The organism is Bradyrhizobium zhanjiangense, assembly GCF_004114935.1.
GTDB classification, from domain to species: domain Bacteria; phylum Pseudomonadota; class Alphaproteobacteria; order Rhizobiales; family Xanthobacteraceae; genus Bradyrhizobium; species Bradyrhizobium zhanjiangense.
In genome coordinates, this window is sequence record NZ_CP022221.1 from 507,718 (window position 1) to 563,792 (window position 56,075).

Annotated in this window: 55 protein-coding genes (2 of these 55 only partly in view); 21 read left to right on the forward strand and 34 right to left on the reverse strand. The window is 64.8% G+C overall.

Annotated elements, in window-relative coordinates:
• The 3 genes from XH85_RS02470 to XH85_RS02480 all read right to left on the reverse strand — a co-directional run.
• Window positions 1–783, reverse strand: partial view of a TAXI family TRAP transporter solute-binding subunit gene (locus tag XH85_RS02470; RefSeq protein WP_128930589.1) — the 5' portion only. 375 nt of this gene lie to the left of the window's left edge; only the first 783 of its 1,158 coding nucleotides appear in the window; the start codon lies at window positions 781–783; the stop codon falls past the left edge of the window.
• Between the two features lie 23 nt (window positions 784–806).
• Entirely contained in the window at window positions 807–1,667 is an 861-nt protein-coding gene (locus XH85_RS02475) for a hypothetical protein (protein WP_128930590.1), read from the reverse strand.
• A 397-nt stretch (window positions 1,668–2,064) separates the two neighbouring features.
• Window positions 2,065–3,039, reverse strand: coding sequence for an NADPH:quinone oxidoreductase family protein (locus XH85_RS02480; protein ID WP_091882886.1), 975 nt, complete (start codon window positions 3,037–3,039; stop codon window positions 2,065–2,067).
• 218 nt (window positions 3,040–3,257) lie between these two features.
• On the opposite strand from XH85_RS02480, the gene XH85_RS02485 reads away from it, so the two are divergent.
• The 6 genes from XH85_RS02485 (at window position 3,258) to argG (ending at window position 9,581) form a co-directional block, all read left to right on the forward strand.
• Window positions 3,258–4,097: an SDR family oxidoreductase gene (locus tag XH85_RS02485; protein WP_128930591.1), complete on the forward strand. Its 840-nt coding sequence runs from the start codon at window positions 3,258–3,260 to the stop codon at window positions 4,095–4,097.
• A 115-nt stretch (window positions 4,098–4,212) separates the two neighbouring features.
• Window positions 4,213–4,872 (forward strand): invasion associated locus B family protein, encoded by a 660-nt coding sequence (locus XH85_RS02490; protein ID WP_128930592.1) that lies wholly within the window; start codon window positions 4,213–4,215, stop codon window positions 4,870–4,872.
• Between the two features lie 193 nt (window positions 4,873–5,065).
• On the forward strand, window positions 5,066–6,259 hold the full coding sequence (rlmN, locus tag XH85_RS02495) for a dual-specificity RNA methyltransferase RlmN (RefSeq protein WP_128930593.1): 1,194 nt from the start codon (window positions 5,066–5,068) through the stop codon (window positions 6,257–6,259).
• A gap of 134 nt (window positions 6,260–6,393) precedes the next feature.
• Window positions 6,394–6,888, forward strand: a complete 495-nt coding sequence (locus XH85_RS02500) for a hypothetical protein (RefSeq protein WP_128937068.1) — start codon at window positions 6,394–6,396, stop codon at window positions 6,886–6,888.
• Between the two features lie 474 nt (window positions 6,889–7,362).
• On the forward strand, window positions 7,363–8,139 hold the full coding sequence (locus XH85_RS02505; RefSeq protein WP_128930594.1) for a phosphatase PAP2 family protein: 777 nt from the start codon (window positions 7,363–7,365) through the stop codon (window positions 8,137–8,139).
• Window positions 8,140–8,243: 104 nt separating this feature from the next.
• Window positions 8,244–9,581 (forward strand): argininosuccinate synthase, encoded by a 1,338-nt coding sequence (gene argG, locus XH85_RS02510; protein ID WP_128930595.1) that lies wholly within the window; start codon window positions 8,244–8,246, stop codon window positions 9,579–9,581.
• Between the two features lie 135 nt (window positions 9,582–9,716).
• On the opposite strand, the gene XH85_RS02515 is transcribed toward argG, so the two are convergent.
• The 10 genes from XH85_RS02515 to sdhC form a co-directional block, all read right to left on the reverse strand.
• On the reverse strand, window positions 9,717–10,829 hold the full coding sequence (locus XH85_RS02515; RefSeq protein WP_128930596.1) for an OmpA family protein: 1,113 nt from the start codon (window positions 10,827–10,829) through the stop codon (window positions 9,717–9,719).
• A gap of 1,218 nt (window positions 10,830–12,047) precedes the next feature.
• The gene (locus tag XH85_RS46040; protein ID WP_128930597.1) at window positions 12,048–12,290 is read right to left on the reverse strand and encodes a hypothetical protein; all 243 of its coding nucleotides are present in this window, start codon (window positions 12,288–12,290) and stop codon (window positions 12,048–12,050) included.
• A gap of 85 nt (window positions 12,291–12,375) precedes the next feature.
• Entirely contained in the window at window positions 12,376–12,762 is a 387-nt protein-coding gene (locus XH85_RS02530; RefSeq protein WP_128930598.1) for a VOC family protein, read from the reverse strand.
• Between the two features lie 24 nt (window positions 12,763–12,786).
• Window positions 12,787–13,611: an FkbM family methyltransferase gene (locus tag XH85_RS02535; RefSeq protein WP_164940252.1), complete on the reverse strand. Its 825-nt coding sequence runs from the start codon at window positions 13,609–13,611 to the stop codon at window positions 12,787–12,789.
• 155 nt (window positions 13,612–13,766) lie between these two features.
• The gene (locus tag XH85_RS02540; protein ID WP_128930600.1) at window positions 13,767–15,728 is read right to left on the reverse strand and encodes an ABC transporter ATP-binding protein/permease; all 1,962 of its coding nucleotides are present in this window, start codon (window positions 15,726–15,728) and stop codon (window positions 13,767–13,769) included.
• Window positions 15,729–15,779: 51 nt separating this feature from the next.
• Window positions 15,780–17,918, reverse strand: a complete 2,139-nt coding sequence (locus XH85_RS02545) for a hybrid sensor histidine kinase/response regulator (protein ID WP_128930601.1) — start codon at window positions 17,916–17,918, stop codon at window positions 15,780–15,782.
• A gap of 182 nt (window positions 17,919–18,100) precedes the next feature.
• Window positions 18,101–18,883, reverse strand: coding sequence for a succinate dehydrogenase iron-sulfur subunit (locus XH85_RS02550; protein ID WP_128930602.1), 783 nt, complete (start codon window positions 18,881–18,883; stop codon window positions 18,101–18,103).
• A gap of 24 nt (window positions 18,884–18,907) precedes the next feature.
• Complete coding sequence (sdhA, locus tag XH85_RS02555) at window positions 18,908–20,743, reverse strand: succinate dehydrogenase flavoprotein subunit (RefSeq protein ID WP_091882929.1); 1,836 nt, start codon at window positions 20,741–20,743, stop codon at window positions 18,908–18,910.
• Between the two features lie 3 nt (window positions 20,744–20,746).
• Window positions 20,747–21,151 carry a succinate dehydrogenase, hydrophobic membrane anchor protein gene (gene sdhD, locus XH85_RS02560; RefSeq protein WP_128930603.1) on the reverse strand — a complete coding sequence of 135 codons (405 nt, stop codon included), beginning with the start codon at window positions 21,149–21,151 and terminating at the stop codon, window positions 20,747–20,749.
• The gene (sdhC, locus tag XH85_RS02565) at window positions 21,148–21,546 is read right to left on the reverse strand and encodes a succinate dehydrogenase, cytochrome b556 subunit (RefSeq protein ID WP_128930604.1); all 399 of its coding nucleotides are present in this window, start codon (window positions 21,544–21,546) and stop codon (window positions 21,148–21,150) included. The genes sdhD and sdhC overlap by 4 nt, the downstream gene beginning before the upstream one ends.
• A gap of 507 nt (window positions 21,547–22,053) precedes the next feature.
• Between sdhC and XH85_RS02570 the strand changes: the two genes are divergently transcribed.
• Window positions 22,054–22,914, forward strand: a complete 861-nt coding sequence (locus XH85_RS02570) for a sulfite exporter TauE/SafE family protein (protein WP_128930605.1) — start codon at window positions 22,054–22,056, stop codon at window positions 22,912–22,914.
• Between the two features lie 180 nt (window positions 22,915–23,094).
• Here the strand turns inward: XH85_RS02570 and XH85_RS02575 are convergent, their stop codons facing one another.
• Window positions 23,095–23,592, reverse strand: coding sequence for a hypothetical protein (locus XH85_RS02575; protein WP_128930606.1), 498 nt, complete (start codon window positions 23,590–23,592; stop codon window positions 23,095–23,097).
• A 32-nt stretch (window positions 23,593–23,624) separates the two neighbouring features.
• Window positions 23,625–25,154 (reverse strand): malonate--CoA ligase, encoded by a 1,530-nt coding sequence (locus tag XH85_RS02580; RefSeq protein WP_128930607.1) that lies wholly within the window; start codon window positions 25,152–25,154, stop codon window positions 23,625–23,627.
• An 86-nt stretch (window positions 25,155–25,240) separates the two neighbouring features.
• On the opposite strand from XH85_RS02580, the gene XH85_RS02585 reads away from it, so the two are divergent.
• The 4 genes from XH85_RS02585 to XH85_RS02600 all read left to right on the forward strand — a co-directional run bounded on the left by XH85_RS02585 (window position 25,241) and on the right by XH85_RS02600 (window position 28,467).
• Complete coding sequence (locus XH85_RS02585) at window positions 25,241–26,002, forward strand: SDR family oxidoreductase (RefSeq protein WP_128930608.1); 762 nt, start codon at window positions 25,241–25,243, stop codon at window positions 26,000–26,002.
• Window positions 26,003–26,308: 306 nt separating this feature from the next.
• The gene (locus tag XH85_RS02590; RefSeq protein ID WP_091882949.1) at window positions 26,309–26,863 is read left to right on the forward strand and encodes a fasciclin domain-containing protein; all 555 of its coding nucleotides are present in this window, start codon (window positions 26,309–26,311) and stop codon (window positions 26,861–26,863) included.
• Window positions 26,864–27,044: 181 nt separating this feature from the next.
• The gene (locus tag XH85_RS02595) at window positions 27,045–27,674 is read left to right on the forward strand and encodes a cytochrome b/b6 domain-containing protein (protein WP_128930609.1); all 630 of its coding nucleotides are present in this window, start codon (window positions 27,045–27,047) and stop codon (window positions 27,672–27,674) included.
• Between the two features lie 10 nt (window positions 27,675–27,684).
• Complete coding sequence (locus XH85_RS02600; protein WP_128930610.1) at window positions 27,685–28,467, forward strand: molybdopterin-binding protein; 783 nt, start codon at window positions 27,685–27,687, stop codon at window positions 28,465–28,467.
• Between the two features lie 98 nt (window positions 28,468–28,565).
• Here XH85_RS02600 and XH85_RS02605 read toward each other — a convergent pair whose 3' ends face one another.
• A complete protein-coding gene (locus tag XH85_RS02605) occupies window positions 28,566–29,765 on the reverse strand; it encodes a YbfB/YjiJ family MFS transporter (protein WP_128930611.1) in 1,200 nt (399 codons plus the stop codon).
• A gap of 131 nt (window positions 29,766–29,896) precedes the next feature.
• Between XH85_RS02605 and leuB the strand changes: the two genes are divergently transcribed.
• Window positions 29,897–31,009, forward strand: coding sequence for a 3-isopropylmalate dehydrogenase (gene leuB, locus XH85_RS02610; protein ID WP_128930612.1), 1,113 nt, complete (start codon window positions 29,897–29,899; stop codon window positions 31,007–31,009).
• Between the two features lie 147 nt (window positions 31,010–31,156).
• On the opposite strand, the gene XH85_RS02615 is transcribed toward leuB, so the two are convergent.
• Together XH85_RS02615 and XH85_RS02625 are read right to left on the reverse strand one after the other, a co-directional pair.
• Window positions 31,157–31,540, reverse strand: a complete 384-nt coding sequence (locus tag XH85_RS02615; protein WP_128930613.1) for a hypothetical protein — start codon at window positions 31,538–31,540, stop codon at window positions 31,157–31,159.
• 156 nt (window positions 31,541–31,696) lie between these two features.
• Window positions 31,697–32,485, reverse strand: a complete 789-nt coding sequence (locus tag XH85_RS02625) for a hypothetical protein (RefSeq protein WP_128930614.1) — start codon at window positions 32,483–32,485, stop codon at window positions 31,697–31,699.
• A 116-nt stretch (window positions 32,486–32,601) separates the two neighbouring features.
• Here XH85_RS02625 and XH85_RS02630 point away from each other — a divergent pair, with 116 nt between their 5' ends.
• Window positions 32,602–33,636: an aspartate-semialdehyde dehydrogenase gene (locus tag XH85_RS02630; RefSeq protein ID WP_128930615.1), complete on the forward strand. Its 1,035-nt coding sequence runs from the start codon at window positions 32,602–32,604 to the stop codon at window positions 33,634–33,636.
• A 112-nt stretch (window positions 33,637–33,748) separates the two neighbouring features.
• On the opposite strand, the gene XH85_RS02635 is transcribed toward XH85_RS02630, so the two are convergent.
• Entirely contained in the window at window positions 33,749–34,393 is a 645-nt protein-coding gene (locus tag XH85_RS02635; protein WP_128930616.1) for a carbonic anhydrase, read from the reverse strand.
• A gap of 103 nt (window positions 34,394–34,496) precedes the next feature.
• Between XH85_RS02635 and XH85_RS02640 the strand changes: the two genes are divergently transcribed.
• Window positions 34,497–35,378 carry an HpcH/HpaI aldolase/citrate lyase family protein gene (locus tag XH85_RS02640; RefSeq protein WP_128930617.1) on the forward strand — a complete coding sequence of 294 codons (882 nt, stop codon included), beginning with the start codon at window positions 34,497–34,499 and terminating at the stop codon, window positions 35,376–35,378.
• 396 nt (window positions 35,379–35,774) lie between these two features.
• Window positions 35,775–38,567 (forward strand): UPF0182 family membrane protein, encoded by a 2,793-nt coding sequence (locus tag XH85_RS02645; protein WP_128930618.1) that lies wholly within the window; start codon window positions 35,775–35,777, stop codon window positions 38,565–38,567.
• Between the two features lie 190 nt (window positions 38,568–38,757).
• On the opposite strand, the gene XH85_RS02650 is transcribed toward XH85_RS02645, so the two are convergent.
• The 4 genes from XH85_RS02650 to XH85_RS02670 all read right to left on the reverse strand — a co-directional run bounded on the left by XH85_RS02650 (window position 38,758) and on the right by XH85_RS02670 (window position 41,601).
• Window positions 38,758–39,177 (reverse strand): DUF6455 family protein, encoded by a 420-nt coding sequence (locus XH85_RS02650; protein WP_128930619.1) that lies wholly within the window; start codon window positions 39,175–39,177, stop codon window positions 38,758–38,760.
• A gap of 256 nt (window positions 39,178–39,433) precedes the next feature.
• Window positions 39,434–40,219 carry a glycosyltransferase family 32 protein gene (locus tag XH85_RS02660; protein ID WP_128930621.1) on the reverse strand — a complete coding sequence of 262 codons (786 nt, stop codon included), beginning with the start codon at window positions 40,217–40,219 and terminating at the stop codon, window positions 39,434–39,436.
• A 79-nt stretch (window positions 40,220–40,298) separates the two neighbouring features.
• A complete protein-coding gene (gene leuD / locus XH85_RS02665) occupies window positions 40,299–40,904 on the reverse strand; it encodes a 3-isopropylmalate dehydratase small subunit (protein ID WP_008539074.1) in 606 nt (201 codons plus the stop codon).
• A 298-nt stretch (window positions 40,905–41,202) separates the two neighbouring features.
• A complete protein-coding gene (locus XH85_RS02670; protein WP_128930622.1) occupies window positions 41,203–41,601 on the reverse strand; it encodes a metallopeptidase family protein in 399 nt (132 codons plus the stop codon).
• 198 nt (window positions 41,602–41,799) lie between these two features.
• On the opposite strand from XH85_RS02670, the gene XH85_RS02675 reads away from it, so the two are divergent.
• Entirely contained in the window at window positions 41,800–42,093 is a 294-nt protein-coding gene (locus XH85_RS02675) for a hypothetical protein (RefSeq protein ID WP_164940261.1), read from the forward strand.
• Window positions 42,094–42,134: 41 nt separating this feature from the next.
• A complete protein-coding gene (locus tag XH85_RS02680; RefSeq protein WP_128930624.1) occupies window positions 42,135–42,395 on the forward strand; it encodes a hypothetical protein in 261 nt (86 codons plus the stop codon).
• Window positions 42,396–42,405: 10 nt separating this feature from the next.
• Here XH85_RS02680 and XH85_RS02685 read toward each other — a convergent pair whose 3' ends face one another.
• On the reverse strand, window positions 42,406–42,705 hold the full coding sequence (locus tag XH85_RS02685; RefSeq protein ID WP_091893030.1) for a DUF1330 domain-containing protein: 300 nt from the start codon (window positions 42,703–42,705) through the stop codon (window positions 42,406–42,408).
• Between the two features lie 180 nt (window positions 42,706–42,885).
• Between XH85_RS02685 and XH85_RS02690 the strand changes: the two genes are divergently transcribed.
• Complete coding sequence (locus XH85_RS02690) at window positions 42,886–43,419, forward strand: hypothetical protein (RefSeq protein WP_128930626.1); 534 nt, start codon at window positions 42,886–42,888, stop codon at window positions 43,417–43,419.
• A gap of 108 nt (window positions 43,420–43,527) precedes the next feature.
• On the opposite strand, the gene XH85_RS02695 is transcribed toward XH85_RS02690, so the two are convergent.
• From XH85_RS02695 to ffh, 7 genes are all read right to left on the reverse strand, one after another.
• Window positions 43,528–43,737, reverse strand: coding sequence for a hypothetical protein (locus XH85_RS02695; RefSeq protein WP_128930627.1), 210 nt, complete (start codon window positions 43,735–43,737; stop codon window positions 43,528–43,530).
• 92 nt (window positions 43,738–43,829) lie between these two features.
• On the reverse strand, window positions 43,830–45,236 hold the full coding sequence (gene leuC, locus XH85_RS02700; RefSeq protein ID WP_128930628.1) for a 3-isopropylmalate dehydratase large subunit: 1,407 nt from the start codon (window positions 45,234–45,236) through the stop codon (window positions 43,830–43,832).
• Between the two features lie 458 nt (window positions 45,237–45,694).
• A complete protein-coding gene (rplS, locus tag XH85_RS02705; RefSeq protein WP_091893038.1) occupies window positions 45,695–46,075 on the reverse strand; it encodes a 50S ribosomal protein L19 in 381 nt (126 codons plus the stop codon).
• A gap of 109 nt (window positions 46,076–46,184) precedes the next feature.
• Window positions 46,185–46,940 (reverse strand): tRNA (guanosine(37)-N1)-methyltransferase TrmD, encoded by a 756-nt coding sequence (trmD, locus tag XH85_RS02710; RefSeq protein ID WP_128930629.1) that lies wholly within the window; start codon window positions 46,938–46,940, stop codon window positions 46,185–46,187.
• Window positions 46,941–47,067: 127 nt separating this feature from the next.
• Entirely contained in the window at window positions 47,068–47,643 is a 576-nt protein-coding gene (gene rimM / locus XH85_RS02715; RefSeq protein ID WP_128930630.1) for a ribosome maturation factor RimM, read from the reverse strand.
• A 9-nt stretch (window positions 47,644–47,652) separates the two neighbouring features.
• Window positions 47,653–47,985, reverse strand: coding sequence for a 30S ribosomal protein S16 (rpsP, locus tag XH85_RS02720; RefSeq protein WP_128930631.1), 333 nt, complete (start codon window positions 47,983–47,985; stop codon window positions 47,653–47,655).
• 85 nt (window positions 47,986–48,070) lie between these two features.
• Complete coding sequence (gene ffh, locus XH85_RS02725) at window positions 48,071–49,618, reverse strand: signal recognition particle protein (RefSeq protein ID WP_128930632.1); 1,548 nt, start codon at window positions 49,616–49,618, stop codon at window positions 48,071–48,073.
• A gap of 436 nt (window positions 49,619–50,054) precedes the next feature.
• Here ffh and XH85_RS02730 point away from each other — a divergent pair, with 436 nt between their 5' ends.
• Entirely contained in the window at window positions 50,055–51,119 is a 1,065-nt protein-coding gene (locus XH85_RS02730) for an MBL fold metallo-hydrolase (protein ID WP_164940254.1), read from the forward strand.
• A gap of 198 nt (window positions 51,120–51,317) precedes the next feature.
• Here XH85_RS02730 and XH85_RS02735 read toward each other — a convergent pair whose 3' ends face one another.
• Together XH85_RS02735 and XH85_RS02740 are read right to left on the reverse strand one after the other, a co-directional pair.
• Window positions 51,318–52,028 carry an SIMPL domain-containing protein gene (locus tag XH85_RS02735; protein ID WP_128937071.1) on the reverse strand — a complete coding sequence of 237 codons (711 nt, stop codon included), beginning with the start codon at window positions 52,026–52,028 and terminating at the stop codon, window positions 51,318–51,320.
• Window positions 52,029–52,033: 5 nt separating this feature from the next.
• Window positions 52,034–52,795 (reverse strand): GyrI-like domain-containing protein, encoded by a 762-nt coding sequence (locus tag XH85_RS02740; RefSeq protein WP_128930633.1) that lies wholly within the window; start codon window positions 52,793–52,795, stop codon window positions 52,034–52,036.
• Between the two features lie 214 nt (window positions 52,796–53,009).
• On the opposite strand from XH85_RS02740, the gene dapF reads away from it, so the two are divergent.
• Together dapF and mtaB are read left to right on the forward strand one after the other, a co-directional pair.
• Window positions 53,010–53,885 carry a diaminopimelate epimerase gene (dapF, locus tag XH85_RS02745; protein WP_128930634.1) on the forward strand — a complete coding sequence of 292 codons (876 nt, stop codon included), beginning with the start codon at window positions 53,010–53,012 and terminating at the stop codon, window positions 53,883–53,885.
• Entirely contained in the window at window positions 53,885–55,138 is a 1,254-nt protein-coding gene (gene mtaB / locus XH85_RS02750) for a tRNA (N(6)-L-threonylcarbamoyladenosine(37)-C(2))-methylthiotransferase MtaB (RefSeq protein WP_128930635.1), read from the forward strand. Before dapF ends, mtaB begins: the two co-directional genes overlap by 1 nt.
• A 164-nt stretch (window positions 55,139–55,302) precedes the next feature.
• Here mtaB and XH85_RS02755 read toward each other — a convergent pair whose 3' ends face one another.
• Window positions 55,303–56,075 carry the 3' portion of a DUF2336 domain-containing protein gene (locus XH85_RS02755; RefSeq protein ID WP_128930636.1) on the reverse strand. It continues 337 nt past the right edge of the window, so the window shows 773 of its 1,110 coding nt (coding positions 338–1,110); the start codon falls outside the window, past its right edge; its stop codon occupies window positions 55,303–55,305.

A 56,075-nucleotide genomic window follows, 5' to 3' on the forward strand; every position in this document is an offset into this window, starting at 1 on the left:
GCCTTCCTTGATCAGGTTCGGATAGTCCTTGGCGGTCAGCGTTGCCGGCAGATAGTCGCTCTGGAGCGGCTTTGCATAGTCGACCCTTGCGAGATGGAAGCGGCCGTCATTGCCGAAGGTCGAGACCGACTTGTACGGCTTGCCGCCGACCACGATGACGGCGTCGATCTCGCCGGCCTTCAGCTTCTCCATCGCGATGCGCTGCTCGACATAGACGAATTTCGCCTTGATGCCGAGCCGCTCGAACACGGTGAGCGCCGTGACGAAGGTACCGCCGTTCGGCAGGTCCACGCTCACCGTCTTGCCTTCGAGGTCTTTGAGTGTCGCGACCGATCTCGGCGCGATCACCTGCATCTCCTCATTGTAGAGCTTCGTGACATAGGTGAACTGCTTCTTGATGTCCTTGGCAAAACCCTTGCGCTCGAGATAGTCGAGCGTGTCGGCGCGCACGATGCCGAGATCGACACCTTGCAGGAACAAGATGTCGGCGACGCTCTGCACCGAGCCGCGGCCGACGATCGGCAGCACGCGGATCTTGTTGCCGTCGTCGAGCACGGAAGCGAGGTCGGCGCCGAATTGCACATAGGTGCCGCCGATCGTGCCGGTGATCAGCGTCACCGTGTTGGCGTTCAACGCCTGCTTGGTCGAGCTCGAGCCGAACTGGAAGATGGCCTTCAGGCCGTCCGAGACCTTGGCCGGATCGTACTCGGTCTGGTCAGCGCGTGCCGCAAAGGCACAGATCGTCATGATGGCGGCAAGCGCCATTCCCAAAGCGTTACGCATGATGTCCTCTAAAAATTAAATTACTAGTTCTGAAGCTGGACAAGGCGCTGCCGCGCCTCCGTCGATCCGAGTGCCGCGGCCTTCTGGTACCACTCGCGCGCGGCGGTCGCGTCGGCAGCGATGCGCCGCGCGTCGCTGGTGCCCAGCACGGCCGGGTCATAGGTTTGAGCCAGCAGGAACGCCGCCGTGGCATCCTGTGCATTGGCCGCGCGTTCGAGCAGCAGGCGGGCTGCAGAAATGTCGCCAACCCCCAACAGGCTCTTCGCGCGCGTCATTAGCCCGGCCAGGGTGTCGGCGTCGAGCGTCTTGGCGGGCTGAGAGGGCGCAGGTGGCGGCGCGACGGGCGCGGGCAGAGGCGCAGGCGTCTGGGCTTGCAGCGCGGTCTGATAGGCGGTCGCGATCGCTTCGCGGCTCGGCGTTGACGGTGCAGGGAAATCCTGCGCGTCAGCGCTCGCCAGCCTTGCGTCGGTCACGTGCGCCGGATCCTTGCGCGGGTTCTGCGGTACGGCCAGCGCGTTGGCCGAGGCCACCACCTGCTCCAGCGCGACACCCACCGAGCCACCGGCATCGAAGATGCCGCGAAGGTCGGACTGAAACAGCGCGGCCAGAACTGCCAGGGTGGATGCGACGAGAACGGCTGCCAGAACGCCCGCAAGAACACGCGGGACAATTCTGACCCGGGGACGCAATTCCAGCGGGGTATATTCGTCCGGGTCCGGGGCACCGAGCGGATCGGACAGGAACAGTGGTATTGGATCGTCCGGCGACAGATCGAGCCGTGCGGCGCGCGCACGGATGTAGGATGCGGTGGACGGATGTGATGCGGCTTGATCGGAATCGAATGCCCTCGATTCCCTGGACGCACGGAAGGCCGTCGTCTCCATGGTGATGCTCCCCAAGACTGACACGACGCGGGGCATACCGGTTTCAGTTTTTTTGTTGTTGTCCAGGAGCGCCCAGCAAACTGGAACCGGTAAATCGCAGTTTGAATCAGTCCAAAAAGCGACGGCGATTGGGGCGAATCGGGAAAAATTTGGGTTTGATTCGGGCGAGGTTGCGGAATGCACCGCAATTTTGCCAGCGGTGGTTGAGGAGACCTTACCAAGTGGCGACGTGCGCGCGGAGTGCCATCAACTCAGCTGTCATGCCCAGGCTTGACCTGAGCATCGAGTCGCCGCGACCTATCGATCAATCGCAATCGTCTCGGAGTAACTGGATCGCCCGGTCAAGCCGGGCGATGACAGTTGAGTGTGTCGAAACAGCCTCGTGATGACACTGTCATCACGGGTGCAAAATCACCTTTCCCATCGCCTGACGTCCCGCGAGCACCTTCAACGCGTCCGCGGTCTGGGCCAGCGGGAAGGTGCGGTCGACATGCGATGAGATCTTGCCTTCGGCCGTCCACTTCACGAGCTTCTCCAGATTGGCGCGGTTCTTGGCCGGGTTGAGCCGGGTCCAGGCACCCCAGAACACGCCGCGGATGTCGCAGCCCTTCAGCAGTGCGAGGTTCAGCGGCATCTTCGGAATGTCGCCGGCGGCAAAGCCGATCACGAGGAAGCGGCCTTCCCAGGCGATCGAGCGCAGCGCCTGCTCGGCATAGGCGCCGCCCACGGGATCGAAGATGATGTCGACGCCTTTGCCATCGGTGAGCTTGCGCAAGCCTTCCTTCAAGTCTTCCTTGGCGTAATTGAGCGTCAGCTCTGCGCCGTGCGCCCTGGCGAATTCGAGCTTCTCGTCCGACGAAGCGCAGGCAATCACCTTCAGGCCCATCAGCTTGCCGAGCTCGCAGGCAGCAAGGCCGGTGCCGCCGGCTGCGCCCAGCACCGCGAGTGTTTCGCCGGGCTTCGGGCTCGCGCGATCTTCCAGCGCATGCAGCGCAGTGCCGTAGATGATGATGATGCCGGCCGCGCGATCATAGTCGAGATTGTCGGGGATCTTCACGATCGATGCCGCCGGCAGCGCGATCTTCTCGCGTGCGCCGTTGTGGCCGCAGGAGGCGACGACGCGATCGCCAACCTTCAGGTCAGTCACGCCAGCGCCGATGCTCTCGATCACGCCGGCGACTTCGGCGGCCGGCGAGAATGGGAACGGCGGCTTAATCTGATACTTGCCCTGGATCATCAGGATGTCGAAGAAGTTCAACGCCGCCGCCTTGATCGCGATCACGGCTTCGCCGGGCCCTGCCACCGGATCCGGCACGTCGGCCAGAACGAGATCGTCGGGCTGGCAATATTGCGAGCAGAGGATGGCTTTCATGGCGGCACCTGGGCGTTTCGAGTGGAATTATAGTTGGCCCGGTTTTGCCGGATTTAGGCACGGGCGACAATCCGGTTTCTTTGCCAAAGCGACGCGCCGGCCTATCCTCACGTCATTGCGAGCGCAGCGAAGCAATCCAGGGTCCGTGCGGCGGAAATAGTCTGGATTGCTTCGCTGTGCTCGCAATGACGGAGCGAGAAGGAAAGAGGATTCAAACGATGTTTGAAACAAGCCTGCTCAAGGACAAACGCATCCTCGTCACTGGCGGCGGCTCGGGCCTCGGCGCTGCGATGGGCCGTCGCTTCCTCGCGCTCGGCGCCGAGCTCGTGATCTGCGGCCGCAAGCTCGATCGGCTCGACGCAACGGCGAGTGAGATGCGCGAAGAGGCCGGCGGCAAGGTCACGACCATCGCCTGCGATATCCGCGACGGTGCCGCCGTCGACAACATGATGGATCAGATCTGGCGCGAAGCGCCGCTCGATATCCTCGTTAACAACGCCGCCGCGACCTTCATCGCGCAGAGCGAGCATCTCTCCTTTCGCGCGGCGGACGCGATCCTCGCGCCCACACTGCACGGCGCGATGTATTGCACGCTCGCCGCCGGCAGGCGCTGGATCGAGGGCAAGCATGGCGGCGTCGTGCTGTCGATCCTCTCGACCTCGACCATCACCGGCCGCGCCTTCACCGTGCCGTCGGCGATGGCGAAGTCGGCGGTGCTGGCGATGACCAAAAGTCTCGCCGTGGAATGGGGGCCTAAGGGCATCCGCACCGTCGCCATCGCGCCCGGACCGTTCCCGACCGCCGGCGCATCCGGGCAACTCCGCCCCGAGGGCCGCGATGAAGGTTGGACTGCGCGCAACCCGCTCGGCCGCACCGGCGAGCACGGCGAACTTGCCGATCTCGCCAGCTTCCTGATCTCGGACCGGGCCGGCTATATCAATGGCGAGATGGTGGTGATCGACGGCGGCGCGCATTTGCGCAGTTCCGGGGCCGAGGACCTGCTCGGCTGGAGCGAGGCGCAGTGGGCCGCCCAGCGCGCCGCGCGATCCAAGGCCTAGTGCTAACAAACCTGCTAACTACCTTCCCAAATTGGACTTTCGCGGCTATCCCTGCCCGGGGACAAAACGCGGCCGGGCCATCTTCCAGTCACAATATTGAGGGAACCACTCCAGCATGTGGCGGGTGCTAGCTTTCGTTTTGATGATCGGCATGATGACGTGCGGGATCGCCGATCTCGCGCGGGCGCAGACGGCGCAACCAGCGCCGAAGGCGACACCGAAACCGGCCGCGCCGGCGGCCAGTACAACCGCCAACACCCACGCAAAGACGGCTGCGAAGCCAGAGAGCAAACCGGCCGCCCCGACCGCGGCGGTTGCGGGCGGCGCGGAACCAACCCTGATCGGCCAGTTCGGCACCTGGGGCGCCTATTCGGCCACGCCCAACGGCAAGAAGGTCTGCTTCGCGCTGGCCAAGCCCTCGTCGTCGAAGACCAACCCGCCGAACCGGCCGCGCGATCCCGCCTATGCGTTCGTGTCGACCCGGCCGGCCGAGAAGGTCAATAACGAAGTCTCGGTCATGATCGGCTATGCGCTGAAACCAGGCTCGGAATCGACGGTCGAGGTCGGCGGCGCTGCTTTCGCCATGTATACGCAGGGCGACGGCCTCTGGATCAAGAACGCGGCCGAGGAGGAGCGGATGGTCGAAGCCATGCGCAAATCCGCCGATCTCGTGGTCAAGGGCGTCTCGGCCAAGGGCACCGAGACGACCGACACCTTCTCGCTGAAGGGCCTCGCCCAGGCGCTCGATAAGATCGCCCAGGACTGCAGGCGGTGAGCCGGCGGCGTTAAGGCTGCGGGCGATAAGGTCGCAATCGGCTGTTCCGGTTGCTATATAGGGGTATCCCAAAGGTGCTGCCGTCATGGCCGGGCTTGTCCCGGCCATCCACGCGCTGGCTCCGGGCGGGAAAGAACGTGGATGCCCGGGACAAGCCCGGCCATGACGAGACAGCAGCAATCTCAGGCAACCGATGACCGAGCCGCACAACGCAACATTGGTGGAGAAGACTCCGCTCGAAACCTATGTGCCGCCGGCAAAACCGTCGCTGATCGGTCTGTCGCGCACCGAGCTTGCCGATCGTCTCGGCGAGATCGGCGTCGCGCCGGCACAGCGCAAGATGCGCGTGCAGCAGCTGTGGCACTGGCTCTATTTCCGCGGCGCCCAGAGTTTTGACGAGATGACCTCGATCTCGAAGGGCATTCGCGCCGAGCTCGCCCAGCATTTCACGGTCGACCGGCCCGAGGTCGTGGCCGAGCAGATCTCCAACGACGGCACGCGGAAATGGCTGCTGCGGCTGCCGAGCGGCGACAATGTCGAGAAGGCGCACGAGGTCGAGTGCGTCTACATCCCCGAGACCGACCGCGGCACGCTCTGCGTCTCCTCGCAGGTCGGCTGCACGCTGAACTGCGCCTTCTGCCACACCGGCACCCAGCGTCTGGTCCGCAATCTCACCGCCGGCGAGATCGTCGGACAGGTGATGGTCGCGCGGGATCGCCTGAATGATTGGGCCGATCGCGAGGACGGCACGCGCCGCGTCACCAACATCGTGATGATGGGCATGGGCGAGCCGCTCTACAATTTCGACGCGGTGCGCGATGCGCTGCTCATCGTCGGCGACAACGAAGGCATCGGCATCTCCCGCCGCCGCATCACGCTGTCGACCTCGGGCGTGGTGCCGAACATCGTCCGCGCCGGCGAGGAGATCGGCGTGATGCTGGCGATCTCGCTGCACGCGGTGCGCGACGAGCTGCGCAACGAGCTCGTGCCGCTCAACCGCAAATATCCGATCAAGGAGCTGCTGCAGGTCTGCCGCGACTATCCCGGTGCCTCGAACGCGCGCCGCATCACCTTCGAATACGTGATGCTCAAGGGCGTCAATGATTCGCTCGATGACGCGAAGCTGCTGGTGAAGCTGCTCAAGGGCATTCCGGCCAAGATCAACCTGATCCCGTTCAATCCCTGGCCCGGCACCGCCTATGAGTGCTCGGATTGGGATCAGATCGAAAAATTCTCCGAATACATCTTCAATGCCGGCTATTCCTCGCCGGTGCGCACCCCGCGCGGCCGCGACATTCTAGCCGCCTGCGGCCAGCTCAAGTCGGAGACGGAAAAGCTCTCGGCCAGGGAACGCCAGGCGCTGCGCGCCATGGCGATGACGGACTAGCGGATCATGCTCGCGCTCTCGCATCCTCGTCATTGCGAGGAGCGTAGCGACGAAGCAATCCAGACTGTCTCCCCGGAGGCATCTCTGGATTGCTTCGCTTCGCTCGCAATGACGGTCACGATGGCTTTGGCGTCATGTCCCTGATCGGCCGCCTCGTCGTCATCTTCGTCGGCTTCATCGCCGCCTGTTTCGTCGGCGGCATGATCGTCGTCGTCGCGCTGCTGTTTCCGGAATTCGCCGATCTCGGCGCAGGTCCTGTCGATCAGGGCACGATCGACATCCTGCTCGGTTTCGGCTTCATCTTCGTCTCGGGCTTTGCCTTGGTGCCGGCGGCGGTGATCGTCGCGATCACCGAAGCGCTCTACATCCGCAGCGCGCTCGCTTACGCCGTCGGCGGCGGCCTCGTCGGACTCGCCTGCTATCTTGGCCTCGTTCCCTTTCACGCCGACACGTTGCAGTTCGAGGGCATCGTGCGGCGGCATCTGGAGATCATGACCGGTGCCGGCATCGTCGCCGGCGTGGTCTACTGGTTGATCGCCGGGCGCAACGCCGGCGCCTGGCGCGATCCGCCGCCCCCGCGCCGGCCGCCCCCGCCGCTGCCGTCGAATTCAAGGCCGGGTGCGCGGTGATTGGTTTTTACCCTCCCCTGGAGGGGTAGGGCTATCGCATATGCATTTCGCGGGGACCACCCGCGAGTTTGCTCCGCCTCTCCCGCTTGCGGGAGAGGCCGACGCGTCCCGGGCGATGCGAAGCATCGTCCCGAGCGCGGCGGGTGAGGGCTCTCACCGCACTGGGATCGCCGCCGCAATTCTCGACAATCCCGACGTGGAGGCACCCCCACCCCAGCCCTCCCCGCGAGCGGGAGAGGGAGCCCACTGCCGATGCCGAAGCATTATTCACGCCATATGCGATCCGGGGCGGGGTGGCAGACTATCCGCAGCGGCGGTGTTGAGGGGCTCAAGTTTGCGGATGGTCGAGAGACCATTTGTGTGGCTTCACCCCACCTCGCTCGCGCTTCGCGCGATCGATCCTCCCCCTCCAGGGGAGGATGGGTCCTTCCCGTGGGGTTTCCATCCTCGCCCCACTCCGCTAAACCGCGCGCCATGAACCGGACTGGACTCTTCATCGCCCTGGCGCTGTGGCTCGTGATCGGCCTCGTCTTCGGCCTCTATCCCGAGCTCGATCTCAAGCTCGCCTCGCTGTTCTTCGATCCCCAGACCAAGACCTTCCCGCTCAAGCTGAACGGCTGGGCCAGCTTCGCGCGTGACGCGGCGATGTGGGTCGCCTGGGCCTTCGCATTGCCGTCACTCGTCGCGCTCGTGGTCAAGATGGTCCGGCCCGACCGGCCGCTGATGGTGTCGGGGCGCGCGATCATTTTCCTGCTGGTGACGCTGACCATGTCGACCGGCATTCTGACCAACCTTACCTTCAAGAGCTATTGGGGACGCCCGCGGCCGGTGGTGGTGACGCAATTTGCCGGCGACCAGCAGTTCGTGCCGTGGTGGGATCCGCGCGGCGGCTGCGCGCGCAACTGCTCGTTCTTCTCGGGCGAGGGCGCGACCGCGTTCTGGACGCTGGCGCCTGCCGCGCTCGCCCCGCCGGCCTGGCGGCCGCTCGCCTATGCCGGAGCGGTTATCTTCGGCGCTGTGACCAGCGGGCTGCGTATGGCCTTCGGCGGACATTTCTTCACCGATGTGGCGATTGCCGGGCTCGTCAGTTTCGTGGTGATCTGGTTTGCCTACGCGCTGATTTACCGCTGGCCGCGGACGCGGTTTTCCGACGCGGCGGTCGACGCCGCGCTGACCCGGCTGACCTGGCCCGCCTACCAGCTCCGCCAGCGCCTGTTCGGCCGCAAGACGGGTCCCGAGCCGTCGATTTGAGCCATGATTTGAGCCATTAAATGGGTGCCGAGGCGTGCGAAATTTGATATTCGCGCGGTCAAACCCGCCCTGACATCAGCCCTTGTGACCCGAATGGAAGCGCCATGACCACGATCCTGAAAAGCCTGCCCAAGGGAGAGAAAGTCGGCATCGCTTTTTCGGGCGGGCTCGACACCAGCGCGGCGCTGCTCTGGATGAAGCAGAAGGGCGCGCGCTGCTACGCCTACACCGCCAATCTCGGCCAGCCGGATGAAGCCGACTACAACGAGATCCCGCGCAAGGCGCAGGAATTCGGCGCCGAGAAGGCCCGGCTCGTCGATTGCCGCACGCAGCTCGTCCACGAAGGCATCGCCGCGATCCAGTCGGGCGCCTTCCACATCTCGACCGGCGGCATCACCTATTTCAACACCACGCCGCTCGGGCGCGCCGTCACCGGCACGATGCTGGTCGCGGCGATGAAGGAAGACGGCGTCAACATCTGGGGCGACGGCTCGACCTTCAAGGGCAACGACATCGAGCGCTTCTACCGCTACGGCCTGCTCACCAATCCCGGCCTGAAGATCTACAAGCCCTGGCTCGACCAGCAGTTCATCGACGAGCTCGGCGGCCGCGCCGAGATGTCGGCGTTCATGACGGCGCAAGGCTTCGCCTACAAGATGAGCGCCGAGAAGGCGTATTCGACCGACAGCAATCTGCTCGGCGCCACGCACGAAGCCAAGGATCTCGAGAGCCTCGACAGCGGCATCAAGATCGTCAACCCGATCATGGGCGTGCCGTTCTGGCGCGACGACTGTGCCGTCAAGGCCGAGAAGGTCGTGGTGCGTTTCGAGGAAGGCCAGCCGGTTGCGCTCAACGGCCAGAACTTCTCTGATCCCGTCGCGCTGTTCCTCGAAGCCAATGCGATCGGCGGACGCCACGGCCTCGGCATGAGCGATCAGATCGAGAACCGCATCATTGAGGCGAAGAGCCGCGGCATCTATGAGGCACCCGGCATGGCGCTGCTGCACATCGCCTATGAGCGCCTCGTCACCGGCATCCACAACGAGGACACCATCGAGCAGTACCGCATCAGCGGCATGCGCCTCGGCCGTTTGCTGTATCAGGGCCGCTGGTTCGACTCGCAGGCCCTGATGCTACGCGAGACCGCGCAGCGCTGGGTCGCGCGCGCCGTCACCGGCGAGGTCACGCTGGAGCTGCGCCGCGGCAACGACTATTCGATCCTCGACACCGAGAGCCCCAACCTCACCTATGCGCCGGAGCGGCTCAGCATGGAGAAGGTTGAGGACGCCGCCTTCACGCCGGCCGACCGCATCGGCCAGCTTACCATGCGCAACCTCGACATCGCGGACACCCGCACCAAGCTCGGTCTCTATTCGAAGACCGGGTTGTTGTCGGGCAGCGAGGGCTCGCAGATCTTCCGGCTCGAGAGCGACAAGGGCTGAGCCGTCTCGTGTCCCGGACAAGCTGCAACGCGCAAGCGTTGCGGCGCCGAGCCGGGGCCCGAGAACATCCAAACAAGAAGGCGTTCAAACAAAATGGCCGGGATCGCTCCCGGCCATTTGCGTTTGTGCTTCGCCTTACCGCGGCGGCGCGGTGCCGGGCGGGGGCGGCGGCAGCGAGGCCGTGCCGCCGTTGAGTAGCGGCGTGATGCGGCGGACGGTGACGCGCCGGTTGATCCGGCTCGGTCCGTCGGTCTGCTCCTTCAGGTACTGCTCGCCGTAGCCCTGCGACGTCAGGTTCTCCGCGGGTACATTGAACTGCTGCGTTAGCAATTCGGCCGCAGACTGCGCACGGCGGTCCGACAGCGACAGATTGTCGACGTCGTTGCCGACCGCGTCGGTATGTCCCTCAATCAGGAACACCTCGCGCGGGTTGCGCTGGATCGCCTGGTTGAGGCCGTCGGCGATCACCTGCAGCCGGGCCGCCTGGTCCGGCGGGATGGTCCACGATCCCGTCTCGAAGTTGATCGTGTTGACGTCGATGCTCGGCATCTGCATGCGAACATTGGGGCTGTAGCGGATCTCGTCGAGCGAGTAACGCCTTTCGATCCGCTGCACCGGCGGTGCCTGCATGGTCGCGTAGATCACGTCCGGCGACGCCTCCTCAGCATCGACGATGTAGCGATCATAGGGAATGTTCACGACCGGCGGCGGCACGTCGACATAGAAGCCGCCGACCGCGCGCGGATCGCGGTAGCTGTTGTCGATGATGACGATCTCGCGCCCGCCGGGATCCCTGCGGATGCGCCGCAGCAGCGAACCGTCCGCGCCGACCACAGTGATCACCTCGCTGCCGTCGGGACGGACCACGACAGTGCGGGTCTCGCCGCCGACAGTGTCGGTGCGGATGTCGCGGGCGCCGTAGCGGAAGCGATAGAGATCGTTGCCGCGGACATAGGCCTGCCCACCCGGATCGCGGATGATGATGCGGTCGGGTTCGGTGTAGACGGTGCGGCCGCCTTCGACGACCTCGCGCCGCTGGTTGTGGAGGTCGGCGATGGTGGCGCCGATCACCGCGCCGGCCACCACGCCTGCACCGACCGCGAGCGGCGTCAGGTCACGCTGCGGCGGACGCGGCGGTGGCGGCAAGGGTGCTGCGACCGTCGGTGCGGCCCGGAAGGCTGGCGCAACCGTGGGCGGAGCGTACTGCGCCCGGTTCGGCGGCGGCGCTGCGGCCGGCGTGCCGGGCACGACGGTCGGTGCTGCTGCGCCGGCTGGAGCCGGAGGCCGAGGCGGGAGGCCGCCGGCCTGGGGCGGCGCAGCCGGAGTTCCGGCAGCGGGCGCGCCCGCAGGCGGCGTCCCACCCTGAGGGCCAGGGGTCGGCGTCGCGCCCGGGGTTGCGCCGGGAGCAGGCGTCGGTGCTGCACCGGGACGTCCGGGCGGCGGCGTCGGCGTGCCGCCACCTGGTGCCGGCGTGGCCGTTGGAGCCGGCGACGGTGATCCTGCAGCCGGGGCGCGCCGGGACGTCCGCCGGGCGGCGGCGCGCCCGGGCGGCCCGGCGGCGGAGCCGCGGGCGTGCTGCCGGGGGCGGGGGTCGCAGTCGGCGCGGGAGTCGGTGTCGGTGTGGTCGCCGGGGCAGGAGCGCCCGGACGAGCCGTGGGCGCTGCTGCCGGTGCAGGGGGTGTTGCCGTGGGCGCAGGCGCGGGCCGCCCTGCGGGACCCGCTGCCGGGGGCGGCGGCGTCGGAGTTGGGCGAGCCGCAGGCGGCGGTGGTGTGGGCGCGTGTTGCTGCGGAGCCGCGGCCGGCGGCGAAGGCTGCTTCGCGGCAGGCGGCGGGGTGGCGGCGTGGGAGACGGACGCGCTGCAGGCGGTGCCGGAGGAGGCGGCGTCGGCGCATGCTGCTGCGGGGCCGCAGCCGGCGGCGGTGAAGGCTGCTTCGGTGCGGCAGGCGGCGGAGGTGGCGGCGGCGGAGCCGGACGGGCCGCAGGTGGCGGCGACGGCGGTGGCGGCGTTGCCGGGCGCGGCGGTGCGGCCGCCGGCGGAGGCGCGGCGGGCGGATGCGGCGGTGCAGCCGCAGGCGGCGGTGTGGTCGGGCGCGCGGGCGGCGCGGCCGCTGGCGGTCCCTTCGGCGGCTGCTTCGGTTTTCCGTCAGGGCCCGTCTCTTGTGGCTGGGCCTGTGCGACGACGAGCGGCGGCGCACTTTGCGCATGCGATGCGGAGCTTGCGAATTGCATCGCGGTCAGAGCCGTCGTTGCAAGCAGCACGAAACGAAGGTTGGTCATGGTGGTGAACTTCCCCGGGAAGGTTCTTTGACGAAGTGTTGGGATGAACAGCTACGCGTTAGGCCGGAATGTGGCGGGCCAAGCAGTCGCGGCCCGATTTATTTCTGCACGCAAATCACCTCACTATGACGACGTTCATTGCGCATTCAGACGCAGGTTGCAATCGCCCCACATGTGATCGCTCGCCCTCACGTGTGATCCCGCGGCGAAGGTGCGTCCGTCGCAGGATTGGGCGTGAGCGGTCCGTTCGGCCCGCGTCGTGGAATCTCTTCGGGAACGTGCGGCGGCAATTCATCCGGCCGCGGTGTTTCGCCAGGCTCGTGCATCGGCGGCGTGATGTCGGGTTGCGGATTGCCCGGCGGAATTCCAGGAGGCGGCTCGGTCGGAGTCCCCGGTGTTGTCGGCGGAATCTCGGGCGGCTCGATTGGCATCGGCATCTTCGTAATCAATTGTCCAGAGGACGATAACGATGATGCCGTGCCAATGTTCCCCTTTTCGCGTGGTGTGGAACGCGGCTTATTCCGGTGCGTGACAGACGGCCTCGATGTTGTGCCCGTCGGGGTCGAGCACGAACGCTCCGTAATAGTTCGCATGATAATGCGGGCGGATGCCGGGCGGGCCGTTGTCGCGTCCGCCCGCCGCGATTGCCGCCTTGTAGAACGCGCCCACCGTGGCACGGTCCTTGGCGTGAATGGCGACGTGCACCGGCTTATTCATCGCGCCTTCGCCGCCGATCCAGAAATCGGGCTTGCCGTCGGCGCCAAAGCCTGCGGCCGCGGCGTGCCCGGTCTGCTCTGCCGTTACTTCCATGATCAGGCTGTAGCCGAGCGGCGCCAGCGCCTTGGCGTAGAACGCCTTGGCGCGCTCATAGTCGGAGACTGAGAATCCCATGTGATCAATCATCGCAACCTCCGCTGTTCGTCCCTGTCAGCGCGACAGGAACGTATTGCTCCGCGTCTTGCGCGCGATGGCAAAGCCGCGCGCGACCATGTCGGCAATACAATCCTGCTGCCATTCGTTTTGTGACAGGTGCTCGATGACGACCGCGCGCGGCCACAGCGATTTCGTCGCGTCGCGGAAGAAGCCGATCAGCACGCGGTCCTCAAAGCCCTCGACGTCGATCTTGAGCGAATCGACTTGCGTGATCCCGGCTTCGTCGAGAATGCGCGTCAGCCGCAGTGATGGGACCTTGATGGCCTCGGCGCTCACGGCGCCGGTGACGACGTGGGTGGCACCGAGATTGCCGCCGCCGCTCTCGATCATCAGCTCGCCGTCGCTGTCGCCTGCCGCGGCCTGCACCGGGCGCACCTGCGTCGCTTTCGATGCGGCGTGATTGAACGCGAGTCGCGCAAATGTCGTCGGATGCGGTTCGATCGCAACGACCTTGCCTTTGGTGCCGACCTGCCGCGCCATCACCAGCGCAAACGTGCCAACATTGGCGCCGACGTCGACGAACGTGCCGCCCGCCGGGGTGTGCTGACGCAGGAATTCGAGCTCGTCGAGATTGTAGTCGGGATTGAACAGTGCGCCGCGCTCGGTCGCACTGCCCTGGTGATAGAAGCGGAACGAGGCGCCCTGATACTGCACGTCGACCGGACCGCCGCGCAGCAGGTTGACCAGTCGCGACATCCAGGGCCGGAATGCGCCGCGCTTCAGCCCAGACTGTTGGGCGAGGCGAATGAGCGCGGCCTGCGCCGCATTCGGCGCAAACGCGCCGAACGGCGCGGACGAAGGGGCGTTGTCGGTCGTCAAGCAGGCGGTCCTCGTTGCAAGCGGCGCATGCATAGCCGGTTTTGATGAGGACTCCAACGGCGGGTTGTAGCCTGGTGGAGCGTAGCGTAATCCAGGATTCTCGCGTCTGGGGGACCTGTTCCGGATTGCGCTGCGCTCCATCCGGGCTACGGCCCTCACGCCGCCTTCTTCGGCGGAGCCATGCGCTGGCGCAGGATGCGGCCGAGCAGCTTGCGCTTGCCTTTGCGCGGGATCAGGTCGACGTCGCTGACGAGCTTGGCGCCGCTCTTGCGGCGCTCCAGCACGATCTTGCGGCTGTGGAAGGCCTCCAGCTCGGCGCGATGCGCGACGCTGACGATGGTCGCCTTCGGCAGCTCGTCGGTGACCATCTTCATCATCTTGTCCTGGCTCTTCTCGTCGAGCGCGGATGTGGCCTCGTCGAGCACGACGATGTCGGGGCTGTGCAGCAACAGCCGCGCAAAGGCGAGACGCTGCTTCTCGCCGCCCGATAGGGTCTGGTCCCACGGCGCCTCCTCCTCGATCTTCTCCTTGAGGTGAGCGAGACCGACCTTGCGCAGGACCTGGCCGATCTCCTCGATCGTCCAGTCGTCGGCGGCGCCGGGATAGGCGACTGCGCGGCGCAGCGATCCCGAGGGCACGTAGGGCCGCTGCGGCAGCATGAACAGCCGCCGGTCGGGATGGAAATTGACGCTGCCGCCGCCCCACGGCCAGAGGCCGGCGATGGCGCGCACCAGCGTGCTCTTGCCGGTGCCGGATTCGCCCGCGACCAGAAGCCGCTCGCCCGGTTCGATCACCACTTCGGTCTCGCCGACCACCGCGGTGCCGTCGTCGAGCGTGACGGAAAGGTCTTTCAACTCCAGCATGGCGTCATTGCCGGTCTCGCCGCGCTGGATGCGGCCAAGGCCATCGCCCTGCTCGGCGCGCTCGAGGCCGTCGAGCGACATCATCAACGAGGCGATGCGGCGCGCGCAGGCGTTCCAGTCGGCAAGCCGCGGATAATTGTCGACCAGCCAGCCGAACGCGCTCTGCACGATGGTGAAGGCGGAGGCCGCCTGCATCACCTGACCCAGCGTCATGCTGCCGTCGAGGAATTTTGGCGCACAGAGCAGGAGAGGGACCACGGGCGCAACGAGGCTGGAGCCCTGCGAGACAAGCGTCGTGCGCATGTGTTGTCCGGCCAGGCGCGCCCATTGCCGAAGCACGCTGGTGAAATTGCGGTCGATGCCATCGCGTTCCTCCTCTTCGCCGCCGAGCAGCGCGATGCTCTCGCCGTGCTCGCGCACGCGCGTCAGCGTGTAGCGGAAATCGGCTTCGGCCTGGTTCTTGTCTTCGGAGATCTGCACGAAGCGGCGGCCGATCACCACGATCGAGCTGGAGGCGATCGCGGCGTAGAGGATCGCGGCGATCACCAGGAATCCGGGAATGGTGATGCTTGAGCCGCCGAGCGTGACGGTGAGCGCGCCGCCGATGGTCCAGAGCACGATGATGAAGGTCACGGCCGATAGCAGCGCCGACGTCACGCCAGCGAGGAAATCGACCGGTGAGTCGGTCGCAATGCGCAAATCCTCGGCGATGCGGTATTCGGGATTATTGTTGTCTCCGCCGACGAGGTTGAGCTGATAATAGCGGCCGTTGGCGAGCCAGCGTGTCAGCACGCTTGCCGTGAGCCAGGCGCGCCAGCGCCGCTGAATGCTCATGCGCGCGAACACCTGGGCGACGCCGAGCGCGATGCTGCCGATCGCGAGCGGGAAGAACATTGCGCTGAGATGGAAGACACTCGTCGCATCGCGTTGCTCGATGGCGTCGAAGATGGCGCGATTCCAGACGTTGATGCCGTATTGGAAGCAGACGGTCAGGACGATCAGCACGCCGAGGCCGATCGAGAACGGCCAGGCGAGACGATCGCCGTTACGGCCCCAGAAGTCGCGCGCGCTGATCCAGAAGCGCGTCAGCAAATAATCTTTGCGGACCTGTTCGGCTTCCTCGGGTGATAGTTCGGGGTCGGGTTCGAGCAGCTCGGGAGGCGGCGGCGGTGCCACTTCATCGCCGTTCTCGCCTTTGATCTCGACAATGGGCGGCTTCTCGCCCTGTTCGCGCTTCACGGCGGGCTTGTGCATGGGCGGACAACGCGAAGGAAATCAACCGGTTCCCTTCGGTTCCCAGCCGAATCATTCGGCGGCGCCATCTCGCACACGTCGCAGCCGTGCGGCCCGGTGCAGAACGCGCGACAGCTCTTCGATCGAATACGGCTTCTGCACGAGATCGAAGCCGGCAGCGCCATCCTGCGACAGGGCCTGGCTGTAGCCCGTGGTCAGCACCACCGGCACGCCGATGCCGCGGTCGCGGACCGCCTGCGCCAGATCGAGCCCGGTCATCCCGGGCATTACCACGTCCGAGAACACGACGTCGAAACGATTGGCGTCCAAGATGAGCTCAGCAAGTGCATCGGTCGCATTGTCGACCAGCGTGATGCTGTAGCCGAGCTCGGTGAGGCCGTCGGCGGCAAAATTGGCGAGCTCGATGTTGTCCTCGACCACCAGCACCGACATGCCGCTGCCGGCCACCGCCGGCGCCGTGTTCGGCGCCAGCCGCTGCGACCGCAGGTCCGGCGGCACGCGCGGCAGATAGAGCGAGAAGGTGCTGCCTTGCCCCACCTCGCTCGTGACCGTCACCTCGCCGCCGGATTGCCGAGCGAAACCGAACACCTGGGACAGGCCGAGACCGGTGCCGTGGCCGACTTGCTTGGTGGTGAAGAACGGCTCGAAGATGCGCCCGAGTCGCGCCGCGGGAATGCCGATCCCGGTATCGCGGACAGTGACGCGGACGAATCCGTGGTTGCCGGAGACCGGGGCCGGCGTGTCTGGAATGGTCGTCGCGGCCTCGACCTCGAAGATGATCCTGCCCTTGCCCTGCATCGCATCGCGCGCGTTGGTCGCCATGTTGATCAGTGCGGTCTCGAACTGGCCGGCATCGGCATTGACGAGACAGGGCTCGGCCGGCAGCCGTGTGACGATCTCGATGGCGGGCCCGAGCAGCGTTGCCAGCATGTCGTGCAGCGACTGCATGCGCTGTCCGACGTCGAACACCTCTGGCTTCAGGGTCTGGCGCCGCGCAAAGGCGAGCAGCTGCGAGGTCAGCTTGGCGGCGCGTGCGACTGCGTCCGCGATGGCCGTGATGTAGCGCTGCCGCCGCTCCTCCGTCAGTTGCGGGCGATTCAGCAGGTCGACCGAGGCGCGGATCACCGTCAGCAGATTGTTGAAGTCGTGCGCGACGCCGCCGGTGAGCTGCCCGAGCGCCTCCAGGCGCTGGCTGTGCTTGAGCGCGTCCTCGGCTTCGCGCCGCGCTGCGGCCTCGGCCTGAAGATGCTGGGTGCGGCGGAATGCGAAGGCGAGCAGCAGGAACAGCAGCGCGGTGGCGGGAATGCCGAACACCAGATGCTGGCCCATGGTGGCGAACCAGCGTGCCCGGATCGCCGAGGTTTCGAGCCCGGCGCTGACATAGATCGGATATTCGGCGATGCGCCGGTAGCCAATGCGGCGCTCGATCCCGTCCGATGGCCAGGCGATGGTCATCAGGCCACGCTCGGGCTGGCCGGCAATCTGCTGGCCAACCGGGCCGCCCGGGTCGAGCCGCAGGTCGTGGTTGAGCCGTGGGAAATGCGCGAGCACGGCGCCGTCGGCACGTCCCATTGCGAAGAAGCTGCCGGGATCGGAGCCGATCCTGGCATAGAAGCTTTCGAAATATTCCGGCAGGACGGAGGCCTGGATCACACCGATGAAGTTGCCGTCGTCGGAATCGCGGCGGCGACTGACGCTGAAGAAGCGCGCGCCCTGATAGGGCGGGCGTGGCGTCAGCGGCATGCCGATGAACGTGCCGATGCTCTGGTCGATGTGGGAATAGAAGTAGTCGCGGTCCGTAAAGCTCAGCGCTGGTGGCGGCGAGGCGAGGCTGTTGACCAGCGCTTTTCCGTCCGCATCGAAGATCCAGGCCGATTTGAGCTGCGGCAGCGAATCGGTCAGCCGCTTCAGGCGACGGTGCAAAGCCGGCTCGCGCGCGCGGATGGTATCGTCAGAAAGGTTTCGCACGACCTCGTTGAGCTCGGCAAGGCTGCGGTCGATGGTCTCGAACACCTTCAGCGCATGCTCATACGCGACGTCGAGGGTGCGCTCGATCTCGCGGTCGGCGATGTCATTCGTCGATGTGTAGGAGATCGTGGCCGCAATGACGAATAGCGCAACCGGCAGCGCCAGGGATGCCGCCATCATCCACTGCAACAGCCTCAGCGAGTTGCGTTGCGCCCTCTGCACAGTCGCTCCGGTCCCTGGCGCGAGCTTAACTGAATCTCGCGCAGGGAAGGAAGCAGCTTATGCGAAAACCGCTGGTTGTGGACCTAAAACTTGCGCGCGCAGCGGGTTGGAGAAAATTCTGCTCAAATTGACTGCGATCGCAGAATACCCCGGCCGGCCCGGCCGGGGCGGGAACATTCGTCTCAGATCTGGCGCTCGACCATCTTGAGCTTGAGTTCGGCGATGGCTTCGGCCGGGTTGAGGCCCTTCGGGCAGGCCTTGGCGCAGTTCATGATGGTGTGGCAGCGGTAGAGGCGGAAGGGGTCCTCGAGATCGTCGAGCCGTTCGCCAGTCGCTTCATCCCGCGAATCGGACACCCAGCGGTTGGCCTGCAGCAGCGCGGCGGGGCCGAGATAGCGCTCGCTGTTCCACCAATAGCTCGGGCAGGAGGTCGAGCAGCAGGCACACAGGATGCATTCGTAGAGGCCGTCGAGCTTTTCGCGGTCCTCGTGGCTCTGGCGCCATTCCTTCTGCGGCGTCGGCGAGGTCGTCTTCAGCCACGGCTCGACCGAGGCGTACTGCGCGTAGAAATTGGTGAGATCGGGGACGAGGTCCTTCACGACGGGCTGATGCGGCAGCGGATTGATCTTCACCGCGCCGTCCTTCACGTCGTGCATCGAGCGGGTGCAGGCAAGCGTGTTCTGGCCATCGATGTTCATGGCGCAGGAGCCGCAGACGCCTTCGCGGCAGGAGCGGCGGAAGGTCAGCGACGGGTCGATGTGGTTCTTGATCCAGATCAGGCCGTCCAGCACCATCGGACCGCAATCATTGGTGTCGACGTAATAGGTGTCGACGCTCGGATTCTTGCCGTCGTCCGGATTCCAGCGATAGACCTTGAACTCGCGGAGCTCGGTCGCGCCCGCAGGCTTCGGCCAGGTCTTGCCGCCGCTGATCTTGGAGTTCTTCGGAAGTGCGAATTCAACCATTTCGATAGGGCCTTCGCTGTTCGATCAATACACCCGCGCCTTCGGCGGAATGTACTGCACGTCGTTGGTCATGGTGTAGTCGTGAACCGGGCGGTAGTCGATCTTGACCTTGCCGGAATCGTCCAGCCAGGCCAGCGTGTGCTTCATCCAGTTCTTGTCGTCGCGCTCGGAGAAATCCTCGCGCGCATGGGCGCCGCGGCTCTCGGTGCGGTTGGCGGCCGAGTTCATCGTCACCACCGCCTGCGAGATCAGATTGTCGAATTCGAGCGTCTCGACGAGATCCGAATTCCACACCAGCGAGCGGTCGGACACCGCGATGTCGGTGATGCCGCTGTGGACCTTCGCGATCAGGTTCTGACCTTCGCTCAAAACCTCACCGGTGCGGAACACCGCGCAGTTGTTCTGCATCACGTGCTGCATGCCCTCGCGCAGCTTCGCCGTCGGCGTGCCGCCGGAAGCGTAGCGGTAATGGTCGAGGCGGCCGAGCGCCATCTCGGCCGAGTTCGCCGGCAGCTCCGGCTGCTCGGCGTTGGGCGTCAGCTTCTCGGCGCAGCGCAGCGCCGCAGCGCGGCCGAACACCACGAGGTCGATCAGCGAGTTGGAGCCAAGGCGGTTGGCGCCGTGCACGGAAACGCAGGCGGCTTCGCCGAGCGCCATCAGGCCGGGGACCACAGCATTGTCGTCGCCGTCCTTCTTGGTCAGCACTTCGCCGTGATAATTGGTGGGAATGCCGCCCATGTTGTAGTGCGTGGTCGGCACGATCGGAATCGGCTCCCGCGTCACGTCGACATTGGCGAAGATCTTTGCGGATTCGGAGATACCGGGCAGCCGCTCGGCCAGCACCGCGGGATCGAGGTGGTCGAGATGCAGGAAGATGTGGTCCTTCTTCTTGCCGACGCCGCGGCCCTCGCGGATCTCGATCGTCATCGCGCGCGAGACGACGTCGCGCGAGGCGAGATCCTTCGCCGACGGCGCATAGCGCTCCATGAAGCGCTCGCCCTCGGAGTTGACGAGATAGCCGCCTTCGCCGCGCGCGCCCTCGGTGACCAGGCAGCCCGCGCCATAGATGCCGGTCGGGTGGAATTGGACGAATTCCATGTCCTGCAGTGGCAGGCCGGCGCGAAGCACCATGCCGCCGCCGTCGCCGGTGCATGTGTGCGCCGAGGTGCAGGAGGCATAGGCGCGGCCATAGCCGCCGGTGGCCAGGATCGTGGTCTGGGCGCGGAAGCGATGCAGCGTGCCGTCGTCGAGCTTGAGCGCAATCACGCCGCGGCAGGCGCCCTGGTCGTCCATGATCAGGTCGATGGCGAAGAACTCGATGAAGAACTCGGCCGCGTGGCGCAGCGACTGGCCGTACATCGTGTGCAGCATCGCGTGACCGGTACGGTCGGCGGCCGCGCAGGTGCGCTGCGCCTGACCCTTGCCGAAGTCCATGGTCATGCCGCCGAACGGGCGCTGATAGATCTTGCCGTCCTCGGTGCGCGAGAACGGCACGCCCCAATGCTCGAGCTCATAGACGGCTTCCGGCGCGTTCCGCACCATGTATTCGATCGCGTCCTGGTCGCCGAGCCAGTCCGACCCCTTCACGGTGTCGTACATGTGCCAGCGCCAGTCGTCCCGGTGCATGTTGCCGAGCGCGGCCGAGATGCCGCCCTGCGCTGCAACCGTATGCGAGCGGGTCGGGAACACTTTTGTGATGCAGGCGGTGCGCAGGCCCGCTTCGCTGCAGCCGACCACGGCGCGCAGGCCCGCGCCGCCGGCGCCGACCACGACGACGTCATAGGTGTGGTCTTCGATCGGATAGGCTTTGCCGTTGGTGGCGGGAGCGCCGTTGCCCGAGCCATTCGTTGTGGTGGCCATGGGTTACACTCCGGATGACAGTTTCAGGATCGCGTAGGTCGAGGCGAGCGCCACGGCGACCGAGAAGAAGTTGTTGAGCATGATGGAGATGAGCTTCAGCTTCTCGTTATGGACGTAGTCCTCAATCACCACCTGCATGCCGATTTTCATGTGCCATGCGCTGGCGAAGATGAAGAGGAGCAGGATCACCGCGACGGGAATGGAGCTGAGAATCTGCGCAGCGCCGATCTGGTTGCGGCCGAGCAGCATCATGATGATCACCAGCACCGGGATCATCAGCAGCGTCATGGCGACGCCGGTGATGCGCTGGCGCCAGAAATCGGACGTGCCCGAATGCGCGGCGCCGAGATTGCGGACGCGGCCAAGCGGGGTGCGCATGCTGCGCTTCGGCGTATCGGTTGCGCTCATCGTCCACCTCCGATCGCATAGGCGATGATCCAGATCAGCACTGTCAGCGCGATGCCCCCGATCAGGGCGCCCCAGGTCAGCGCTTCCCGCTCATTGGCCTTGAAGCCGTAGCCGAGATCCCAGACGAAATGCCGGATGCCGCTGAGCATATGATGCATCAGCGCCCAGGTGTAGCCGAACACGATCAGCCGTCCGATGATGCTGCCGGCGAAGGCCTGGACGTGCGCGTAGGCGGCGGGGCCGGAGGCCGCCGCGATCAGCCACCAGACCAGCAGCAGGGTTCCGACATAGAGGGCGATACCGGTGGCGCGGTGGATGATGGACAGCGCCATCGTCAACGTCCAACGGTACACTTGCATGTGTGGTGAGAGCGGTCGTTCGATCCGTGCGGTCATGGGCTTTGATGTTGTATTGCGGCCCAACAGAAGGGCGCGCGGGGATCGGAAAGGTGGGCTCTATTTACGGAGTCGATTTCGCTGGCGCAATCACCAAATCGCCATAAATCGAACGACGGTTCAGCTCTAGAGCGTTGATGAAACAAGGCCAATCAGTGGCTTGGTATACCAGAGCGTCGGTCCGCCAACCAAGTAAAGAATAATTATTCATTTCTTCTGAAGGGGGTGACGTGCGTTGAAATTGCTATTGGAACGCCTCTAAACGGACCGTCCCGTCCAAATCGGCCAGAGGTGGGTCCAGTCGTGGCGCAAACTCGTGCGACCACGCGAACGGTCCTTCCCATTCCGCTTCCGTTCGACCCCTTGGATATGCGCACCCTGCATTCCACCCCAGCCGGGAGGTTCGGTGTGTCGACCGCGAGAATCAGATCGCCTAATGCTCCCTACGTGGCGTTCCGAAGCGACATCTCGGAGCCGCAGCGACCAGTCGCCGGGGGCAGGTCACAGGTGATTGCAGGGCTGGACATCAAGGAGATCGTGGAGCTTGCGCTGTTGCTGATCGCAACCGGCGCACTCTCGGGATTTTTGGCCGGGGTGTTCGGCATCGGCGGCGGCGCGATTCTCGTGCCCGTGTTCTACGAATGCTTTCGCATCGCCGGCGTGCCGCTGGAGGTGCGCATGCCGCTCTGCGTCGGCACCTCGCTCGCGGTGATCATCCCAACCTCGATCCGTTCATTCCAGGCGCACTACAAACGCGGCGCCGTCGACATGGCGATCCTGCGCGTGTGGTGGCTGCCGATCGTGCTCGGCGTCATCGCCGGCAGCGTGGTCGCGCGCTACGCGCCGGAACGGCTGTTCAAGATCGTGTTCGTCGCCGTCGCCTGGTCAGCCGCGGTCCGGCTCATCTTCGCACGCGAGACCTGGAAGCTCGGCGATGATCTGCCGAAGGGCCCAATGATGCGCGTCTACGGCTTCGTGGTCGGCATTCTCTCGACGCTGATGGGCATCGGCGGCGGCCTGTTCTCCAACCTGCTGATGACCTTCTACAGCCGTCCCATCCATCAGGCGGTCGCGACCTCGTCGGCGCTCGCGGTGCTGATCTCGATCCCCGGCGCGCTCGGCTACATCTATGCGGGCTGGCCCGCGGCGGCGAGCTATCCGGCCGTCGCAGCGCTGCAGATTCCGTTCGCGCTCGGCTACGTCTCGCTGATCGGCGCCGTGCTGGTCATGCCGATGAGTCTCGTCACCGCGCCGCTAGGCGTGAAGGCCGCGCATGCGATGTCGAAGCGGACGCTGGAAGCTGCGTTCGGGTGCTATCTGTTGATCGTCGGCAGCCGGTTTGTGCTGAGCCTGGTGGGCGGACAATAGCCGCCACACCCTCCGTCATTGCGAGCGCAGCGAAGCAATCCAGAATCTTTCCGCGGCGGCAGTCTGGATTGCTTCGTCGCAAGAGCTCCTCGCAATGACGTTGTTGAAAGAGCGCGCGATCCCAGTCCCATCGCAGCACTGGACAGCGAACGGGGAGCGTCGATCGGGTCTAATCAGCGATTAGTCCTTCAATCGCACTTCGCTGTGGAACCATGATCGGAGATCGCCGATGCCTTCGATGCGATCGGAATCTGAAAGCAGTCTTAGTCGCGCAGCAATCATTTCGCCTTCGATTGGCAATCCCAGCTCTTTACAGCGGTCCATCACAAGCGTGACCATCATGGCGGTCTTCCGCCACGTCGGCTTCATGACCGAGAAAATGACCTCATCGACTTGCTGCTCGGTCACCGACGGCGGCAGGCGCACCTCATCCCATGTGAGCTCGCAGGTATATACGAGGGGTTCTCGATCGGACTTCGGAGGCTCCAGATCCGGATACTGATCGTAGATCGGCTGAAGCAACTCATCCTCCAAAGCAGCAACGACTTCGTCCAGCCAGTCCTCGAGCTCAATCCGCTCAGCCTTGCCAAGCGCTGCGATGGCCATTCGGGCCTGGTCGAGGGCCCTGTAAGCATCAAGAAGATGATCGTTGATCCGGACAGCCTGCTCGCGGTTCATACGTCTCCCCACCCCCGGAGCGATTGCGCCCCTCACTTCTTCGCGTAAATATCCTTGTAGGTCTCGCGAAGCACGTTCTTCTGCACCTTGCCCATCGTATTGCGCGGCAGCTCGTCGACGACGAACACGCGCTTGGGCATCTTGAATTTCGCAAGGCGCCCCTCCAGGCCCTTCAGCACGGCCGGTTCATCGATGCTCGCGCCGGGCTGGCGCACGAGAACCGCCGTGACGCCCTCGCCGAAATCGGCATGCGGCACCCCGATCACGGCGGACTCGACCACGCCCAGCATGGCGTCGATCTCGCTCTCGATTTCCTTCGGGTACACGTTGAAGCCGCCGGAGATCACGAGATCCTTGCCGCGGCCGAGGATGTGGACGTAGCCCTTGTCGTCGATCTTGCCGAGGTCGCCGGTGATGAAGAAGCCGTCGGGCCGGAACTCGGCCTTGGTCTTCTCCGGCATGCGCCAGTAGCCCTTGAACACGTTCGGGCCCTTGACCTCGATCATGCCGATCTCCTCGCGCGGCAGCTCTTTCCCTGTCTCGGGATCGGTGACGCGCACCGAGACGCCCGGCAGCGGGAAACCGACCGCGCCGGGCACGCGCTCGCCGTCATAGGGATTCGACGTGTTCATGTTGGTTTCGGTCATGCCGTAGCGCTCGAGCACGGCATGTCCCGTGCGCGCCGACCATTCGCGATGGGTGTCGGCGAGCAGCGGCGCCGAGCCCGAGATGAACAGCCGCATGTGCTTCGTGGTCTCATGCGACAGCGCGGGGTTCTGCAGCAGGCGGGTGTAGAAGGTCGGCACCCCCATCAGCACCGTCGCGCGCGACATCAGCTTGATGATGAGGTCAGGATCGAGCTTCGGCAGGAAGATCATCGAAGCGCGGGCGAACAGCGTCACGTTGGTCGCCACGAACAGGCCGTGCGTGTGATAGATCGGCAGCGCGTGGATCAGGACGTCCTTGTCGGTGAAGCGCCAATAGTCGACGAGCGAGAGCGAGTTGGACGCCAGATTGTCATGCGTCAGCATCGCGCCCTTGGAGCGGCCGGTGGTGCCCGAGGTGTAGAGGATCGCGGCGAGATCATCGTTTTCGCGCGCCACCGTCGTGAACTCGCGGCTCGCTCTGTCGGCGGCCTCCGTCAGCGAGCCCTTGCCGTCAGCCCCGAGCGTCTCGACCTTGGCCTTCACCTTGGCGGCGATCGGCGCAAGCCCTTCCGCCTTGGAGGGATCGCAGACCACCAGCGACGGTTCGGCATCGCCGATGAAGTAGTCGAGCTCGTTCAGCGTGTAGGCGGTATTGAGCGGCAGGTAGACTGCGCCGGCGCGCACCGTGCCGAGATACAGCACGATATTGGCGACGGATTTTTCAACCTGCACCGCGACGCGGTCGCCCGGCTTCACGCCGCGGGCGACCAGCACGTTCGCCATTTGCCCGGCGCGCGCGATCAGATCGCCATAGCTGATACGGGTGCCGTCATGCGTTTCGATTGCGAGGCGTTTGGGATCGTCCAGGCCGTCGAACAGGCGGGAAAACAGATTGGCGTTGGCAGCTTGGTTCATGCAACATTCCTCGCCGGCGAAGGCCGGTCAAAACCGAGGGCTGGATTAGCAAAAACCGCCCCGCAGAAGCAACGGAGACAGTTTGCATGACCAAAAACGGGAAACGCGTGGCCTGGGTCACGGGCGGCGGCAGCGGGATCGGCGAGGCCGGCGCCGAGGCGTTAGCTGCCGACGGCTGGACGGTGGTGGTCTCGGGCCGGCGCCAGTCAGCCCTCGATGCGGTGGTTGCGAAGATCAATGGCGCAGGCGGGACGGCCGAGGCCATTGTGCTTGACGTGTCCAACGCCACTGAAGCCCAGAAGGCAGCCGATCGAATCGTCGCCAGGCACGGCCGGATCGATCTGCTGGTGAACAATGCCGGCATCAATGTTCCCAAGCGCAGCTGGAAGGACATGGAACTGGAAGGCTGGGATAAGCTCGTCCAGGTCAATCTCAACGGCGTGCTTTATTGCATGCGCGCGGTGCTGCCGACGATGCGCAAGCAGCAGGACGGCGCGATCATCAACGTCTCGTCCTGGGCCGGCCGCCATGTCTCGAAGATGCCGGGCCCGGCCTATACCACGACCAAGCATGCGGTGCTGGCGCTGACCCATTCCTTCAACATGGACGAATGCGTCAACGGCCTGCGCGCCTGCTGCCTGATGCCGGGCGAGGTGGCAACGCCGATCCTGAAGCTGCGCCCGGTGGTGCCGAGCGAGGAGGAGCAGGCCAGGATGCTGCAATCCGAAGATCTCGGCCGCACCATCGCGTTCATTGCGAGCATGCCGGCGCGCGTGTGCATCAACGAGGTGCTGATCAGCCCGACGCATAACCGCGGTTTTATTCAGACGCCGCACAGCAGGGACTGAGGTGGGGCGCAGCCGCGAGTCCGTCATTGCGAGCGAAGCGAAGCAATCCAGGAATGTAGCCGCGGAGACAGTCTGGATTGCTTCGTCGCAAGGGCTTCTCGCAATGACGACGTGGATGCACCACACGAAATCCCTCCCCCATAGTTTCACGCATCACAAAGAATTTTTCTCCGAAACCGCCCAGCAAACCCTCCCGTAGTTCGGCCAACGACGGCGCTGCTGCTTCAAGCCAAGGAGACACAGCCGCCGTTGTTGCCAACTCAAACGCCGGCTATCGCCGGTCTCAATTCAATCGGGAGATTCTCCATGTCGAAGCGCATTGCCTATCTCGCTGCTGCCGCCTTCAGCGCCCTCGCCATCACCGCGACCGTCGTCGCGCCTGTCAGCGCCGAGGAGAAGACCGTCATGGTCGGCGGCGCCGCGATGTTTCCGTCCAAGAACATCGTCCAGAACGCGGTCAACTCCAAGGACCACACCACGCTGGTCGCGGCGGTCAAGGCGGCGGGCCTGGTGCCGACGCTGGAAAGCAAGGGCCCGTTCACGGTGTTCGCGCCGACCAATGCCGCCTTCGGCAAGCTGCCGGCCGGCACCGTCGACAACCTGGTCAAGCCCGAGAACAAGGCGACCCTGACCAAGATCCTCACCTATCACGTCGTACCCGGCAAGCTCGCGGCCTCCGACCTCACCGACGGCAAGAAGATGAAGACCGCCGAGGGCGAGGAACTGACGGTGAAGAAGATGGACGGCAAGACCTGGATCGTCGATGCCAAGGGCGGCACCTCGATGGTGACGATCTCCAACGTCAACCAGTCCAACGGTGTCATCCATGTGGTCGACACCGTGCTGATGCCGGCGACGTAACACCGCCCCCCTGTTTCATCCCCCGAACAGGAGGCCTCGAGACGGCGAGCCGGGGGTGCCCGGCTCGCTTTCTTGTGACCGTGATAGCCCGCCAGTATCGATTTGATGCCGGACGGGGCGTAACGAAAGCGGAAGCATCGGCGTATAATTGCTGTCAAACGACGCTCAGGACGGAACCATCATGGCGAGCCTCACAGTCACCGACGAGCAGGTCAGGGCCACTCCGGCCAAAGTGATCCAGCCGGCCTGGGTCCGGGTCATGCATTGGGTCAACGCCCTCGCCATGATCCTGATGATCCTGTCGGGCTGGCAGATCTACAACGCCTCGCCGCTGTTCGGCTTCAGCTTCCCGCGCGAGTACACGCTCGGCGGCTGGCTCGCCGGCGGCCTGCTCTGGCATTTTGCGGCGATGTGGCTGTTGATGATCAACGGCCTCGCTTATCTCATCACCGGCTTCGCCACCGGCCGCTTCGCTAAGAAGCTGCTGCCGATCACGGCGTCCGGCGTGCTTCACGACGTCAGGGCGGCGCTGACCTTCAAGCTCGGCCATGACGATCTCACCGTCTACAATTACGTGCAGCGCCTGCTCTATGCCGGCATCATCGTGGTCGGCGTGCTGATCGTGCTGTCAGGCCTCGCGATGTGGAAGCCGGTGCAGCTCTATTACCTGGTGATGCTGTTCGGCGATTATCCGACCGCGCGCTACGTGCACTTCTTCTGCATGGCCGCGATCTGCGCGTTCCTGGTCATTCATGTTCTGCTCGCGCTGCTGGTGCCGAAGAGCCTGCGCGCGATGATCATCGGTCGCTGAGGAGGAGAACATGGCCAAACGTTCATTCCTGATCCCCGGCGTCGACAAGCGGCTCCTGATCAAGGACTCCATCAAGACGATGCCTGACGTCACCCGCCGCCGCTTCATCGCGGGCGGCGCCAGCCTCGGCGCGCTGACGCTGCTCACCGGCTGTGACGTCGTCGACTCCTCCTCGGCCGAGGAGATGCTGAAGCAGGTCTCGAAGTTCAACGACGCCGTGCAGTCCTTCATTTTCAATCCCGATGCGCTGGCGCCGACCTTCCCCGAGAGCGCGATCACAAAACCGTTCCCGTTCAATGCCTATTACGATCTCGACGACGCGCCTGATGTCGATGGCAACGACTGGAAGCTCGAAGTGCGCGGTCTCGTCGATAACAAGAAGTCCTGGACGCTGGACGAGCTCTATGAATTGCCGCAGGTCACGCAGATCACCCGCCACATCTGCGTCGAGGGCTGGAGCGCGATCGGCAGCTGGACCGGCACGCCCTTGCGCGATTTCCTCAAGCTGATCGGCGCCGACACGCGCGCGAAATATGTCTGGTTCCAGTGTGCCGACAAGGACGGCTACAACTCGCCGCTCGACATGCGCAGCGCACTGCATCCGCAGACCCAGATGACCTTCAAATACGCGAACGAGATCTTGCCGCGCGCCTACGGCTTTCCGATGAAGATCCGCGTGCCGACAAAGCTCGGCTTCAAGAACCCGAAATACGTGGTCTCGATGGAAGTCACCAACGACTACAAGGGCGGCTATTGGGAAGACCAGGGGTATAATTCGTTTAGTGGGAGTTAGGCCCGCTGCCGTAGGGTGGGCAAAGGCGCGTAGCGCCGTGCCCACCGTGATTGTCACGGCGGATAAAGGGTTGGTGGGCACGCTTCGCTTTGCTCACCCTACGGCACCGATTGTTTGGCCGCCCCCACCTTGCGCTGGCACAGCGCCGCCATCGCCCCGAGCGCCAGCAGCGCCGCCGACACATTCAACGCGTAACTCAAGCTGCCCAGCGCATCCGTGATCGCACCGACCACGATCGGACCCAGCGTCTGGCCGACGCCGAACGAGATCGTCATCGCCGCAATCGCGGTCGGCCACACCTCGGGCGGATAGTTGAAGCGGACGAAGGCGGTGGTCGAGCCGACCACCGCGAAGAACGCGACGCCGAACACCACGGCGGAGACCGCAAGCCACGCCGGCGAATGTCCGAGCATCGGCAGGGCGGCACCGAGGGCGTTGGTGCCGAGGATGATGGCGGTGGCGAGCCCGCCGCGGTCGAGCGCCAGCACGCCGCGCCAGGCCCAGGGCGTCACGAAGGCGCTGAGCCCGATCAGGCTCCAGAACGCGGCCTGCGCGGCGGCCCCGCCGCCGCCGTCGCGCACGTAGGCGATCATGAAGGTCATGTAGGCGATGTAGCCGGCGCCGAACAGGAAGTAGCCGGCGAGATAGATCAGCACCGGCAGAATCGCGAACGACGCGTGGCTGCCTTCCGAGAAGCGGACGCTGCTCTCGATGCGGATCAGGAACAGCGGGATCGTCATCGCGACGGACAGCAGCGTCAGCGCCCACCAGACGATCCACCACGAGCCCGGTCCGAAATATTGCAGCGTGAACGGGGCGATCAGCCCCGAGGCGAGAATGCCGATGCCGGGCCCGGCATAGAACAGGCTCAGCAGGAAATTGGCCCGCTCCGGGCGCAACTGCGCGATGGTCGCAGCCAGCGCGCCGCCGGCGACGAAGCCGGCTGCAGCCCCCAAGCCCAGCACGAGGCGGGCCAGGCTCAGCGCGACGAAATTGCCTGTCAGCGCGCAGGTGGCGAGCGCGGCGACGCAGGCCAGGGTTCCCAGGCGGATCGCCGCCGCCCAGCCGATTCGCTGGATCAGCCGGGACGCCATCAGCGCGCCCACGAGATAGCCGACGGCGTTGATGGTGTTCATGAAACCGGCCGCCGAGTAGGACCAGCCGAGGGTCTCCCGCATATCCGGCAGCACCAGCGCATAGGCAAAGCGGCCGATGCCGAGCCCGACCGTCGCCGCCAGCGACAAGGTCAGGATCAGCCGCGCGGGATGCGGGATGGGGGGACGGTCAGGGGCGTGCAAGGGGTACTCCGGCTACAGGACTGTGGCAGGCTCCATCCGCTTTGCACAGCCGGCTCCCCGGCAATGGTGTCTTGCCAAGCGCGCAACGCCGCTCTAGCACTCCGGCCGAATTCGACCTGAGAGGAACGACCATGGCGACCCACAAACTGCTGCTGCTTCCCGGCGACGGTATCGGCCCCGAGGTGATGGGCGAGGTGAAGCGGCTGATCGACTGGCTCAATTCGGCCGGGATCGCCAAATTCGAGACCGACACCGGTCTCGTCGGCGGCGCGGCCTATGACGCGCACAAGGTGTCGATCTCCGAGGGCGACATGGCCAAAGCCAAGGACGCCGACGCCGTGATCTTTGGCGCGGTCGGCGGCCCGAAATGGGATGCCGTGCCCTACGAGGTGCGCCCCGAAGCCGGTCTGCTTCGCCTGCGCAAGGATCTCGCCCTGTTCGCCAACTTGCGTCCTGCCGTGTGCTATCCGGCGCTGGCAGACGCCTCGAGCCTGAAGCGCGAGGCGGTCGAGGGCCTCGACATCGTCATCGTGCGCGAGCTCACCGGCGGCGTCTATTTCGGCGAGCCCAAGACCATCACCGATCTCGGCAACGGCCAGAAGCGCGCCATCGATACCCAGGTCTACGACACCTATGAGATCGAGCGCATCGCCCGCGTCGCCTTCGAGCTTGCCAAGAAGCGCAAGAACAAGGTGACGTCGATGGAGAAGCGCAACGTCATGAAGTCGGGCGTGCTCTGGAACGAGGTCGTCACGCAAGTTCACAAGCGCGAATACCCCGACGTCACGCTCGAGCATCAGCTCGCCGATTCCGGCGGCATGATGCTGGTGAAATGGCCGAAGCAGTTCGACGTCATCGTCACCGACAATCTGTTCGGCGACATGCTCTCCGACATCGCGGCGATGCTGACGGGGTCGCTCGGCATGCTGCCCTCGGCTTCGCTTGGCGAGGTCGACGTCAAGAGCAAGAAGCGCAAGGCGCTGTACGAGCCGGTGCACGGCTCCGCCCCTGATATCGCCGGCAAGGGCCTCGCCAATCCGATCGCGATGATCTCGTCGTTCGGCATGGCGCTGCGCTACTCCTTCGACATGGGCGATCTCGCCGACAAGGTCGATGCCGCCATCGGCGCCGTGCTCGCCAGCGGCCTGCGCACCGCCGACATCAAGTCGGAAGGCACCACCGCCGCTTCGACCACGCAGATGGGCGAAGCGATCCTGAAGGAATTGCAGAAGCTGCACGGGTAGAGTCGTAGCCCGGATGGAGCGCAGCGAAATCCGGGGTTCTCGCCTCGTGGACAGATTTCCCGGATTGCGCTTCGCTCCATCCGGGCTACGCGACAAAAAATGGCCGGGCGTGAGCCCGGCCATTTTGATTCGGTGCCTGCGCCCGCCTCAGTACAGCGGGAAATTCTGCGGGTAGCCGCCGACATCGGCCGGCGGCGAGAGCGGCTGGCGATCGATCGGGCGGTTCAGGTTCTCGCGGGCGAAGGACGGATAGCCCACCGCCGGCGGGAAGGCGTAGTCGCTGAACTTGCGGTCGCCCGGATTGACCTCGGTGCCGCCGTCGAGCCAGGAGCGCTTGCTCACATAGATGCGGGTGCGGCCCTGCTGATAGACCGTGTTGGGGCCGCTCGGTCCGTAATAGGGCCGGCCGCGCTCGTCATAGCGCTTGGTCCTGGTGTCGGCCGAAGCCGGCGACGCGAGCGACATGGCAATGACGGCGCCCGCCGCAAGCCAGGTCGCCAATGTGTTCGCCGCAGAGAATTTCAAGCTCATCACGTCCCCTTCAGGCGGCAGGCCGCCAGTCGATTTCACCCCATACTAGCCCGGCCGGGGCGGATGCAACTAGGTCAATTGGGTCACACCAGCTCGGAATAATCGTGCGCGCCGGCAAAAGTTGCATCAATACCAGCCACTTGAGCTTGATGCGGCCTAGAGCGCCCCGCGCAATTGCGCGTTCGCGGCGCCCAGCAGCCAGTCCGACGATCCCTGGGAATCGCAGGCGCGGCGCTTCAGCTCGGCACGGGCGAACAATTCCGCCAGCCTGGGCTCGTTGCCCGAGGTCAGCAGCGTCAGCCGGTTCAGCGTGCAGGCGATCGCCGCGCGCCGGGCGGGCAGGGTGTCGCCCTGGCAGGAGAAGCCGGAGATCTGCAGCGCCGGCTCCTCGCTGCGCTTGAGATAGCCGAGGCAAGCCCGCGTCCCCTGCGCCGCGCCGACCGGCCGGAACAGGGCGACCGGGCCGAATTTGGTGTCGATCAGGCCGGCCTGCTCGAGCGTGGTCGCCGCGCTCAAGCCCATCTGGACGGCCAGATCCGCAGTCGCCGGACGGGCCACGTCGAACTCGCCGCCTTCCCGGTAGATTTCGAGCTCGGCCAGCGGCTGGCCGGCCTCGCTCGCCCAGCGCAGCACGTCCCTGCGGCCCCCTTCGGGATGCCGAAAGATGGTGTAAGAGGCTGTTTTCTCTGATGAATCAAGCCGACTGACGGCGAAGGCCGGATGCGAGCGGTCGGCCGCGCTCCAGCCCGGCTTGTCCGTCGGCTCACCGTCGCGCAAGTCAGGCAGCTGGCCCAGCGCCCCGAGCGCCAGGATGGCAAACAGCGCGAGCGCTCCCACATAGGCGATCAGGTGCGCTAGCGTGCCGATGACCTCGTCGGCAAAGGCTGCAAGCGCCAGATGGATCTGGGTAGGGCTAACGGCCGTGCTGGCCTCAGGCGACTGCATCCACGGCCTTCAGGCATGGTCCAACGTTGTCTTGAGGCCGGTTCTCGCATAGAAGCGCTGCTCTTCCTGTTTAAGCGTCAGCTTCGGGAACGGGCTTTTTCATCGGAGAGTGAACGATGGGTTACAAAGTCGCAGTCGTCGGCGCGACCGGCAATGTCGGACGGGAAATGCTCAACATCCTGGATGAGCGCAAATTCCCCGCCGACGAGGTCGTGGCCCTGGCGTCACGCCGCAGCGTCGGCGTCGAGGTCTCCTATGGCGACCGCACCCTGAAGGTCAAAGCGCTCGAGCATTACGACTTCTCCGACGTCGACATCTGCCTGATGTCGGCGGGCGGCTCGGTGTCGAAGGAATGGTCGCCGCAGATCGGTGCCGCCGGCGCGGTCGTGATCGACAATTCCTCGGCGTGGCGCATGGATCCGGACGTGCCGCTGATCGTGCCGGAGGTGAACGCGGGCGCGACGGAAGGCTTCAAGAAGAAGAACATCATCGCCAACCCGAACTGCTCGACCGCGCAGCTCGTGGTCGCGCTCAAGCCGCTGCACGACAAGGCGACCATCAAGCGCGTCGTGGTCTCGACCTATCAATCGGTGTCGGGTGCCGGCAAGGACGCGATGGACGAATTGTTCTCGCAGACCAAGGCCGTCTACACCAATGACGAGCTGGTCGCGAAGAAATTTCCCAAGCGCATCGCCTTCAACGTCATCCCCCATATCGACGTCTTCATGGAGGACGGCTACACCAAGGAAGAGTGGAAGATGATGGCGGAGACCAAGAAGATCCTTGATCCCAAGATCAAGCTCTCCGCCACCTGCGTGCGCGTGCCGGTGTTCGTCGGCCACTCCGAGGCCGTCAACATCGAGTTCGAGAACCCGATCACAGCCGATGAAGCCCGCGAGATCCTGCGCAAGGCGCCGGGCTGCCTCGTCATCGACAAGCAGGAGCCCGGCGGCTACGCCACGCCTTACGAAGCGGCCGGCGAGGACGCCACCTATATCAGCCGCATCCGCGAGGACGCGACGGTCGAGAACGGCCTCGTGCTGTGGTGCGTGTCCGACAATTTGCGCAAGGGCGCTGCGCTCAACGCGATCCAGATCGCGGAAGTGCTGATCAACCGCAAGCTGATCAGCGCGAAGAAGAAGGCGGCGTAACGCGCTGCCGTAGGGTGGGCAAAGGCGCGCTCTTCGCGCGCCGTGCCCACCATTCTTTCCGATTCTGACAGGTGGGCACGCTTCGCTTTGCCCACCCTACGAGAGCGATGGCTTACGCCACGCTTCGCGCGTTCTTGAATTCCTTCGCGACCTTATCCAGCACGAACAGCGATCCCTCCGCGACGCCGAAATAGGCGCCGTGGGTCTGCATCTGGCCGTTCTCCACCGCCTTGCGCACGAACGGGAAGGTCATCAGGTTTTCGAGACTGCGGAACACCGCGGCCTTCTCGATGCGCTCGACGAACTGCGCCATGGTCTCGTGGTTGCGCTGCTCGACCACCTCGCCCGGCTTGATGAACATCTGCATCCATTTGCCGATGAAGTCGCCCGGCGTCAGCGGCTCGATCTTGTCGACGAAGGCGCGGATGCCGCCGCATTGCGCGTGGCCGAGCACCACGATGTGCTTCACCTTCAGCACCGTCACCGCATATTCCAGCGCCGCCGAGACGCCGTGCGCGTTCTCGTCGGGCTGATAGGTCGGCACCAGATTGGCGATGTTGCGCACGACGAACAATTCGCCGGGGCCGACGTCGAAGATCACCTCGGGCGAGACGCGGCTGTCGCAGCAGCCGATCACCATCACTTCCGGCGACTGCCCCTTCACCGACAGCTCGCGGTAGCGGGTCTGCTCGGCCGGCAGCCGCTGGGTGGCGAACGCCTCGTAGCCTTCCAGCAAATGCTTCGGGAATGTCACCATGCCTATGCCTAATCATAGACCGCAGGGGCGAACAAGCCTTTCGAACAGGCAGGCCAAATGCTATCGGCTTCGGTCAGAAGACTGACGAGGAAGGAACGCTTGCATGACCCGCCCGCGCCGCAGCCACCTGTTCATGCCCGGCTCCAATCCCCGCGCGCTGGAAAAGGCGCGCAATCTCGCCGCCGACGGCCTGATCCTCGATCTCGAGGACTCCGTCGCTCCTGATGCCAAAGCGGTGGCGCGCGACGGCATTGCCGCCGCGATCGCGGCCAAGGGTTTTGGCAAACGCGAGATCCTGATCCGGACCAACGGTCTCGACACGTCCTGGTGGGCCGACGACGTCGCGATGGCCGCCAAGGCCTCGCCGGACGGCATCCTGGTTCCAAAAGTTTCAAGCATCGAAGATCTCGGCGCGATCGACCGGAAGCTGGCCGAGCTTGGCGCCGCGCCGACCGTGAAAGTCTGGGCCATGATCGAGACCGCGCGCGCGGTGCTCCATGCCGAGGAGCTGGCCGCCGCCGGCCGCGATCCATCGAGCCGCCTCTCAGGCTTCGTGTTCGGCCCGAACGACATCTCGCGTGAGACCCGCATCAAGATGCTGCCGGGCCGCGCCGCGATGATCCCGATGATCACCCATTGCATCCTGGCAACGCGCGCCCACGGCCTCGAAATCCTCGACGGGCCCTATAGCGACATCGCCAATTCCGACGGCTTTGCCACCGAATGCGCGCAGGGGCGCGATCTCGGCTTCGACGGCAAGACGCTGATCCATCCCTCGCAGATCGATGCCTGCAACGCGATCTTCACCCCACCCGAAGAGGAAGTCGCGCGCGCACGAAAAATCATCGCAGCGTTCGAATTGCCGGAAAACGTCTCACGTGGCGCGATCCGGCTGGACGGCGCCATGGTCGAACGCCTGCACGCCGACATGGCCCGGCGCACGATCGAGATCGCAGACGCGATCGCGGCGATGGGGAAAGGCTAGGGCGCACGCTCAAAAAAGCGGCGTTGCTTCAGGGGACAACACGCAGCTCTGCAAGACCTCGCGCGTCCTCCCGAGTTCGGCGCGCAGCCTGTTGCGGGTATCCGCGTGTAAAAGCTTGATGGGATGAGGCTTGATCGCTGCAACGAGCGAGGTGCACTCCCTCTCTCGCTTGCGGGAGAGGGTTGGGGAGAGGGTGTCTCCGCGATGGGACAATCCCCAAGAGGGGAAAGCCCTCACCCGGCGCTTTGCGCCGACCTCTCCCGCAAGCGGGAGAGGTGAACCACCCGCGGCATCGATTCAACCTAAAGCCATTCCGCTTTAGGACTGCGGAGGAAAAAGCAGGTGCGGCGCCCCGTGACAGGCGCGCCACGTCGCTCGTTCTGCTATAATGTTACTATGACGATCGGGATTTCCGGACCCGAACGGAAGGCACCAGGGCGAAGCGCCGTGGTGGGATTCATCATCGCGGCCATCATCGCCGCAATCGGCCTGATCCTGCTCGCTCTCGTCGGCGACTTCCTGGTCGACTGGATGTGGTTCTCGTCGATCGGCTACGAACAGGTCTTCTGGACCACAATCGCCGCGAAAGCCGCCGTCTTCCTCGTCGTTTTCGCGGCGACCGCCGCCATCTTGTGGGTGAACGCGCGCCTTGCACTTGGCCTTGCCGGGCGCCGAACCCGGTTGCCCGCGGCCTTCGACCCGAGGCTTGTGGCCGCTGCGGTGCTGCCCGATCCGCTTGAATTCCTGCGCGGGCGGCTGCGGTGGCGCAGCATGATCGCCGCCAGTAGCGGCCTCGTCGCTCTGCTTGTCGGCTGGGGAGAAGCCGGCAACTGGAGCACTTTTCTGCGCTTCATCTACCAAGTGCCCTACGGCAGCAATGATCCCTTGTACGACAAGGATATCGGATTCTACCTGTTTTCCCTGCCCGTCTTTGTGGCCATCAAGAATTGGGCGTTGCTGACACTCGTCATGAGCGCGCTGCTCGCCGGGCTTATCTACTGGGTGCACGGCGACATCGAGGACCGGGCGCAGCGAGTATCGCCAGCGGCGATCTCGCACGGTTCGGCGCTTCTCGGCCTCTTCTTTGGCGTGAAGGCGTGGTCCTACAGTCTCGACCGCTATCTCCTGCTGTACGGCGACAACGGCGTGGTGGTCGGCGCAGGCTTCACCGACGTCAATGTGGAACTGCCGGTCCTGTGGCTGCTGATTGCACTTTCGATCGTCGCCGCTGTGGCGGCATGCGCGAACCTGTGGGTGCGTACCTACCGCCTCCCCACCGCCGCGATTGTGCTGCTGTTCGGCGGCGCTTTCCTGCTATCGGGCATCATCCCCGCAGTGTTTCAGCGCTTCTACGTCGGGCCGAACGAGCTGGCGTGGGAGCGGCCTTACATGGAACGCAACATTGCCCTGACGCGGGAGGCCTACAATCTCAATCGGATCGTGCCGAAGCCGTTCCCTGCGGAACAGAACCTGACCTTGAAGGCGCTCGAGGCCAACAAGGCGACCATTGAAAATATAAGGCTGTGGGATTGGCAACCATTGGCCGACACTTACGCTCAATTGCAGGAGATTCGCACCTATTACAAACTGCGCGACCTCGATGTCGATCGTTACTGGTTCGGCGATACCTACCAAAGCGTGATGATCTCAGGCCGCGAGTTGAATTCCGCGCTGCTGCCACCCAACGCGCAGACCTGGGTCAACCGCCACATCCTGTTCACCCACGGCAATGGTGCGGTGATGAGTCCGGTCACCCAGAAGAGCGGCGAAGGACTTCCGCTTCTCTATCTGGACGACATTCCCCCGGTCGCACATGGAGGTCCCGCGATTCGCGAGCCGCGCATCTATTACGGACTGCAGACTGAGGACTACGTCATCGTCAAGGGAACCGTGCCGGAATTCGATTATCCCAGGGGAAAGGACAATGCCTACGCGTCCTATGACGGCTCCGGCGGCGTGCCGCTGTCGGGCATGGTGCGGAGACTGATCTTCGCCCACCATTTCAACGATGTGAACCTGCTGCTGTCAGACTACATCGGCGATGACAGCCGGATCATGATCCGGCGCAACATCCAGAAGCGGGTGGGCACGATCGCCCCGTTCCTCTCTCTCGATCGCGATCCCTATCTGGTCGTCAGCGAGGGCAGGATGTTTTGGATGCAGGACGCCTACACGACCAGCGATTATTTTCCCTACGCACAGCCTGCGCCCGGCTACAACCTCAATTATATCCGCAATTCAGTGAAGGTCGTGATCGACGCCTATAACGGCACCGTCGATTTTTACCTGATGGACCCAGCCGATCCGGTCGTCGCGACCTATCAGCGAATCTTCCCGGACCTGTTCAAGCCGTTCGCGGCCATGCCGTCCGATCTTCAGAAGCACATTCGTTATCCCGAAGACCTCTTCCTGATCCAGGCGCGACTTTTCCAGACCTACCACATGGAAGCTGCCGATGTTTTCTATAACCGGGAGGACCTCTGGCAATTTCCGCGTCAACCGGCCGGTGATGGCGTCTCTTCAATGGACGGCATCACCACCATGGCCCCCTATTACATCATCATGCGGCTGCCCGGAGAGGCGCAAGCCGAGTTCTTCATCATGATCCCGATGGTGCCGAGCCGTCGCGACAACATGATCGCTTGGCTTGCCGCGCGCTGCGACGAGCCCGGCTATGGCAAGCTGATCGTGTACGAATTTCCCAAAGAGAAGCTGGTCTACGGGCCGTTCCAGATCGAGGCGCGAATTCATCAGAACACGGAGATCTCCCAGCAGATATCGCTGTGGAACCAGATGGGGTCGCGGGTGATCCGGGGAAATCTGCTCGTGATCCCGATCGAGAATTCGATTCTCTACGTGTCGCCGCTGTATTTGCGGGCCGAGCAAGGACATTTGCCGGAGCTCAAGCGAGTGATTGCCGCCTATGGTGAGCATGTCGTCATGAAGGAAACGCTTGCCGAGGCCCTGTCGGCACTCTTCGTGGACAGCGGCCCTTCCCCGGCAGCGTCGGCTGTGACCGCGGAAACTCCCGCCGAAGCCTCCGCGGCAGCGCGCGCGCAGGAGGCGCTCACGCACTATGACCAGGCCATGGAGCGGTTGAAATCCGGTGATTGGGCAGGCTTCGGCAAAGAGATCGATGCGATGCGCGGTATTTTGGAAGATATCCGCCGGCAACCGGGTAGCCGCTGAGGTCCGCGAGAAACGCTATTTTCTGACTTGCCGGTGCAACTGCCCGCCCCGACGAGGCCATCGAATAGGATAGCGATGTCGGCCTTGAGCCCCAGCTCGGACCGCTGAACGAGGTCTGCTATAGGCTGCAGCAGACCTCCACGCCCTCGATCTAGTAAGTACACACCCAGTGAGATCTCCCGCGCTGGCGTCAGCGCGGCGCGACGTCGGCGCGGTCGAGCGACTCCAGCGTCGCGGCGTTGGCGCAGTAGCCGTGATAATTCTCCGCGGCGGTGCCGTCGGCGAGATCGCGGTCGCACTGGCCCTTCTGATTGCAGAGCGAGCAGACTCGCTCCATGTCGCGCAGCAGCAGCGGCTGCGCGCGGCCGAGGCCTTCGACGTTGATGCCGAGCTGCTCCAGCATCTTCGGCAATTCGTCGGCGGCGTGCTTGCCGTGGCGAACGAGCTCCTCCAGATCGTCAGGCGCGATCCTGAGGTCGCTGGCGATGCGGTTGAAATCGGCGCGATCGAGCTGCCGCATCTCGTTCATCTCGCGGCGATGCTTCAGCCAGCCGGCAAAGGACTCGATGAGGTCCTGGACGATGGGATAGGGCCTGCTTGCGGTGCTCATGGAAAGCTCCGTTGGAGTCGTGGGATTGGAGCGAGATTAGGCACAATGGTGCAGGGACGCGTTGCGCTGGATCAAACTGGATGCTCGGGGTGACCTCTCCCGCTTGCGGGAGAGGTCGGCGCGTCCCGGGCGATGCGAAGCATCGTCCCGCGCGCCGGGTGAGGGCTTTATCCTCTTGGGGATTCTTATTGTGGAGACACCCTCTCCCCAACCCTCTCCCGCAAGCGGGAGAGGGAGCGCACTGCCTCCGCGGCAACTACCCAAACCGCTCCGCCGCCCACGCATACAGGCTGCCCGGAATCGGCTTTTCGCCGCCGCGGCCCTTGGGCGAGATGTGCAGGCCGATGATCTCGGGGTTGGTGACGAGGCCGAGATAGCTCGAGGGATCGAAGAACAGTTTTGGCTCGGCATGCACGGCGTAGAACGACTGCTTCGGCAGCGCGCAAGCGAGCTCGCCGGTGCGGCGCGCGAGCGCGGTGAGCGCCGCGGGCCCGTAGATCGCAACGCGGATGTCGGAGAGGCGGTTCGAGCCGCCGCGCAGACGGCGCATCATGAAGGTGATGCGGTGGCGCACGGACAGCCAGTTCGGCGTCAGCTCCTCCTGCTCCATCAACTCCTCGAAGGCGGCGACGATGCCATGCCCGGCCGGCAGATAGATCACGGAATTGCCAAGCTGGCGCGGCCGCTCCCAGGCGAAATAGGGCTTTGCCGGATCGATCTCGACGGGCCTCAGCAGCAGCACGTCGGCGTCGAGCCAGAGGCCGAGGTCGTTCGCCATCAGCTTCATGCGGAAGAAGTCGCTGAACTGCAGCGTGGTCCAGTCGCGCCAGCTGCCGTCCGGCTGCGGCGGCCGCAGCCTTTCGGAGAACGCGTGCGGTAGGATCGCCTCGGCATCCGCGTTCGCGATGCCCGCGGGCAGGCCGGGAATGGGGTCGAAGCTGTAGACCGTGACCTTGTGGCCGGCAGCCAACTGTGAGCGCAGACAGGTCTGGCGCAGGGCGTCCATCGGGCCATGCCAGAAGGTGACGATGTCGGGCAGCATGCGCGAGCTATAAGGATAGTCAGAGCAAAGAAAAAGCCCCGGCGCCGTCAGCACCGGGGCTCGAACCAGAAACGCGATCTCAGGCCCAGGCGCGTTCGCGCTTGAGCTTGTCCTCATAGGTGTCGATCGAGGCCTTCTTCTCCATGGTGAGGCCGATGTCGTCGAGGCCGTTGATCAGGCAGTGCTTGCGGAACGGGTCGATCTCGAACTTGACCTTGCCGCCGTCGGGGCCGCGGATCTCCTGGTTGGGCAGGTCGATCGTCAGCGTCGCGTTGGCGCCGCGCTCGGCGTCGTCGAACAGCTTGTCGAGGTCTTCCTGGCTGACGCGGATCGGCAGAATGCCGTTCTTGAAGCAGTTGTTGTAGAAGATGTCGCCGAACGAGGTCGAGATCACGCAGCGGATGCCGAAGTCGAGCAGCGCCCAGGGCGCGTGCTCGCGGCTCGAGCCGCAGCCGAAATTGTCGCCGGCGACCAGCACCTTCGCGTTGCGATAGGCCGGCTGATTCAGCACGAAGTCCGGATTCTCGCTGCCGTCGTCCTTGTAGCGCTGCTCGGAGAAGAGCCCCTTGCCAAGGCCGGTGCGCTTGATGGTCTTCAGGTACTGCTTCGGAATGATCATGTCGGTGTCGACATTGATGATCTTCAGCGGCGCCGCGACGCCTTCCAGCGTGGTGAACTTGTCCATGGTTGCGCTTTCCCGGATGGGTCTAGGGGAACAGGTGTTTATCGCGATCGGGCCCCGAATCCTAGGCCGAAATCGGCAGGGCTGCCTTACCTCTCCGGCTTGCGGGGGTTGAGGCTGGACTTGGTGCGGCGTCGGGACTTCACCTCTCCCGCTTGCGGGAGAGGTCGCGCCGGAGGCGCGAGAGGGTTCTCTCCTCTGGGGGAGTGTCCCGTTGAGGAGACACCCTCTCCCAGCCCTCCCCCGCAAGCGGGGGAGGGAGCGCACCGCCGCTGCGGTGACGCGATCAATCCGGCCCGCTCTAGTCCGCCCGCGCCTCAATCGCGGCCATATCGTCGTCCGACAGACCGAAATGGTGGCCGATCTCGTGGATCAGGACATGGCGGACGATGTGGCCGAGGGTCTCGTCGTGCTCGGCCCAATAGTCCAGGATCGGCCGGCGGTAGAGCCAGACCATGTTGGGCAGCCGCGCCACGTCGCCAAGGCTCTGCTGCGGCAGGCCGATGCCCTGGAACAGGCCGAGCAGGTCGAACTCGCTCTCGCATTGCATCTCGTCCAGGACCTCCTCGGTCGGGAAGTCGTCGACGCGGATGATGACGCCCTCGCAGAGCCTGCGAAACTCCGCCGGCAGGCGCTCGAAGATGTCATGCGCCGTCGCTTCCATCTCGGCCAGGGAGGGCGCTTTCAATTCCGTCCACATGGGCCTCTTCTAAAGCGTTTTCGAGCGAAGTGGGTATGGGTTCGCGCAAACTAGCGCGGGTTCCGCGGCGATGCATCCCGCTTTATAAGCGCGGCGAGGTTGACGAGCGCCGTCAAAACGGGGAGCGTGGGGCCTCGAATGGGAATGTTTCGGGTGGGCGGAAAAATGCGAGCGAAAACAGCGCTGACGCTACTGTGCATGGGGTTGTTTTCGCAGTTTTGCGTTGGCGCCCAAGCCCAAACTCAAGTCCAGACCGCCGGCCCCGAGATTCGCCTCGCCCAGGCGGCCTCACCGGACGACGTTCCCCCGCCACGCAGGCGGCCCCCGGCGCGCTTGCGCGTCACGCCCTATTACAGCCCGGACGGCGTCTATCCGCGCTATAATCCAGGTCCCGACGCAGTCCGCGTGTGCAACGCCACCTATGTGCAGGAATACCGCCCGAGCGGCACGGTGATCGTGCCGCGTGTGAGCTGCTACTGGCGCCGTGGCTGAGGCCTGCGCCGGCGAACAACGCGGTGCCTTGTAGGATTGTCATGGCGAGATGGATTGCATTAGCTATTGCCGTCGCGCTTGCCGCCGGCGTGCCTCGCGCTTCCGCGGCGCAAAGGGCGACGATACCGGAGGCGTCGGCGGGGATCGCGGTTTTCGATGTGCGACGACACGCGCGCGCCCATGACATTGCGCGGCCTGCTGCACGCCATGATCCACGCTATTGCGCGCGGCCGGTCTACTACCGTCCCTACCCCTACGGCGTGCCTGCACCGTTCGTGTTCGGCTACGGACCCTTCTGGTGACGCCGGCGGATTAGCCGGCGGGCGCAAATCCCCTGACCAGCAGCACCGTCGCCTGCGCTCCCGCTTTGCGATCGCGCGAGATGTCCTCGTAGTCGGGCGCATTCGAGAAGGCGAGGAACGCAGCCTCATCGGGGAACGACATCATGACAAGCTTGTCATGCGGCCATGCGCCTTCGAGCACGCGCGGATGTTCGTCGGCGGCGAGCAGCTTGCCGCCATACTTCTTGAACACGTCGAAGAACCGCGCCTGATAGCGGTCATAGGCCGCGCGGTCCGTCATCTTCAATTGCGCAATCGCATAGACAGTCATTTCCAAAAAACTCCTTACCTCGCGGCACTGCGTCGCATCGCGAAGCCCAGCGTCGTTCATTCATGGGGCGTTCACATCGGTCTCCTCAGTTTAATCTAGGGAGCGACCGCAATTGAACAGCGTTTGGCGCGGCCGAGACGTCGCGTCGCAACTGCGCTGTTCAGATTCAGGGAGGATTCCATGCTGAGGATATTGGGTCTTAAGGCAAGCCCGATGCGCTTGCTCGGGATCGCGGCCGCCACGACATTGATGCTGTCGGCCGGCAGCGCGCGTCGCGCCGAAGCACTCACCTTGATCAATCCGGCGACGTCGCCCGCGACGAAGGCTGCGGCCAACGATCTCGTCACGCAGGTTCGCCACGGCGGCGGCGGGCACGGCGGACATGGTGGCGGTTTTCACGGCGGAGGTTTCCGCGGTGGCGGACATTTTGGTGGCTTCCATGGCCGCGGCTTCCATGGCGGCGGCTTCCGCGCCGCGCCGGCCTTTCACGGCGGTGGCTATCGTTACGGCGGATTTCGTCACTATGGCGGCTATCATCGCTACGGGGTCTATCGCCCTCATTACGGTTACCGTCACTTCCACCGGCGCTATTATTACGGCGGCTATTATCCCTACTACCACTATCCGCGCCGCTGCCGGATCATCTGGACCTATTACGGTCCGCGCCGCGTCTGCCGCTGGCCTCGCTGGCACTATCCGTACCGCTATTGGTGAGCACGATCGAAATGCAAAGGGCGCCTCAGCGGCGCCCTTTGTTCATATGGCCCATAGCGTTTTCGAGCGAAGTGGAGACCGGTTCACGTCAAGAAAACGCGTCAAAATCTAAAGCCAATCCTTGAGCTTCCACGACGCGGACTTCCACCGCATCAGGTTCTCGAGCTTCCATTGCCTGAACATCGCCGGCGGCCAGCGGCTGAGCTTTGAGGTTTCCTCGACCTCGGGCTTGGCGACGACGCGCAGCGGCGTTGCGCGCCGGCGATGCTGGCGCGTGGCCTCGCTGATCAGATCGACATATTCAGGCTTGTTGGCCATGGGGCGTCCTCGCGAACCGTCGCGAGGACGAGAATGTGGGCGACGCGGATTAACGGCGGCTTGCCGTGATCGCTACAATTGCAGGGAGCAGCTTACCGCCAATCCCTGACGTCGACGAAGTGACCGGCGATCGCGGCCGCCGCCGCCATTGCCGGCGACACCAGATGCGTGCGGCCCTTGAAACCCTGGCGGCCCTCGAAATTGCGGTTCGAGGTCGAGGCGCAGCGCTCTTCCGGCTTCAGCTTGTCCGGGTTCATGGCAAGGCACATCGAGCAGCCCGGCTCGCGCCATTCGAAGCCGGCCTTGATGAAGATCTTGTCGAGACCCTCAGCCTCGGCCTGCTCCTTCACGATGCCGGAGCCCGGCACCACCATGGCGTTGATATTCGCTGAAACGGTCTTGCCTTCAGCAATCTTCGCTGCCGCGCGCAAATCCTCGATGCGGCCGTTGGTGCAGGAGCCGATGAAGACGCGGTCGAGCTTGATGTCGGTGATCTTCGTGCCCGCCGTCAGGCCCATATATTTCAGGGCGCGATGCTTGGAGATGCGCTTGGCCTCGTCCTCGATCTTGTCGGGGTCGGGGACGATGCCGGTCACGGAGATGACGTCCTCAGGGCTGGTGCCCCAGGTCACGATCGGCGGCAGCTTTGCGGCGTCGAGGCGCAGCTCGTGGTCGAAATGCGCACCCTCGTCGGAACGCAGTTTCTCCCAGTAGCGCATCGCCTCGTCCCAGGCCGCGCCCTTCGGCGCCTTCGGGCGATCGCGCAGGAAGTCGTAGGCCTTCTGGTCGGGTGCGACGAGACCGGCGCGGGCGCCACCTTCGATCGACATGTTGCAGACCGTCATGCGGCCTTCCATGCTGAGCGCGCGGATCGCGTCGCCCGCATATTCCAGCACGTAGCCGGTGCCGCCGGCGGTGCCGATCTCGCCGATGATGGCTAGGATGATGTCCTTGCCCGTCACGCCGTCAGGCAATTTGCCATCGACGGTGACGCGCATGTTCTTCGCCTTCTTCTGGATCAGCGTCTGCGTCGCCAGCACGTGCTCGACCTCGCTGGTGCCGATGCCGTGCGCGAGCGCGCCGAACGCGCCATGCGTCGAGGTGTGGCTGTCACCGCAGACGATGGTGGTGCCGGGCAGCGTAAAGCCCTGCTCGGGGCCGATGACGTGGACGATGCCCTGGCGCTTGTCGAACTCGTTGTAATATTCGATGCCGAATTCCTTGGCGTTCTCGGCCAGCGCCTTGATCTGCTCGATGCTTTCAGGATCAGGATTCGGCTTGGTGCGGTCGGTGGTCGGCACGTTGTGGTCGACGACGGCGAGCGTCTTCTCGGGCGCGTGCACCTTGCGGCCCGTCGCGCGCAGGCCTTCGAACGCCTGCGGCGAGGTCACCTCGTGCACCAGGTGGCGATCGATATAGAGCAGGCAGGTGCCGTCCTCGGCTTCGTGCACCAGATGGTCGTTCCAGATCTTGTCATACAATGTGGTCGGCTTGGACATGAGCTTAAGCTCCGAAGAATGTGTGTAAGCGGATGTGCGCGCCTGGCGCGCGGGCAACAAATCGTCAGCGCAGCTTTTGAGCTGCGCGCGTAAGCTCTGACGTTGCCGAGGTCGCGAAGCGTCCGAAGAACCGGCCAGGCAGCCGCGAGCGATCGTCGATGACGATGCGCTTGACGGGGGCGACGCTGATCAGATCTGGAAACATTCTAGAAGCTATATAGCATGCAGAGGTAAAAGCGCGAGAGCTTCGAATTCGTCATTGCGAGGAGCTCTTGCGACGAAGCAATCCAGAGTCCTCCGCGGAAAGATTCTGGATTGCTTCGCGGAGCCTGTCATCGGGCCGCGCTTTGCGCGGACCCGGTGGCTCGCAATGACGAGAACGAGTACAGACAGCCGGGCAAAACAAAAAAGCGCGGAGCCGAGCCCCGCGCTTTCTAGAACTTGCCTGGTGGCGGAGCTTACTCGCCGACGGCAGCCTGGCGGTCCTGCTTCTCGACGATGCGGGCCGACTTGCCGCGAAGGTTGCGGAGGTAATAGAGCTTGGCGCGACGCACCTTGCCGCGGCGCACCACCTTGATCGAGTCGATCATCGGGGAGAGCAGCGGGAACACGCGCTCGACGCCCTCGCCATAGGAGATCTTGCGCACGGTGAAGCTCTCGTTGAGGCCACCGCCGGAACGGCCGATGCAGACGCCCTCATAGGCCTGCACGCGGGTGCGGTCGCCTTCGACGACCTTCACGTTGACGATCACGGTGTCGCCGGGGGCGAATTCCGGGATGTCCTTGCTGGCGGACAGCTTGTCGAATTGCTCCTGCTCGAGCTGCTTGATCAGGTTCATGGGTAAATCTCCATCGGCGCGCCCAGCCTTCGAAACGGGGGCTGCGCGAAATTCGTCTATCCAGCCATTGCGGATGTGGCCGCTCCTATAAGGCAAGCCGAAGCGTTTGTCACCCGTCTGTCTTGTTTTTTGGCGTTTTTTGGCGGCCGGCCCGATTCGGGGCCTTGCTCGGGATCTGGGCCCATAAATCCGGCCGCCGGGCCGCCGTCAGGGCCTCGGATGCAGCCCGCCGCCAGCTGGCGACCTTGGCGTGGTCGCCGGAGGTCAGGATATCAGGGATCGGAGCCCCCTCGAAAAGCTGCGGGCGGGTGTATTGGGGGTATTCGAGCAGGCCGTCCGAAAAGCTTTCCTCGGTTCCAGAGGCCTCCTTGCCCATCACCCCCGGCAGCAGCCGGACGCAGGAGTCGATCAGGGCCATGGCTGCGATTTCGCCCCCGGACAGCACGTAATCGCCGATCGAGACCTCCTCTAGGCCTCGCCCGTCGATCACCCGCTGGTCCACGCCCTCGAACCGCCCGCAAACGATCAAGGGGCCGGGGCCCCTGGCCAGCTCCACAACCCGGGCCTGGGTCAATGGCCGACCGCGCGGGCTCATCAGCAAGCGCGGCCGCTCCGGGCTGATTTCAGCAGCATCGATGGCCGCGGCCAGGACATCTGCCCGCAGCACCATGCCCGGCCCGCCGCCGGCCGGGGTGTCGTCCACGCTCCGATGCCGGTCGGTGGCGGAGGCCCGGATGTCCCGCGCCTCGAGTTGCCACAGCCCGGCGGCCAGCGCCCGGCCGGCCAGGCTCACGCCGAGCGGCCCCGGAAACATCTCCGGAAACAGCGTCAGCACCGTCGCGCGCCAGGGTGAGGAGTTGGTCATTGCTTCTCAGTTCTTGTCGTCCCGGACAAGCGCAGCGAAGCGGAGCGCAGATCCGGGACCCATAGCCACCGCGCTTCGTTTTGCGATGATCGGAGCTACCAGCTTAGCCAAAAACCACGTCTCGTGGTTATGGGTCCCGGCTCCCGTGCGCTTTGCGCACTACGCCGGGACGACCCGGAGGAGGGACTTCGCCTTCGTCCTCGCCCTCGATCTCCTGCGGCAGCGCGATCACGACACGGCCGCCGGCGATATCGACCTCCGGCACCACCGCGTTGGAGAACGGCAGCAGCAGCGTCGGGCCTTTGGGCGGGGCGATTTCGATGATGTCGCCGGCGCCGAAATTCTGGATCGCGACGACGCGGCCGAGCGGCTCGCCGTCAGTGGTGACGGCGGCGAGCCCGATCAGGTCGGTGTGGTAATATTCGCCCTCGTCGGTCGCCGGCAGCTTTTCGCGCGGAACGTAGAGCTCGATGCCGTTGAGGCGCTCGGCCTCATCGCGGGTCGTGACGCCCTTGAACATTGCGACCAGATGATCTTTGGCCTCGCGCGCCTGCGCCACTTCGAACTGGCGCTTGCCGTCCTTGGACAGCAGCGGACCGTAGCGTCTGATGGCAAAGGGATCCTCGGTGAAGGTCCACAATTTGACCGCACCGCGCACCCCATGCGCGGCGCCGATCCGCGCGACGCAGACCAGCGCCGACATGATCCGGCCTTACGCCTTCGCGGCGGCTTCGGCCTGCGCCTTGCGCTCCTTGCGCGGCACGGCCTTGTGCGGGTTGTTGCGCGCTTCGCGCTTCTTGACGCCGGCGGCGTCGAGGAAACGCGCCACGCGGTCCGACGGCTGCGCGCCCTTGGCGACCCAGGCCTTCACCTTCTCCATGTCGAGCTTGAGGCGCGCCTCGTTGTCCTTCGGCAGCAGCGGGTTGAAATAGCCGAGACGCTCGATGAAGCGGCCATCGCGCGGAAAGCGCGAATCGGCGACGACGACGTGGTAGACGGGACGCTTCTTGGTGCCTGCGCGGGCGAGGCGGATGACGACGGACATTCAGTTCTCCTTCAAAGTACGGTTTGTTCGGTTGATTGATATTCCGCGTTGCGCGGGATGCTTGCGATCCCCCGCGACGAATTCCTCATTTCTTCTTGCCCGGGAAACCGCCGAGGCCCGGCAGCGTCGGCTTGCCGCTCAGTCCGGTCAGACCAGGAAGGTTCGGTAGGCCCTGGCGCAAACCCGCAGGGAGATCCTTCGGCAGATTGGGCAGGCCCTGTCCGCCGCCGCTCTGCATCTTTTCCTGAAGAGCCCTCATCTCTTCGGGAGACGGCATCTTCATGCCGCCGCCAAAGCCCATCGCCTGTGCGATGCCGGCGAGCGGGCCGCGCTTGCCCGAGCCCATGGCCTTCATCACGTCGGCCATGTTCCGGTGCATCTTCAAGAGCTTGTTGACGTGCTCGACACTCTGGCCAGAACCCGCGGCGATGCGCTTCTTGCGGCTTGCTTTCAGCAAGTCGGGATGACGACGCTCGTCGCGCGTCATGGAATCGATGATCGCGACCTGGCGCTTCAGGATCTTGTCGTCGATCCCAGCGGCCGCGATCTGGTTCTTCATCTTGGAGATGCCGGGCATCATGCCCATCAGCCCGCTGATGCCGCCCATGTTCGACATCTGCAGCAGCTGCTCGCGCATGTCGTTGAGGTCGAACTGACCCTTGCGCATGCGCTCGGCGGTGCGCGCGGCCTTCTCGGCGTCGATGTTGGCGGCGGCGCGTTCGACCAGCGAGACCACGTCGCCCATGCCGAGGATGCGGCCGGCGATACGATCAGGATGGAAATCTTCCAGCGCATCGGTCTTTTCACCGGTGCCGATCAGCTTGATCGGCTTGCCGGTGACCGCGCGCATCGACAGCGCGGCGCCGCCGCGGCCGTCGCCGTCGACGCGGGTCAGCACGATGCCGGTGAGGCCGACGCGCTGATCGAACGAGCGCGCGAGATTTACGGCGTCCTGGCCGGTGAGGCTGTCTGCGACCAGCAGCACTTCATGCGGATTCGCCGCGGCTTTGATCGCGGCTGCCTCCGCCATCATCTCTTCGTCGAGTGTGGTGCGGCCGGCGGTATCGAGCAGCACGATGTCGTAGCCGCCGAGCTTGCCGGCCTCCAGCGCGCGCTTGGCGATTTGCGGCGGCTGCTGGCCCGTCACGATCGGCAGGGTCGGAATGTCGAGATCGCGGCCGAGCACGGCCAGCTGCTCCATCGCCGCCGGGCGGTAGACGTCGAGCGAGGCCATCAGCACCTTGCGCTTGTCGCGCTGGACCAGGCGGCGGGCGAGCTTTGCGGTGGTGGTGGTCTTACCCGAGCCTTGCAGGCCGACCATCATGATCGGCACCGGCGGCACGGAATTGACGTCGATGGTCTGGCCTTCGGCACCGAGCGTGTTGATCAGCTCGTCATGGACGATCTTGACCACCATCTGGCCGGGGGTGACCGACTTGACGACGGTGGCGCCGATCGCCTGCTCGCGCACGCGCTCGGTGAAGCTGCGCACAACCTCCAAGGCGACGTCGGCCTCCAGCAGCGCGCGACGCACCTCGCGCATCGCGGCGTCGACGTCCTTTTCGGTCAGCGCACCGCGCCCCGTCAGACGATCGAGAATTCCGCCAAGCCGTTCCGACAAATTGTCGAACAATGCCGTTGTCCTTTTTTACCTCTCCCCGCCTGCGGGGAGAGGTCGCCGCGCACTTGCGCGGCGGGTGAGGGGGTACGGGACCATCTACGCGCATCACACGCGGAGAGAGCCCCTCACCCCGACCCTCTCCCCGCAAGAGCGGGGCAAGGGAGAAGAAAGTCCAAACACCTTTGCGCCCGAGGGCGCACAGCGCTGTCGGGCGTTGACCTCCGGCCTCCAGGGCCAGTCGGCGGGTCGAAAAGAAAGCCTTTCCGAGAAAGTGGCGGGGGTAAACGCCGCTCACGCCCAAAAGTCAAGGAAAGTTAGGGTGTCGGAACGGTCCTGCCAGGGCAAGATCCTGAAAATAGAGCCCTTTCGGCTGCCGGTTCCTTTTCCCAGGGCTTCGCCCATATAGAAGGCGATGACCTTTCTCCGCTACCATCCCTAAAAGCCGGCCGTGCCGATCACTCGCCGTCGCCTGTTCGGACTGCTTGCCGGTGCTGGCGCGCTGGTCGGTGTTCCGTCCCTTTGGATGTCCCGCATGAAAACCTATGACGGTTCCGCCTCCGACCATTTCAACGGCCTGCACTTCTTCGATCCCGACGGTGCACCGCCGAAATCGCTTCGAGAGGTGCTGCGCTGGCAATTCGGCGGCAAGCGGCAACGCGCGAAATGGCCGGATTGGGTCCCCAGTCCACACGCCGACACCCCGCCGGCGCGTGTCGACGGCGACAAGGTGCGGCTCTCTTTCGTCGGCCACGCCAGCTGGCTGATCCAGGCCGGCGGTCTCAACATCCTGGTCGATCCCGTCTGGTCGATGCGGGCCTCGCCGGTCGCCTGGGCCGGGCCGAAGCGGCACAACGATCCCGGCATTTCTTTCGATCATTTGCCGAAGATCGATGTCGTGCTGGTCTCGCACGGGCACTACGATCATCTGGACATTGCGACGCTGTCGCGGCTCGCCAAGAATTTTGCCCCGCGCGTCGTCACCCCGCTCGGCAACGACGTCACGATGCGCAGCTCCGATCCCACGATCAAGGTGGAAGGGTTCGACTGGCACGACCGCGTCGAGCTCGGTGGCGGCATCGCCGTGCATCTGGTCCCGACCCGGCACTGGACCGCGCGCGGCGTGTTCGATCGCAACAAAGCCCTATGGGCGAGCTTCGTGCTGGAGACGCCGGCCGGCAAGATCTACGTCGTCTGCGATTCCGGCTATGGCGATGGCAGGCATTTTCGACGCGTCGCGGAGAAGCATGGGCCACTGCGGCTCGCGATCCTCCCCATCGGTGCCTATGAGCCGCGCTGGTTCATGCGCGACCAGCACATGAATCCGGAAGATGCCGTGAAAGCGCTCGCGGATTGTGGCGCGCAGGACGCGCTCGGGCATCATCACGGCACGTTCCAGCTGACGGATGAGGCGATCGATGCGCCGGCGAAGGCGCTGGTCGAAGCGCTGGATGCCGCGAAGATCCCGCAACAGCGGTTCGTGGCGATGATGCCCGGGCAGGTGGTGGAGATTTAACTCTGTCCAAGCATAAAACTCGTCGTCCTGGACAAGCGAGCGGAGCGAGCGCTGATCCAGGACCCATTACCACAGAGAGTGGTTTGACGAAGACGCGTTGTTGCCAGCTCGCGCTGCAACTACGCCCTGGGGTAATGGGTCCTGGCTTTCGCCAGGACGACGGCTGAGATTGTGTTGGCAGCCTGCCTCTTGCGGCGCTTACTGCCCCGGCTTGATCGCCCAGCTCACATTCACCGTCACCGACAGCGTCTCCTCGCCCGGTGCAACGGCGGCGGGTGCGGCCATCGGAGCCGCTGCCATGCGGCCCTTGAACAGCGGCACCGGGCCGCCGCCCTCGGTGACGCTGAGCGGCGCGCCCAGCGTCACGCCAGCAGCCTTGGCGTAGATCTCCGCCTTGCGGCGGGCATCGGCGACCGCCTGCTCGCGCGCATCATCGAGTAGTTTTGAGGCCTGCGTCACCTCGAACGAGATATTTCCGATGTCGTTGGCACCGGCGCTAACCAGCGTGTCGATGATGCCGGCGACCTTGGTCACGTCGCGAATTTTTACGGTGACGCGATTGGAGGCGCGGAAGCCGACCACGGGCGAGGCGCCGGTGGATTTGTTCTGGCCGTATTGCGGCTGCAGCGACAGGCGCGAGGTCTGATAATCCTTCTCGGCGATGCCGGCGCCCTTCAGCGCCAGCAGCACCTTGCCCATCGCCGCGTTGTTGGCGTCGGAAGCTTCCTTCGCCGACTTGGCGTCGTTGGCGACGCCGGCATCGATCTGCGCGAGATCGGGGGCCACGGAAATCCTAGCTTCGCCGCTCACCGAAATGACGGACGGAAAATCGTCGGCGCGTGCGGGGTCCGCCAGCGTGGTGGCGAAGACGGCGGCAAGGGACGTCAAAAGGAGGGCAGGCTTTTTCATCATTCTTACTTCAGCGGCACGAAAACGTTGATCACGAGCTTGTCCTCGGCCGTCTTCAGCGGATCGGTGAGGTACTCCTCGATGAAGGTGTCCTTGGCTTCCAGCCTCTTGTCGTCGAGGTGATTGGTGATCGCCTCATAGGTGTTGTCCATGTTGTCGTAGGAGCCGCGATGGACGAATTTCAGCGCCTTGCCCTCCGGCGATTTGCCGATGCTCATATCCTTGGGCAGGTTCTTCGGATCCTGCTCGACCGGGATCTCGGCGAGGAAGGTGAAGCCGGTGTCGTCGGTGGAGGTATAGACGATCATCGAATTGCCTGACGGCTTGATGCCCTGCTTGTCCAGCAGCGCGTTCAGCGCCTTGAAGGCGTCGATCAGCGTGTCGAAGGCCGAATCCCAATTGGCAGTGCCCTTGACCATCACGACCTTCTTGGGCTCGAGCATGGTCTCGAGGCCAAAGGGATCGGCGGTCTGCACCGGGGCGGGCGTGGCGGCTGCCGCGGGCGGGGGCGCCGTCGGGCTGGGTGAGGCGCTGGCTGCGGGCGAGGGCGTCGCAGCGGGTGAGGCGCTGGCCGCCGGCGCGGGCGTTGCCACTGGCGCAGGCGAAGCACTCGCGGCAGGGGATGGTGAAGCCGATGGCGCCGGCGAGGGGCTTGCCGATGCGGCGGGCGCCGGGCTCGGTGTTTGCGCCAGAACTCCGGACAGGCCAAGCGACAAGGCCGCTGCCGGGATCAGCGCGGCCAAAGCGAGACGACGAAACCTGATCATTTTATTCTCCCCAAGACCTTGTGTCCCAAGGCCTAAATCCGTCCTGCACCCGGCCGCGCCTCCCGGTCGCGCGAACGGCGCAGTTCTAACACGCGAGCGCCGAATTCGTCCCATGACAGATGCGTCATGGCCGACCTGCTCGGCGCTTCGCAGTAAACCGCTGGCCAAGCCGGCAAGGATCGCCATATAAGACGGGCGAAATTCGGGAATTTTCATGAGCGCGCTGGCCAACCACGCATTTGCCAAGATGAACGGCATCGGCAACGAGATCGTCGTTGTCGACATGCGCGATTCCGCAAGCCGCGTGACGCCGGACGACGCGCGGGCGGTGGCCTCCGCCAACGGCGGCGTGGCTTACGACCAGCTCATGGTGCTGCAGAAGCCGCGGCTGGCCGGCACCGAAGCCTTCATCCGCATCTACAACAATGACGGCTCCGAGGCCGGCGCCTGTGGCAACGGCATGCGCTGCGTGGTGCGCCGCATCTTCGAGAAGAGCGGACAGACCACCGCGACATTCGAGACGGCAGCCGGCTTGCTCAATTGCTGGCAGGGCCCCGCGCCCGACCTCTACACCGTCGACATGGGCGCGCCGAAGTTCGGCTGGCAGGACATCCCGCTGGCGGAAGAGTTCCGCGACACCCGCTACATCGAGTTGCAGATCGGGCCGATCGACAATCCGATCCTGCATTCGCCCTCCGTGGTGAGCATGGGCAATCCGCACGCGATCTTCTGGGTCGAGGACGTCAACGCCTATGATCTCGAGCGTTTTGGTCCGCTGCTGGAAAACCATCCGATCTTCCCCGAGCGCGCCAATATCACGCTCGCCCATATCGTCGATCGCGAGCACATCACGATCCGCACCTGGGAGCGTGGCGCCGGCCTGACCAAGGCCTGCGGTTCGGCGGCCTGCGCCACGGCCGTCGCTGCGGCGCGATTGAAGCGAGCCAATCGCAATGTCGAGATCACGCTGCCCGGCGGCAAGCTCGGCATCGAATGGCGCGAGCGCGACGACCATGTGTTGATGACGGGCACCGCGACCTTCGAATATGAAGGCAATTTCGATCCGGCGCTGTTCGCGCCGGTCGGCTGATGGCCGTCGACATCGTCACCTTCGGCTGTCGCCTCAACGCCTTCGAGGCCGAGGTGATCCGCCGCGAGGCGGAGAGCGCAGGCCTCTCCGACACCATCGTCATCAACAGCTGCGCCGTCACCAACGAGGCGGTGGCGCAGGCGCGCCAATCGATCCGCAAATTGAAACGCGAGCGGCCCGGGGCCCGCATCGTCGTCACCGGTTGCGCGGCACAGACGCAAACTGCGATGTTCGCCGCTATGGCCGAGGTCGATCGCGTCGTCGGCAATGACGACAAGCTGCGCTCATCCGCATGGCGCGATGCGCGTGATGCATTCGACGTCGGCGCCAGCGAGAAGGTCGCCGTCAGCGACATCATGGCGGTGAAGGCGATGGCGCCGCATCTCGTTGACGGCTTTGCAACCGGCCTGCCGCGCGTCTTCGTGCAGGTGCAGAACGGCTGCGACCATCGCTGCACCTTCTGCATCATCCCGTTCGGCCGCGGCAACTCGCGCTCGGTGCCGATGGGCGCGGTGGTCGAACAGGTGCGGGCGCTGGCCCGGCGCGGCCATGCCGAGATCGTGCTGACCGGCGTCGACCTCACCAGCTACGGCGCTGACCTGCCGGGCGCGCCCAAGCTCGGCATGCTGACCAGGCAGATCCTGCGGCACGTGCCGGAATTGAAGCGCCTGCGCATCTCCTCGATCGATTCGATCGAGGCAGATGACGATCTGCTGGATGCCATCGCCGACGATGCGCGGCTGATGCCGCATCTGCACCTGTCGCTGCAATCCGGTGACGACATGATTTTGAAGCGCATGAAGCGGCGGCATTCGCGACAGGATGCGATCGCGTTCTGCGACCAGGTGCGTCGCCTGCGCCCGGACGTCATTTTCGGCGCCGACATCATCGCGGGCTTCCCGACCGAGACCGAGGAGATGTTCTCGCGCTCGCTCGATCTCGTCGAGGAATGCGACCTCACCTTCCTGCACGTCTTCCCCTACTCGCCACGCCCCGGCACGCCGGCCGCGCGGATGCCGCAGGTTGCGGGCAGCGCGATCAAGGAGCGCGCGCGGCGGCTGCGTGCAGTTGGCGAGGCGGCGTTGCGGCAGCGGCTGCAAGCCGAGATCGGCGCGACGCGCGAGGTGCTGATCGAGAGCGAAGGGCAGGGACGCACGGAACACTATCTGCCGGTGGCGATTGCGGGCGAACGGGTGGGAAGTGTGGTGTCGCTGAGGATTGTCGGCAGTGATGGCGAGCGGCTGACCATATAGTCCGCTGCCTTCTTCCTTCTCCCCTTGCGGGAGAAGGTGGCGCGAAGCGCCGGATGAGGGGTTGCTTCAGCGCACTCGCATTGAGAGAGTCATGCGCGGAGAGAGACCCCTCACCCGCCTCGCTTCGCGAGGCACCCTCTCCCGCAAGGGGAGAGGGGAAGAGTCTACAACGCCCGCACCTGCCAGAACCGCAGCGTGCGCCGCGCGTTCTCCGGCGTCATTCTCGCAAAATGGCCCTGCGCCCGCGCGAGATCTGCCGGCTTCATCGCGCCCGTCGCGTAACGGCTTTCGAGCACGGCGGCGGTGGTGTCCCAGCCGAGTTGCGCGGCCTTGCACGGCACCAGCAGCCCGTCGTCGCGCAGGCTCTGCATCAGCGGGCGAATCACCTCGACGGTTGATTCGGACAGCGCTGCAAGCGCCGCCACGGTCTCCTCGTAGCGCCGCTGTGTGGCGAAGCCAAGCAGCGTCGCTTCGTTGAGCCGGCCGTGCGCTTTCAGATTTGCGATGGCCCGCTTGGCGCCTTCGAAATCGCGAACGCCAGACATCTCGCGCTCGACGCCGACGGTGACGGCGGCAATCGCGCTTTGGATTTCCTCGAACAGATGCGGTGGCGCGCGCGACAACAGGCGGGTGCGCACGGCGTCGCTCGCCGAACGCAGCAATTGGCGGCGCAGCTCCGACGGCAAATCGACGCGGACGCCGACGCTGATGGCGAGCTCCGGATCGCTTTCGGCCTGTCCGACGATGATGGCAAATCCGCTGCCGGAGACACGCGCGCCGGGATTGGCCGCGAGCCGTCGGCTGACACTGGGATAGCGCCGCGCCAGCAGCGCGTCGGTGACGATCTCCTTCAGCCACCAGCGGCCGGCGACCGCGAGCAGATGCGGCTCGCCCTTGCTGGAAGCGATCTTCATCAGCGCGCCATCATCGAGGCGGG

Bases quoted from the DNA above. Each gene is read 5' to 3' on its own strand.
- XH85_RS02650 (WP_128930619.1), bottom strand. From the start codon at position 39,177: ATGAGCACCGCAAGCAGGCCCTATCCCATCGTCCAGGACCTCATCGAG.
- sdhC (WP_128930604.1), bottom strand. From the start codon at position 21,546: ATGACCGCACGGATCGAACGACCGCTCTCACCACACATGCAAGTGTAC.
- XH85_RS02550 (WP_128930602.1), bottom strand. From the start codon at position 18,883: ATGGTTGAATTCGCACTTCCGAAGAACTCCAAGATCAGCGGCGGCAAG.
- XH85_RS02490 (WP_128930592.1), top strand. From the start codon at position 4,213: ATGTGGCGGGTGCTAGCTTTCGTTTTGATGATCGGCATGATGACGTGC.
- XH85_RS02635 (WP_128930616.1), bottom strand. From the start codon at position 34,393: ATGGTGACATTCCCGAAGCATTTGCTGGAAGGCTACGAGGCGTTCGCC.
- XH85_RS02695 (WP_128930627.1), bottom strand. From the start codon at position 43,737: ATGGCCAACAAGCCTGAATATGTCGATCTGATCAGCGAGGCCACGCGC.
- rpsP (WP_128930631.1), bottom strand. From the start codon at position 47,985: ATGTCCGTCGTCATCCGCCTCGCCCGCGCAGGCACCAAGAAGCGTCCC.
- XH85_RS02630 (WP_128930615.1), top strand. From the start codon at position 32,602: ATGGGTTACAAAGTCGCAGTCGTCGGCGCGACCGGCAATGTCGGACGG.
- XH85_RS02690 (WP_128930626.1), top strand. From the start codon at position 42,886: ATGCTGAGGATATTGGGTCTTAAGGCAAGCCCGATGCGCTTGCTCGGG.
- XH85_RS02680 (WP_128930624.1), top strand. From the start codon at position 42,135: ATGGCGAGATGGATTGCATTAGCTATTGCCGTCGCGCTTGCCGCCGGC.
- dapF (WP_128930634.1), top strand. From the start codon at position 53,010: ATGAGCGCGCTGGCCAACCACGCATTTGCCAAGATGAACGGCATCGGC.
- trmD (WP_128930629.1), bottom strand. From the start codon at position 46,940: ATGACCAACTCCTCACCCTGGCGCGCGACGGTGCTGACGCTGTTTCCG.
- XH85_RS02625 (WP_128930614.1), bottom strand. From the start codon at position 32,485: ATGCAGTCGCCTGAGGCCAGCACGGCCGTTAGCCCTACCCAGATCCAT.
- XH85_RS02600 (WP_128930610.1), top strand. From the start codon at position 27,685: ATGGCCAAACGTTCATTCCTGATCCCCGGCGTCGACAAGCGGCTCCTG.
- XH85_RS02670 (WP_128930622.1), bottom strand. From the start codon at position 41,601: ATGTGGACGGAATTGAAAGCGCCCTCCCTGGCCGAGATGGAAGCGACG.
- sdhD (WP_128930603.1), bottom strand. From the start codon at position 21,151: ATGAGCGCAACCGATACGCCGAAGCGCAGCATGCGCACCCCGCTTGGC.
- XH85_RS02530 (WP_128930598.1), bottom strand. From the start codon at position 12,762: ATGATTGATCACATGGGATTCTCAGTCTCCGACTATGAGCGCGCCAAG.
- sdhA (WP_091882929.1), bottom strand. From the start codon at position 20,743: ATGGCCACCACAACGAATGGCTCGGGCAACGGCGCTCCCGCCACCAAC.
- XH85_RS02475 (WP_128930590.1), bottom strand. From the start codon at position 1,667: ATGGAGACGACGGCCTTCCGTGCGTCCAGGGAATCGAGGGCATTCGAT.
- XH85_RS02540 (WP_128930600.1), bottom strand. From the start codon at position 15,728: ATGCACAAGCCCGCCGTGAAGCGCGAACAGGGCGAGAAGCCGCCCATT.
- rlmN (WP_128930593.1), top strand. From the start codon at position 5,066: ATGACCGAGCCGCACAACGCAACATTGGTGGAGAAGACTCCGCTCGAA.
- argG (WP_128930595.1), top strand. From the start codon at position 8,244: ATGACCACGATCCTGAAAAGCCTGCCCAAGGGAGAGAAAGTCGGCATC.
- XH85_RS02740 (WP_128930633.1), bottom strand. From the start codon at position 52,795: ATGATCAGGTTTCGTCGTCTCGCTTTGGCCGCGCTGATCCCGGCAGCG.
- XH85_RS02580 (WP_128930607.1), bottom strand. From the start codon at position 25,154: ATGAACCAAGCTGCCAACGCCAATCTGTTTTCCCGCCTGTTCGACGGC.
- XH85_RS02575 (WP_128930606.1), bottom strand. From the start codon at position 23,592: ATGAACCGCGAGCAGGCTGTCCGGATCAACGATCATCTTCTTGATGCT.
- XH85_RS02590 (WP_091882949.1), top strand. From the start codon at position 26,309: ATGTCGAAGCGCATTGCCTATCTCGCTGCTGCCGCCTTCAGCGCCCTC.
- XH85_RS02615 (WP_128930613.1), bottom strand. From the start codon at position 31,540: ATGAGCTTGAAATTCTCTGCGGCGAACACATTGGCGACCTGGCTTGCG.
- XH85_RS02500 (WP_128937068.1), top strand. From the start codon at position 6,394: ATGTCCCTGATCGGCCGCCTCGTCGTCATCTTCGTCGGCTTCATCGCC.
- XH85_RS02660 (WP_128930621.1), bottom strand. From the start codon at position 40,219: ATGCTGCCCGACATCGTCACCTTCTGGCATGGCCCGATGGACGCCCTG.
- XH85_RS02505 (WP_128930594.1), top strand. From the start codon at position 7,363: ATGAACCGGACTGGACTCTTCATCGCCCTGGCGCTGTGGCTCGTGATC.
- rplS (WP_091893038.1), bottom strand. From the start codon at position 46,075: ATGAACCTGATCAAGCAGCTCGAGCAGGAGCAATTCGACAAGCTGTCC.
- XH85_RS02640 (WP_128930617.1), top strand. From the start codon at position 34,497: ATGACCCGCCCGCGCCGCAGCCACCTGTTCATGCCCGGCTCCAATCCC.
- XH85_RS02595 (WP_128930609.1), top strand. From the start codon at position 27,045: ATGGCGAGCCTCACAGTCACCGACGAGCAGGTCAGGGCCACTCCGGCC.
- XH85_RS02585 (WP_128930608.1), top strand. From the start codon at position 25,241: ATGACCAAAAACGGGAAACGCGTGGCCTGGGTCACGGGCGGCGGCAGC.
- XH85_RS02685 (WP_091893030.1), bottom strand. From the start codon at position 42,705: ATGACTGTCTATGCGATTGCGCAATTGAAGATGACGGACCGCGCGGCC.
- XH85_RS02735 (WP_128937071.1), bottom strand. From the start codon at position 52,028: ATGAAAAAGCCTGCCCTCCTTTTGACGTCCCTTGCCGCCGTCTTCGCC.
- leuD (WP_008539074.1), bottom strand. From the start codon at position 40,904: ATGGACAAGTTCACCACGCTGGAAGGCGTCGCGGCGCCGCTGAAGATC.
- XH85_RS02675 (WP_164940261.1), top strand. From the start codon at position 41,800: ATGGGGTTGTTTTCGCAGTTTTGCGTTGGCGCCCAAGCCCAAACTCAA.
- XH85_RS02480 (WP_091882886.1), bottom strand. From the start codon at position 3,039: ATGAAAGCCATCCTCTGCTCGCAATATTGCCAGCCCGACGATCTCGTT.
- XH85_RS02485 (WP_128930591.1), top strand. From the start codon at position 3,258: ATGTTTGAAACAAGCCTGCTCAAGGACAAACGCATCCTCGTCACTGGC.
- leuB (WP_128930612.1), top strand. From the start codon at position 29,897: ATGGCGACCCACAAACTGCTGCTGCTTCCCGGCGACGGTATCGGCCCC.
- XH85_RS02645 (WP_128930618.1), top strand. From the start codon at position 35,775: ATGACGATCGGGATTTCCGGACCCGAACGGAAGGCACCAGGGCGAAGC.
- mtaB (WP_128930635.1), top strand. From the start codon at position 53,885: ATGGCCGTCGACATCGTCACCTTCGGCTGTCGCCTCAACGCCTTCGAG.
- XH85_RS46040 (WP_128930597.1), bottom strand. From the start codon at position 12,290: ATGCCAATCGAGCCGCCCGAGATTCCGCCGACAACACCGGGGACTCCG.
- leuC (WP_128930628.1), bottom strand. From the start codon at position 45,236: ATGTCCAAGCCGACCACATTGTATGACAAGATCTGGAACGACCATCTG.
- rimM (WP_128930630.1), bottom strand. From the start codon at position 47,643: ATGTCGGCGCTGGTCTGCGTCGCGCGGATCGGCGCCGCGCATGGGGTG.